Consider the following 44,413-nt stretch of genomic DNA (forward strand, 5'->3'; position numbering starts at 1 on the left):
CATTCAAACAATCGAGTACTGACGTTGAAGGTTATATGTTGGGTGGTCGAAGTCTAAGTCCTAAAGTTACTGCGTTATCGGCAGGCGCATCAGATATGAGTGGCTGGATGTTAATGGGCTTACCTGGCGCTATGTATGTGTCTGGTATCTCCAGTGCGTGGATTGCTGTAGGTCTTGTCATTGGTGCTTATCTTAATTATTTGTGGGTTGCACCAAGGCTCAGGGTTTATACCGAGCTGGCAAAAAACGCACTCACTATTCCTGATTATTTTGCAAACCGCTTTAATGACTCTAGCCATAGCTTAAGGCTTATTTCTTCTGTCGTCATTGTCATCTTTTTCACCTTATATACCTCATCTGGCGTTGTGGCCGGAGGCAAGTTATTTGAGTCTTCATTTGGTTTAAGTTATGAAATGGGCTTGTATGTGACTGCCGGTGTTGTCGTTGCTTATACCTTACTCGGCGGATTTATGGCAGTGAGTATGACCGACTTTGTGCAAGGTTGTATTATGTTTGTGTCCTTGGTATTAGTGCCAGTGGTAGTGCTTTTTGATCTGGGAGGGTTCAGTGGTGCTGCCTCACATCTAGCGACATATGATGCTGATTTTTTGAATCTGTTTATAGACGCCTCCACCGGGCAGGCAATGTCGGTGATAGGCATAATATCGTTATTGTCTTGGGGATTGGGCTATTTTGGTCAGCCACATATTATTGTGCGCTTTATGGCAATTCGCTCTGTAACAGACATCAAAACTGCACGGAAAATAGGTATTAGTTGGATGGTGGTATCTATTATTGGTTCACTGGCAACAGGTATACTGGGTCTTGCCTATGTCACCAAAACCCAAGGTGCATTACAAGATCCAGAAACTATATTCATTTACCTATCACAAATACTGTTTCATCCATTAATAAGCGGCTTTTTATTAGGAGCGATTCTGGCTGCAATAATGAGTACTATTTCTTCACAATTATTGGTCACCTCAAGCTCGTTGACTGGTGATTTTTATCAAGCATTCTTTCGCAAAAACGCGAGCCAAAAAGAGTTAATTACTGCAGGTAGAATATCTGTAGCACTCGTTGCCTTAGTTTCCATCTACCTAGCTTATGACCGAGACAGCAGTATATTAAACCTAGTCAGTAATGCGTGGGCTGGCTTCGGAGCTGCTTTTGGCCCCGTTGTATTAATCAGTCTGTTTTGGAAAAAAATGACGCGCTTATCCGCTATATTGGGCATGTTGTCTGGTGCGATTACTGTTTTAATCTGGATTTATGCTCCGTTAACGATCAATGGACAAGCCTTAAGTAATTGGCTGTATGAAATAGTGCCTGGATTTATTGTATGCAGTCTGACCATTGTCACTTTTAGCTTATTAGGTAAACAAGATGATCAACTCGTATCGAATATTTTTGAAAAAGTACAGCACACACTCAAGAAACTAGATTAAACCTTGAGCTATCACAGCCACTAGTGATTGGATCAAACCAATTTAAATAGTGCTGTGATAGTAAAACATAAATATAAATACAAATACAAATATAAATTTGATATAGTTCTAAGCATAGACCCTTTTAATATAAACAACTAACCTGCGTAAGGAAACTATGTCAAATTCAATCCCTACTGTGACCCATTTAAAACAACTTGAAGCGGAAAGTATTCATATTTTCCGGGAAGTGGCGGCTGAGTTCGACAATCCAGTGATGCTGTATTCTGTTGGTAAAGATTCTTCAGTGTTATTACATCTCGCACGAAAAGCCTTTGCCCCAGGTAAAATTCCTTTTCCCTTGCTCCATGTAGACACCACGTGGAAATTTCACGAAATGATTGCATTTCGTGACGAAGTAGCCAAAAAGCATGAGCTCAACCTGCTGGTGCATATTAACCCAGAAGGTGTGAAAATGAATGTCGGTCCATTCAGCCATGGTAGCTCTAAGCATACCGATATAATGAAAACCCAAGGCTTAAAGCAAGCATTGGATCATTATAAGTTTGATGCGGCATTTGGTGGCGCCAGACGTGACGAAGAAAAATCTCGGGCCAAAGAGCGTGTGTATTCTTTCCGCGACGAAAATCACAGGTGGGATCCTAAAAACCAACGCCCAGAATTATGGAACGTTTATAACGCACAAATTAACAAAGGCGAAAGCATTCGTGTATTTCCGATGTCAAACTGGACTGAGCTAGATATCTGGCAATATATTTACATGGAAAATATCGAAATTCCTTCCTTATATTTGGCAAAACCGCGTCCAGTAGTTAAACGCGACGGAGTGTTCTTTATGGTCGACGATGACCGGATGCCAATGGAAGAAGGTGAAACCCCTGAAATGCGCTCAGTGCGTTTTAGAACCTTAGGATGTTATCCATTAACAGGTGCAGTCGAATCAACAGCGGCGACCTTACCGGAAGTCATTCAAGAAATGTTGCTGACCAAAACATCTGAGCGCCAAGGACGTGTGATTGACCATGATTCTTCAGGCTCAATGGAGAAGAAAAAAATGGAAGGATACTTCTAATGGCGACTAACATAGTGTGGCATCAGCATGATGTTGATAAGGCTCGAAGATCACAAGCAAAAAAACAGAAAGCTTGCGTCTTATGGCTTACGGGGTTGAGTGGCTCAGGTAAATCAACGATCGCTAATTTGTTAGAAAAAAAATTGGCTGAACATGGTAAACATACCTATTTGCTAGATGGTGATAACGTGCGACATGGTTTGTGTGGTGATTTGACCTTCAGCGATAAAGACAGAGTAGAAAATATTAGGCGTATTGGTGAGGTATCTAAGCTTTTTGTGGATGCAGGTATCATAGTACTGACAGCCTTTATATCGCCTTTTAAAACAGAAAGAGATTTTTGTCGGCATTTATTAGCCGATGGCGAATTTATTGAAATATTTGTTGATACACCTATAGAAGAATGTGAAAAACGTGATCCTAAAGGCTTGTATCAAAAAGCCAGACAGGGTGACATTAAAGACTTTACTGGTATTGATTCCCCCTACGAAGCACCAGAAAACCCAGAAATAACCCTAGCATTTTCTGGACAAACGGCTGAACAATCTGCCGAACAACTTTTTGATTTACTCAAACAAAAAGGAATGGTCGCTTAATGTTAAACCAACAACTGATACAAAATATTATTGATATCAGTCACCTAGCAGGTGACAAGATCATGGACATATATCAGCAAGATTTTGCTATCTATGAAAAGTCAGATGAAAGCCCATTAACTGAAGCTGACTTAGCCGCACACAACTGCATTGTTGAAGGATTAGGTAAAGTATCAAATCTTCCTATTCTGTCGGAAGAATCTGCAAATATTTCATGGCAAGAACGCAACAGTTGGGATACCTATTGGCTAGTTGACCCACTTGATGGTACCAAAGAATTCATTAAGAAAAATGGTGAATTCACAGTGAATATCGCACTAATTAAAGACGGTGTACCAGTATTTGGTGTGGTATATGCCCCAGTTTTGGAACACACCTATGTCGGGGTGTTAGGCCGAGGAGCTTATAAAATCACCGCAGGTGTAAAAGCAGATATCACACCAAAAGCTTGGACCAAAGGCGAAACCTGGAAAATAGTCGGTAGCCGTTCACATCAAAGCCCAGAAATCCAAACATTGCTTGATTCTTTAGAAGGTGAGACGGAGTTGATTGCCATGGGCAGTTCTCTCAAATTATGTTTAGTCGCTGAAGGAGTTGCGCATCTGTATCCACGCTTGGGCCCAACGTGTGAGTGGGATACCGCAGCAGCGCAAGCTGTTGTCGAAGCCGCTGGCGGTAAGGTGACCATAATTGAAGATGCAACCGATGCCCTAAAAGCAGATGCTGCACCGCTTAGATACAATCAGAAAGATCCCGTTTTAAACCCTTATTTCTTAGTGAGTTGCTAATTATGAATAGCGAAAATACATTATTACAGTCCGATATATTGGGCTATCTAGATCAACATGAAAAGAAAGACATGCTGCGTTTTTTAACTTGCGGCAGTGTGGATGATGGTAAAAGTACCTTAATAGGCCGTTTGTTACACGACTCCAAAATGATTTTTGAAGATCAACTTGCTGCTATTACTAAAGACAGTAAGAAAGTGGGTACGACCGGTGACAAAGTAGATTTAGCCTTATTAGTTGATGGCTTACAGTCAGAACGAGAGCAAGGCATAACCATTGATGTGGCCTACCGCTATTACTCTACCGACAAACGTAAATTTATCATTGCAGATACCCCAGGCCATGAGCAGTATACCCGCAACATGGTCACAGGTGCATCTAATTGTGACGTGGCGATTATACTGATCGATGCTCGTGCAGGGGTGAAAACTCAAACACGACGTCATTCCTTCTTGGTTTCTTTATTAGGCATTAAACACGTTATCGTGGCCGTTAACAAGATGGACTTGAAAGACTACAGCGAAATAGTGTATGAAGAAATCAAAGCAGACTATCTAGCGTTTTCTAAACAGTTAGATATACCGGATATTCAGTTTATTCCCTTGTCGGCTTTAGATGGTGACAATGTAGTTAATGCTAGCGAAAACACATCATGGTACAAGGGTGAGACCTTGATGACCATGTTAGAGAAAGTCGAAATTAATGACGATATTAACGCCGATGATTTCCGTTTTCCTGTTCAATATGTCAACAGACCTAATCTAAACTTCCGTGGTTTTGCAGGCACAGTCGTGTCTGGTCAGATTAAACCCGGCGATAGCATTACTGCTCTGCCCTCAGGTAAGCAATCTAAAGTTAAAGCGCTGGTTAATTTTGAAGGTGAACAAGATAGAGTCTATGCACCTCTTACCACCACTATCACACTAGAAGATGAAATTGATATTTCTCGTGGTGACATGATAGTTAAAAGCGATAACTTGCCTCTGCATAGCCATGCCTACAGAACAAATTTGGTGTGGATGGATGAAGAGCCTATGATGCCAAACAAGCAATATGGTTTTAAGTTTGCGACAAAATTTGTACCCGGTAGTGTCACCGAAGTCGAATATCAAATTGATGTAAACTCGATGGAACACAAAAATACAGTTCGTCTGGCGTTAAATGAAATTGCCGTAGGTAAAATCAAACTGACTCAGCCTGTTGCTTGTGATCCCTACACCAAAAACCGCTCTACAGGTGCGTTTATCATTATTGATAGAGTCACCAATGGAACAGTGGGTGCGGGTATGATCATCGACGTAGCAGAAGATACGAATGCAGGACAATTTTCTGAATTTGAATTAGAATTTAATGACTTGGTCAGGAAGCATTTTCCGCATTGGAATGCGACCGATATCAGTAAACTGTAATCCTTAGCCAACCTTAATAAGAATAAGATGAAATGGATATAGATCAGTATCTGGTATTGGCTATTTTTGCCGGAACTATATTGGCGCTAGTGAGCACTAACCAGCGCCCATCCTTAATCTTTGCAGCTTCACTTTTAGCTTTGATTGCTAGCCAACAGCTGGTGATTGGTGACGTGATTAATAACTTCACCAATCAAGGTTTAATCACCTTAGTTCTCCTGCTGTTGGTCAGTTCAGCGGTAGATAAGACGTCCTTAATCAAACGTTTAGGCCGAACATTAGTAACAGCAAGTTTTAACGCCAGTTATTGGCGGCTATTTGGTTTGACCTTTTTCTCTTCTGCACTTTTAAATAATACTGCCATAGTGGCAAGTTTGATTGGTCCGGTGAAACAAAACCAGTATCACCATGCCTCTCGACTACTTATCCCATTGTCGTACTCCGCTATTCTCGGCGGGACTGTGACCCTAATTGGCACATCAACCAACTTAATTGTGGATAGCTTTTTAATCGAACACGGTCACCCAGGTTTCAATTTTTGGGATTTCACACTCTATGGTTTAGTAGCAGGCTTGAGTTGCGGTTTATTGATGTTTTTGATGACCCCATTGCTGCCAGAGATCGCCAATAAAAAAACGCAATATAATAGTTATTTTATCGATGCAGACGTAGAAGACGACTGTGAGTTAATTGGCAAAAGTGTTGAGGAAAATCATCTTCGAAATTTGCCTGAATTGTTTTTAATTGAAATATCAAGAGACGGGAAACTTATCACTCCAGTTACGCCTGATGTGGTTATTCAGTCTGGTGACAAATTAATATTTTCTGGCAATATTCAACATGTAGGCAACTTAGACCACATAAAAGGCTTAAAACTCTTTGCAGAGACAAACGGTCTAGAGCGTGAAAACCTCACAGAAGTGATCATTTCTAATCGGGCACAAATTATCGGACAAACCTTAAAAGCACTAGGGTTTAGAGCACTATTTGATGCGGCAGTGGTTGCAATAAGACGAGACGGTGAGTCCTTATCTGGCAAACTGGGCGAAATAAAGCTTCAGTCTGGTGATTTTTTACTACTTGCTACCGGCCCAGATTTTATGCAGAAGCATAACCTCACTAAAAACTTTTTTATTCTGTCTGAAAAAAAAATGGATACCAAGTTAAGTCGCACTCAGGATTGGATTACCTTAGGTGGCTTTTTATTTACCGTAGCCTTAGCAGCGACGTCAGTATTGAACTTGGCGACAGGTTTACTGTTTTTTATCGCCATGCTGGTCATCGCTGGCGTAACAACCAATAACGAAATCAAGCGCAATATTCCGCTTAATTTAATAGTCGTCATTGTTGGCGCTCTGAGTCTTGCTACCGCCCTTGAAAATTCAGGTGTCATACAACAGATTATGCAATTGATTGGCCCATGGGCCAGCAGCGTCAGCCCTATATGGGCGCTGGTGATGGTGTATGTCTTAACCTTGATACTCACTGAACTGGTTACCAACAATGCCGCTGCCGCGCTAATGTTTCCCTTAGCCTATGGACTTGTTCAAACCCTAGGCGTACCGATTATGCCTTTTGCACTGGCCGTTGCTTTTGCCGCCAGCGCCAGCTTTATGTCACCCTATGGTTACCAAACGAATCTATTGGTATTTAGCGCCAGTAATTATAAATTCAAACACTTTATAAAGTTTGGATTACCCATATCCATTTGTTATTCGAGCATAGTGTTAACTCTACTCAGTTATACATATGGTCTTTGAATAATTGTTCCCAAGGAGCGGTAATTAAAAACGTCACTCATGCAAAATATATATTGGTTTATTCGGTAATTTGTACATTAGACTCTGGCATAGCTTGGATCACTTTTTAAACATTACAAGTATTAGCTACAACAAAAATATTTTTTATTTATCAGGACATGCTGCGGGCAATGAGTCTGAAATAACAAAGCCTTTGTGATGTGTATCCATACCTACAGGCGAATATGCTTGAGTGAGTTTGATCCCTTGTATAATGATTACACAATTTACGAATATAAAACCTACTCCCAAAGGTATTCTTACCAAAACCAGTTTGTAGCTCCTGCCCTTTTAGGATGTTAAAGTTAATGTTAATAATATTTTCAATTTTCACACCTTTTTAATGATGTAACGCAAACACTCGAATGAAGGCGATATTGGAACCACCAGCAGCATTCGTCAAATATGATGCTTAGGCCAAGCTAAGGTTTCCTAACGTAAATGATAATAGCGACGGTATATCTAAATTTTTATTAGCACTTCGCAAGGTTTACGACTTAATTTACCATGCGCACCTAAGTAATTTCAGCTAACACTTCAGGCAAATATGACCACCAACGCATTGTGTACAGTGCCTTTCAGGCTATTACGATTTAATGTGTGACGATATCTACTACAACACTCAAAGCAAATGCATTCGCATACTACACCAACTGTTCGGTAACGACGGCAATACACATCTTGACTTAGCCTGTTGAACCGGTCCATATGTCCGCCATTAAATTGGTTTTGGCTATCACAGCAGTGGTATTGATATTAGTCAACCTATGTCAGACATGGCCAGAGTACGTTGCCCTGAAGCGTTATTTTTTACACAAAAGGTGAGTGAATTCTGTGTTGATGAACCATTAGATTTAATCCCTTTTTCTTGTATTCGATACATTACAACGATGGTATTGAAAAGTTAAAAACCTGCATCGCAAGTGTACGTCGAGCTTTAAAAACGGATGGGGTTTTCTGCTTTAACGTGGTCGACAAAACAAAAATAAACAACACATTATTTGTAAAACATAAAGCTATACAAGCAGACGATCTGTTCACTTTTAGCTCTGGCTGGCATTACTCTGGAAGTGTTGATAAATAGTCCCTTAGACACAGTATTGAAAAAACAGCACTACAGAAATCCAGCTATAGAATGACGAACGTGAAATAGTTGCTTTTAGTTTTGATAAGTTGATATACATATTGAAACCTTTCTTTGAAGTACATGTTTTTGAACATAACTATGAAAAGCTACTCCCTATGACAAGTGCTCTGAAAATACTATTTTTACTTGTGTGAAAATTTGAAGTAGCCACCTACATACTCGCTCAATCTAATCGTCGGTTAATTTATTTAATAAATACCAATCCAAATCCAAGTCCAAGTCACTATCAGCTGTAACGGCTCGACTTTAAAGGCGCTAATAACAAGTAGAAAACCCAAGCGAACCAAGATACAAAGATTACGGCTAGGATCCATGAAAACTTTTCACCACCGTTAGTGCGGTCAGAAATACTGATTGCGATAACAGGAATGATCCATAATAAAAAAATAACTAAACTACAAAAAAAACTCAACATTTTTAATACTCCATTTATACTAACGTCGTTTTATCTAGTTGGAATAACTGTATTTAGCAGAAGCTGTTCCATAATTAAAGTTCAATTTTTTCAATAAGATAGAATTTACAGCGTTATTTGACGTTAGGTTTTTTCGCCAAATAATCTCAGTTTTCACTAATCCATAGGACTGCGTAAACACCTGTTTGAACACCTGTTTGAACACCTGTTTGAACACCTGTTTGAACACCTGTTTGAACACCTGTTTGAACACCTGTTTATACATAATCAAATATTGAGTGTCATGTGACAATAAGTCTCTTCTTTACTTAATTCTCGGAATGTCAATTTTGATATGCCTAGTTGTAATCAAATTTAATTTGTATAAGTAATTAACGTGGCTGTTTGGTTCACTTTACTGCCCCATTTAAATTCAATTGGGTAGTTGTTAAGTGTTTCAACTCGTTAACCACTAACTAGGCGATGCTTTTAACCAGCAAAAGATAGGAATTATTGCGTAAGTCTGTATTATCCAGTTTTCCAGTCATAATCTAAAAGTCGCAACGAGTAGTGTGAATAATGTGGTTGAATGATGAACATGTAATAGGATCTGCGATATGCGCATATCGAAAGTCATTAAAGCGCACTTACCCCAAACATGTTGTGATTGACGGCTTATTCAACCAAGCCAAACTCGATGAAGTAATAAAGCTTTTACGGCAAACCGGTGCTTGGCAAAGTCAAAAACATACTTATTCTGCCTTATATGTCGATAACACCCAGTGGCAAAAAACCAACAACGAACAACGCTTTGTACAGCGAGATGTTTGGCAGCGTGGTGCCATAAACATTAATACCACCACAACCAATTCGTCCCATTCAAACATAATCCAGGAATTTTTATCCTATTTGCGTGGGGACGAGTTTATGTCTGTGTTATCACGCATTTTTAAAGTGTCACTTACCGATATGAATGTGGCTGAGCCTGAAATAAATACTAACTATTTTCGCTTAGGTCCTAACGACTTCGTTGCCGAACATGCTGATGACTCCCCTGGAAGAGAAGTCTGTATGCTGTTGTATTTAAACAAAGACTGGCACATAAACGCTGGTGGAGAACTGGTTTTTATAGGTATCAATGATGAGCCTATTAATATCGCGCCGTTACACAACCGCTGTGTACTATTTGATCCCTCCTCAGAAGGCTCTGAACACTGGGTGAATGCATTGAACTCTGAATATGCAGATACGTTTCGTTATAACGTGACGAGTTGGTATTGGTCTAAATAACCTGAGCTTGGGATAAGCCATAGCGTCCAGAAGCACTGGATGCGTTTAATGTCTTTGCAAACCAATTGGCACAATCTAACTTATTATTTTTATTGCAATTGCTTTCAGGATTGCGTCACGTCTTACTTCGAGTTCAGGTTAAATAGTGTATTTTTATGAAAGTCACTCTAGGTTCTAATAAAGATTTAGGAATTTTTAGGATTTCATTGCCTTGGCCCTAGAGGTTTAAATATAATCATATTTTATGCGTGTCCTTCTAGATATTTTAAATAACAGCATGCGAGACTAGCTATGATTTATAATTTCAGCTACTTTCACTTTAAAGCTTAGATCTGAATAGAACTGGGTTACCAATTTTGAATTATCGATCCCGGTGCGTTGCATTAACGGCACCGCTTTTTCAGTCGCTGTGACATAAACATGAGTATTACTGTAACGCGCGAATAAAGGTTGAATAACATCTTTATACATTACATCAGCCACTAAGCTCGCATAGCCTTTGTTGCGATACTCAGGCATAGTCACAAAGTGCACTACACCTAAGTCTTGATATAACTCTCCTTCATGCAAAGTCGTTTTATCTGTACGAGCTTCATAATTTTCCAACAAACTATAAGCCACTAACTCTTCATTAACATAAAGCTTTATCATTTCAGCCTGTGTACCATGCCGCAGTTGGTCGTGCTCTGATAACCACTTAAATAGGTACCACATTTTCATATTAACTTGCCCTAATGCAAGCAACTCTTCAGCACAGGTATTAGCATTACAATATTCAAAGCGTTGCATTAATGTCCTTGTTAAAGATTGCGGGGGTTATTGTAAAAGAAATGGGAGTGATAAAATGTGACTGATAAAAGATAGACAAAATCAGAGTTAATTTTAACTCTGATCTTTAAGTATTTAGACTGTAAGATTACTCGGAGCGTTCGGTAATTTCTAATAAGTGATAACCAAATTGCGTTTTTATCGGGCCATGAACGACATTTAAAGCTTCGTTAAAAACAACTTGATCAAACTCAGGCACCATCTGTCCTTGACCAAAATTGCCTAAATCTCCGCCTTGAGAGCCAGAAGGACAGGTAGAATGCTTGGCAACATCCGCGAAACTTGCACCATTTATGATTTCTTGTTTCAACTCTGAACATTTCTCTTCAGTATCAACCAAAATATGACGTGCACTCGCTCTAGGCATAGGGTGTTTTTCCTGTTAATAAAGATATAAGAATAGGTAGGATATAAGCAAAGTGAATGGATTTTACGTGAATTGAGTAATATTCTCAATAGGATGACAGGGCCCTGAATACCGCTAGTTTCAAGGTGAGTCTTACAGGTTTAAGCTTATAGAGCACTTTGGTGAACAGGGCACTTTTGTTAATTCACTGCGAAGAAAATCTGTGGGCCAAAGAGGGCATAATCTAGTCTTAAGGTAAGTGTAGATAGATCAAAGCATACTGCCCACTAGCTGTTAATTAGGCTTTTACGTGGCTTAGACATAACAGCCTACAGCGGTTATTTGAGGACCCTAAAGTTTAGAATATAAAGACTGTTTGGCTACTTTTTAAATGTGGATGTCTTATTTATGTCTTAATTTATGATTTATGTTGTAGTTGAATGTTAGCTTTTAACATTCAAAATCGATAAGTTGACAATACTGGCCCCAGCATCAAACCAAGTTACGCTTAATGCGAAGGTTCCAATTGTGTGAATAAACTCGCTTGTCCCCTTCATAGGCATCAAGCTCTGCATCCAGATAAAAATATAACTTATCACAGTGCAGGTATGTACGGGTGATGGTCTCTACGGCCCAGTCTCCTCGCCTAAATCCCCACCGCCAGAGAGTCTTGCCCTTCACAGACTGGAAGTCGTCGCTTTGATAGGAGTACCACTCTTTCGTCTTGCGCTTAACAATAAGGTCGATATCCTCAAGTCGGTAAGTACCACTGTCATTAATGACCTCCAAAGTAGCCAAATCCTTATCCAGCTCGCGTATCACTCGCCAGTTATGATGCCCCTCATGTAATTGCTGCTTAACACCACAGGGCGAAGCCTCTGGTTCAGGAAAAGCAATCGTCTCTTTACGTGGCGTTCGGCTAGGCAATATCAAGCGGCTGCAACCAGTGTAAATCTTGAGCTGCGTCGACTCTCCTGGAGGCCAGGCCAGCGGAAAATAAGATGAAGAAATAGCAATGCAAATACGGTGGCCCTTGGGGAATATCTGGGCTACACCGTTAAGCTGCACTTTTACACGATAGCGCTTGTCCGGTTGCAGCGGTGTGGGCTTGGCATGGCTGTCTCTATGGGTCAGGTTCAACAGGCCGTACGTCACCCGTGAACTCTTGTTGTCGGGATGCACATCCGATAGCCGCACAGCAACCATCGCCACCGGCTGGCTGGCCGATAATTCCAACTCAATTACGACTGCACCCATGATCTCAAGTGCGGTGCCCAGAGGCTCACTTGTGAAGACTAACGCACCGCCTTCTTCTTCACGCTGATCATGGGGAAGATCTGGTGTCGTGCTATATGAACACCACTTGCCAGCAAATAGACCATTACTCAATGGTGACTGTAAACACAGCTCCTCCTCATCAACCTCTGCGAACTCGTCCACCAGACGATATTTATCGAGTTTGAAGGCAATCGTCCCTATATTCGGAGACGGCCAGGATGGCTCACTGACCCAGTGACCATAGCGCTGATGATAAAAAGTAGACGGAGGCATACTGTCCAGCATCCATGCCCGCAGCATGGGTTCGTCCATAATGCCAGTCTCAATTCCCTTCAGCCATTTATCCCACCAGCGCAGACATTCCTGCAAAAAACCGATCGCCGGGCCGGGTACGCCAATGTGTGGATACTTATGACTCCAGGGGCCAATCAGTCCCTGTCTTGGCCCAGTCAAATTGGTGAGCAGGCGAAAAACCGCGTTGCTGTAGCCATCAGCCCAGCCGCTAACCGCCATGACCGGGATCTGCACCTTAGAAAAATCTTCGCAGATAGAGCCATGCTGCCAGTACTCATCACGGTGCTGATGATTAAGCCAAGTATCCAACCACAAACCACTGCCTTTAAGGCGTTCAAACCACATATCGCGCCACTTATCACCGACAATTTGCGGATCCGGTGGCAGAGAGTTGTAGGCAAACATTGTCGAGGCCCAAGAAAGATTATCACCTAGCAGACAGCCTCCCATATAGTGCACATCATCGGCATAGCGGTCATCAGTAGAGCAAACGCTGATGATAGCCTTAAGCTGTGGCGGTTGCATCGCCGCAATCTGCAGGCCATTGAATCCCCCCCATGAAATACCATACATGCCGATACTTCCGTCGCACCATGGCTGTTTTTCCAGCCACTCAATAACAGTGACACCATCGTCAAGTTCCTGCTGCAGGTATTCGTCTGTCAGCACACCTTCCGAATCACCGCTGCCTCGGATATCAACACGGATACAGGCGTAGCCGTGCCCAGCAAAATACGGATGCATGGTTTCGTCTCGCAATCTTACTCCATCGCGCTTACGGTAAGGAATGTATTCAAAAATTGCCGGTACAGGCTGAGATTCAGCCCCTTTTGGCATCCAGATACGAGCTGAAAGGCGAATGCCGTCGGTCATCGGGATCCAGCAATGTTCGATATGTCGGATTTTGTTTGCGAAGTGTTCGGCAACCATCATATTTTCCCCTCATCATTATTGCGCATATCATTTAGGACAACGCTACAAGTGTCAGCGGTAACGCCTGTTGCACATCACAATATTTCTGCAACAACTCCTGCTCGCTGTCACCACCTACGAACACTGACGCAATCTCGTAGCTGTAACTGTCCTGATAATTAAGATCAGACAGACGCATCCCTTCACAGACATTCAGCTGAACCTCAGTACCAGTGATACGCTGCATAACGGCCTGCATCTCTTGCTCTGTGGGCACCCTGTTAACCAGAGCATCTGTATGTGTCCGCCACATAAATTTGGCTGCATATCGGTATAGGCCTTGACGATGGGGAAATATTGGCTGTTCCCCCAAAGCCAACGCCAGCATTACCTGATGATGTGACATACCATCGACGTTGCGAAATAATGGAGAATGGGACTTGGAAATACGGGGGTTAATTTCCAGTAACCAGATATGGCCACTCTTCTTGTCCCAGTAATACTCAATATTGAACGGGCCGTTATCAAAGTCGATATAGTTAAGAAAGCGTTCGGTAACGGCGACCATTTTATCTTGAACAGGCTGCGGAATTGATGATGGATATTGATAGCGAGAGAAACTGGAACCATGCTCGCCTTCGCGGATCGAGTCAACGGCACCATAGACACAGAACGTTCCATTAAAAACATAGCCTTCAAGGGTGCATTGCTGGCCATGAGAGATGATCTCTTCGGCGATGCAGTGATTGCCATCAATAGCAACAATATCATCTGGCAGTTCAGCAAATTGCATTAAGTAGTTAAAGGGCTCGGCAAAGCAGTATATTTTTTCTCTAATCTGTGAAATCGCCATTTCCAGTTCACTATCATTACGCACCATAAATCCGAGCTGTGATAAAGCGGCTTTCACAGGCTTAAGCCAAAAGGGGTAATCGAGGGTGATGTGCAGCTGATAATCATCTTTAAAAGGGTCAACTGCGCAAAAATCGGGGATATATTCGGGTATTACCCTGCGTTGCTCCAGCCTACTCCAATATTTATGTTCGCATTTAAGCACCGCTTCAAAGCTTGGAGAAGGCAGGCCGAAGGATTGGCACAATAGAGGAAGCATGGTGCTAACCGGAAAGTCCCAATAGCCGACAATGGCATCTACGGAGCTGGGATAATTTTTGAGTTGCGCGACAGCACCTTCATATAAGGTTTTGACCGGGATTTCCTTCCCTGTTTTTACCTCACAGTATTGATAAAGCTCATGAAAACAATACTCCCGGGCAGACTCAAGCGAACGCATCAGGGAAAGATTGAATTCATCTGCACCAAAAACAAAAATATTGTTCACGGTATATTCCTCTATTTTTGTTATTGATCCTTTCATCACCATCAATAGCAGCTCTTAATAATATATATGAGAATAGTTGATGTTGATTGTTTGTCTATCACAGATGAAATTACCAATTGCCCTTATTTGGAATTGGGTAAAGAGAAAAATAACTTGAACACCAGAAAAATGAATTGGACAGCTATGATAAGCGGCCTGATATAACCCATTAAAAGTTAATCAATTGTCATGCGTTAATTATTTTGTTAATTGACTTTTTTGGTGGCTCCGCTACTGCTTTGCGCCTTTCAAGTTTCAGCGGGCCTTTAGGTAAAGTCGGGAGCCGAGCTTGCAGGACGGGCTTTATAAAAAGAGTAATTGGCTGAGACAGAACCTTCACGGATGATAGCGCGAAAGGCCAACAAAAAACGTGAGGATGGCAGTAAGTGCTAGCGAATGATAAAAAAGCGCTTAAACCGCCGTTTTACTCGACCCCTCAACAGCCCCATTAATCTCAGCCATCTCATCAGCAGTCAAATCTCGCCATTGTCCAGCTTTCAACCCAGCCAACCGAACCGACATAATTCGCGTGCGCTTAAGCTTCACCACCTCATACCCTAAATATTCACACATGCGGCGAATTTGCCGATTTAATCCTTGAGTCAAAACAATGCGAAACACCATTTTACTCTGCATGGTCACCTGGCAGGTTTTAGTGACCGTATCTAAAATAGGTATACCGTTGGCCATCTTTTGAATAAAATGTTCAGTCAAAGGCCGATTAACCGTCACCACGTATTCTTTGTCATGTGCATTTTCAGCCCGCAAAATTTTATTGACGATATCGCCGTCACTGGTCAAAAAAATTAACCCTTCGGAGGGTTTATCTAGTCGGCCTATAGGGAAAATTCTGTGCTTATGGCCTATGGCATCAACAATATTACCTTTGATATGCAGTTCAGTCGTGCAAGTAATACCCTCGGGCTTGTGATAAGCAATATATACCCGGTCAGCTTTATCGATGGCACTGGCTTGAATAAGCTGGCCATCAACGGTGACCACATCTCCGGGCGTCACCTTAGTGCCTAACTCAGGAATACTGTTGTTTATTCTGACTCTTTGTTGTTCAATTAATTTATCTGCTTCACGGCGAGAGCTAAAACCTGAATCGCTGATAAATTTATTCAGCCGAATTAATGTAAGTTTATCTTGCATACAAAGGTTCAACTCGCTTAAGTAAAGTGATGTCACTTTTACTTAAGGAGCCTGCCCTAATCCAATCTTTGAGCAATGACAACATGTCTAAACTATCTCCAGTTTGTAACTTGTGAGCCATCAATTGCATTTGAATAGATTGACGCTTTGTAGCGTCTTTTGGGGGGGAATCCTGTTGTGCGACTATTTCCATTTTTATGGTCAAATCATGTCGTTCGACATTTTCACTCAGCTCACGAAAACATTGCTGCCACTGCTTGCTTAACATTGCCACCCCATCCGGTATTTCGCTATCCCCTTGCCACAGTTTTAATACACTGAACAAATCTTGATATGCTTGGCCTTTAGCAGATTTAAGCAACGCAGTTAATACTACCTGTTGCTGCTCATCAAGGCTTTGAACACGCTGTTCCAATACCCGACGCTCAGTCACAGGCAAAAGAGCTATCATATCAATGACCATTTGTTTGTTCTGCAAAGCACTTTTCACGCTGGCTTTATCAGCTGCACTACCGAGCAATAATTCAAGCTGGGCAACGTGGTCTTTGACTAACGCCACTTGTTCTTTCAGTTGTGACTTTTCTTGTTGATCAACCTCATATTTTTTGGCGAATATGCTGTCATTCACCTTTCTAAAAGCAGCCCATAATTCAGATTCGGCCTTTTTGCCTGCATGATCGATGGTCTTCCAAGTCTGTTGCAGTTTCTTCGCTTGCTCTATGGCTTCATTCACTGAGTCAAGCTCTAACAGCTTCTCAGCTTTTATTAACAATGCCTGCTTTTGCTCCGCGTTGTTTTGATAGAAAGCCGACACTTTATCCCTGAGAGGGTTAAGTAACTGCTGATAATTATCGAACAGGGTGTTGCGATGCTTAAAGTCCACCTCGCCAATGTTTTTCCATTTTTGCTGAACACTTCTTAAGCTTTTAGTCAGTTGGGCAATACCGCAATCGTTGTCATATAGGTTCTTAATCTCAGCCAAAACTTGTTGTTTAGCCAGCATATTTTGCTCGCGTTGCTGTTGCTGTTGATCATAAAACTCACGGCATGGTGCAAAGGCTTGTTCAATTGCGCTTTCAAAGGCTTCGTTTAAAGCTTGGTCAGACTCGGTATCTGTTTTACCAAGGCTATTCCATTGATAACGAAAAGACTTAATAGCTGAAGACTGAGCATCAATATCTAAAGGATGTGTTATTAAAGCCTGCACTTCATTAAGCATCGCTGGCTTGCGAGGAGCGGCAATATAATCTTGCCAGTCTTTTAAGTTTTCAATCTGCTCTTTAACCGAACTAAAGGTTCGCTCAAGTTGTCCTTGTTGTTTCTCCGGTAAAACATTGAACCAGTTTTGTACTTTTTGATACAACACCATGGCCACTTTGAACTTTCCTTGGTTAATGAGGCTTTCAACGGCTCTTAATTTATTTCTACAACGAGAAACTTCGCCATTCAATTGGGTATTTAAAGCTCTTATTGCTTGTTGCCAAAGTTTAAAACGTTCATTCCACTGCTGTGACAAGCTAACTGGTATATATGCCTGATAGCTAGAAATTGTTTGACGCCATGCTTGTCTTTGTTCTTTAAGATATTCTTCTGCAGCTTCAATTTGGCTAACATCATTGGGTAATGCCAAACCTGCAAACTTCTCTAACAAGTCCATTCCTGACTTAATAGCTTGTTGCAACAGCGGAAGATCCGTAAAGATATTGAAGCTAGACAGTAATTGATTGTTTAATTGTTCTAAACGTCTGTGGGCAACTTGATTAGTGGCGGGTAATTGACGAGTGAGTTGTTGTAACTGCTCAATGTGTACATTAAGTTTTTGTAGCACATTTTCCACTTCTGATTGACTAACTTCACTGATCCGTGTTGTCAGTTGTATAGACAGCTCTGCTAAGCTTTGCTCAGTTTCAAGAAAGAATGTATGCATTCTTTGGCTTAATGCCAACGCATCTTGCTGTAATTGCCACTGGGGTTTTAACAATTCTACAGTCCGTGCAACACGGGTGCTGATGTCTGCATATTTTTGTTCAAATTCAGCACGTTTAAGCTCTGACAAACAATCAAAACGTTCAGCTATTTTTGAGTACTCATGGGTTAGCGCTGTTTGTTGTTGTTGGATGTGTAATAAATCGCTCTGGTCTTTTAGAGCCAACAAACGAGACAACACCATTTTCACTTGTTGCTCCACTTCAATAGGCGCTTGTTCTGCCCTAATCCAGCCTTCAAGTATTTCATTCGCCAAATCTATTAATACATTTGAAGATTTTTTTTTCTTTATTTTATTGAGTAACTTACGAGTCTGTACGTTATCGACAAATGTTTTTAAAATAGTAGTTTGTAAACTCTCATTTTGAGTATCAAACAATATTTTTTCTTGGAATTGTGGTTTATCTAGTTTTTGAAGTAACAACATCGCAAGTTTGGTGTCTTGTTGAACCCACGGTTGCCCAAGTAACTTTTCGATTAAACCTATGTCACGCATTTCAAGCATAAACTGACGTTTTACTTGTTCAGTTAACACTTTGTTTTGCTGATCTAACAGAATGTTTTCAACAACCCGTTGTGCTTTTTTCTGGACTCTATCGTTTTTGGCAATTTCTGACATTTTGTACCACAGCACAAAACTATCGAGCTTATGTAAGGCAGCCAGACTAACGCTCCCATCGGAATCGTTAAAAGCCAATTCGTGCAAAATTGTTTTATGTTGTGGATGTTGCTTATTCAGACTTTCTATTGCTTGAAGGCGTACCTGAGGATCAGGATTTTGATGTTTGGAACGAAAAAGGTGCTTAAAGATCATCCTGTTTAAACCGCGCTATTGTTTGAATGTTATTAGAATTTTGTTTGAGTTCTTGTTGCAGAGATTCACGACTTCGATGAACAATTTCACCGTCAGGACCAATAGTCATATGTTGATCGGACTTAAGGACTTTTGCCTGATAATACATCACAGCTTGCATAGAAGTATCTCGTTGCTGTTCTGTTAGCGGCGAACCATCTAACCATTTGCCTGTTTCTACTGCTTGCAGCAATTTCATGTAAACAGGCTCAGTCATCGACGTTAATAACGCAGTGTTATCCATTTTTTAATCAGACCTCTTTAATATTATCAAACGCACACGATTAGCTATGTACCAAACAAAGCCTAACACCGACAGGCCGATAGCAAAATTATATTGCAACCCCTCGGGGGAAGCACCACCCCAATACATAAAACCAAAACCCGATACAAATAACAGCATCGCTATCATCGATTGCATTTGGATATTCTGATTTTTCAGATACTTCTTTAAGTTTCGCTTACGAGCTATGTCATCAGCGTTAACTGTACCGAGTGTAAAATCACAATGCTGACAAATTTGTGCTTTATCCGATATTTTTTTACTGCAAGAAGGGCAATCTATTAATGCCATACCTTTTACTCCAAACATAGATAATCAGGATCCGAGTTAAAACAGAAAAGCGCGGCTATTTGCCGCGCTTTAAACTTTAAAAAACTACTTCTGTTCTTTATTAAACTTGACCCAATACTCGGCGACCGAGTCTTTCATTTCTTTACGCAATAAGAAAATACCAAATAAGTTAGGCAAGGTCATCACCACTATCGCTACAGCAGACAAAGTCCACACTAGGGTAGTATCAGACACTGCAGCCCAGACAAACCCAGCCACATACACCACACGGTAAGGCATCACTGAACGCGGACCAAATAAATAGGTCATGGCTCTATCACCATAATACGACCATGCAATAGCAGTAGAAAAAGCAAACAATAATAATCCAACCGAGACAATATATTTACCCGACTCACCAAAGAAACCCTTAGTGAAAGCCAAGGCAGTAAGACTCGCAGAATGAATTAGCGACTCACCTCTTACGATTATATTGTCTTTAAGTAAATTACCATCGACTACTTTTAATGTGCCTGTGTAATTGTCATCTGCATCACCTAACGAGAAAACCACATTATCGGCAAATGAGCGGGCATTAAAAATCGTAAAACCTTGACTCACAGCCTTACCATTAACCACTTGTATCTCACCATTAAATTCGCTGACACCATGGCCTTCAATATCATTGATATAAGCATAAAGCGTTTGTTTATCCGCAGCGTTAGTTTCAACATAATCGCCAGCTAAAATATACATATCGGTACGATCGAAGGTATTAACATGTTTGTCTTTCCACACCCCAGAAGAAAGGATAACTAAACCAGTTATCGTACAAATAAGGATAGTATCGATAAACGGCTCAAGAATAGACACCATACCCTCAGCTACAGGCTCATCAGTTTTTGCAGCAGCGTGAGCGATAGGTGCAGAACCCTGCCCTGCTTCGTTCGAGAACAAGCCACGGTTAACACCTCGGTTAAAGGCATAAGCGATTGTGGCCCCTAAAAATCCACCCGTAGCCGCTGAGCCTGTAAACACATCTGAAAACACTGAGACAAAGGCCGGTCCAACGTTTTCTATATTGGCAAAAATAACGGTAAAAGCACCCACCACATAAATCAATGCCATAATAGGCACTATTTTTGAAGTAACCGCAGCAATACGGGTGATACCACCTAAAATAACTAAAGCCAAGAGTACGCCCAGCACACTACCTACAATCAAAGGATCAAAGCCGAAAGTGGCTTCAATACTGGTTGCAATACTATTACTTTGCGGCAGGTTACCGGTACCAAAAGAACTAATGACTGTAGCAATAGCAAAGGCAACGGCTAACCACTTCATGTTTAGACGTTTGTCCATGTAATACATGGGGCCACCCGCCATAGTGCCATCAGGCGTTTTATCGCGATATTTATGCGACAAGGTGACTTCGACAAACTTAGTCGTCATACCAAAAAACGCAGTAGCCCACATCCAAAACAAAGCAGCGGGTCCACCTAAAAATAACGCAAATGCCACGCCACCAATATTACCTGTGCCAACCGTACCTGAAAGTGCAGTGGTTAAGGCTCTAAAATGTGTAGTATCACCAGGTGCGTCGGCTTTATCATATTTGCCTGTGACCACCTTCCATGCGTGCTTAAAGTAGCGCACCTGTGGAAATTTTAAGTAAATAGTAAAAAATAAACCTGTACCTAGTAACACATAAGGGAACCACCAAGCGCCCCCCAGCATGCCATCCATCGATTTCAGTAAATTATGAAAAGCTTCCAACGGTTTTCCCCTTAATTTTTTGTCGTTTTATTTTAGTTATTTTAATTATTATTTTTATACCAATTGTTCTAACGAAGGATATCAACTACTGCACGCATGGCAATCAATACATCTTCACCCAATTGTTTACAGCGGGCCGGTGACCATCCATACACGGAATCTGGCAAATCAATATTGTCTTTAAATGGCATTTCTAAGGTGTAAGCCAAACAATCAAATTCATGACCTATGGCATTGGTAGCAACTGTTAAATTAGCGGTACCCGGTTCATCTTTATCATAACCAAATTCATCTTGAAATTCGGGTGTTGCAGTTTTTAAAGCCGTTTTGAAACCCTCTTCAAGTCCCTTTAATCGCTGATTGTAATTAGGATTACCTTCACAACCAGCCACAAAGTTATAAGGCAAAGCCTCATCTCCGTGTACATCCAAAAACATGTCGACACCGGTTTCCAGCATTTTTTGTTTAACCAAAAATACTTCAGGGCTGTTTTCCATACTTGGCGTTTGCCATTCACGATTTAAATTCATACCTTTGGCATTGGTACGTAAATGACCACGCACTGCACCATCAGGATTCATATTAGGGACAACGTAAAAAACCACTTTATCCAGTAATTGTCTGGCTAATCCATCGTCTTCATCTAATAAACGCTCTAAAAACCCTTCAATCAGCCACTCGGCCATGGTTTCGCCGGGATGTTGACGGGCCGTTACCCAAATGACTTTTTTGCCTTCTTCTGGTTGCCCCACCACGAGTAAAGACATATCGCGACCATCTAGGGTTTCACCTAAACACTCTTGGCGACAATCTGAGGAATTTTGTGCCCAACTGAGCAAGTCCAAATGTCGCTCGTAGCTATAAGGGGCAAAATAGGCGTAATAGGTATGTTCAAATTCTGGCGTATGGTTAATGGTGAAGGTGTCACCATCAAATTCGCAATCTACCCGAAACCATTCTTGTCTGTCATAAGAGGCCACAGCTTGGTAGTTTTGCCATCCGCCAGGATATGCCGACTTTTCCAGATCAGTAATAGCAATCTGGTGAGTTATAAAGCTTTGTGTTTCAAGCTTAAAGTGAAACCACTGATAAAAATCAGATTGGTTATCCTTACGAATACTGAGTTGAATATTGAATGGATCTTCTGCGCGGATAACGTGGATATTACCACTATCAAAATTGCTGCTGATTCTCACTTTTTGGTCCTATTAAAAGATAACAACAGTAATTTATCACAGTCATTATGAAAAAAGGACCAAGTAAAGATGTTTATTCCGAAAAAACCAGCCATATACCCAAGCCACTTCAAAATACGCGTTTTATAACGACAGGACACTTTAATTCAAGCCACGTCAATAAGGATTGGTGTGACAAAGAAATGGAGTGCCTCACATGTTTCCATCTAAAAAACCATCAAAAACGTTTTTTACATTTATCTTCGAACCAAGGTCAGATCAGTATCATTGACTTGGCAAAGAATCAGGCAATGTTGGGTATACTAAGCCAGAAATATGTTGCAATACTTTCATCACCTGACAACTGTAACCAAATTCATTGTCATACCACACATATAATGTGGCTCTATTGCCAGCGACTATTGTAGCTTGAGAATCAACAACTGAAGGTGCGCGTGTGCCCACCAAGTCGGTGGATACAATTTCTTTTGACGCGGTGAAATTAATTTGATGTTGCAACGGCGAAAATAAAGCAATATCCCGTAAATATTCATTAATAGCGGCTTTATCAGTTGCTTCACCTAAGTGTAAATTCAATATCGCCAAAGACACATTAGGAGTGGGCACACGAATAGAGCTACCAGTGAGTTTCCCTTCTAATATTGGGTAAGCTTTAGCCACTGCGGTAGCGGCACCGGTTTCTGTAATGACCATATTTAATGGTGCACTGCGACCACGGCGATCACCTTTATGAAAATTATCAATCAGGTTTTGATCATTAGTATAGGAGTGCACGGTTTCAACATGCCCACTTTTAATCACATATTTTTCATCTAATGCTTTTAGCACGGGTGTGATGGCATTAGTGGTGCAGCTGGCAGCAGACAAGATGGTATCTGATGACAATATGTCTTTGTCATTTACCCCGTACACAATATTTTTAATATCACCTTTTCCTGGTGCCGTTAACAATACCTTTTTAACACCCTTGGATTGTAGATGCTGACCTAGGCCTTGTTCATCACGCCACATACCGGTATTGTCGACAAGGATCGCTTGATCGATCCCATATTTATTGTAATCGACCTCAATCGGGTTGTTAGCATAGATAACTTGAATATAAGAGCCGTTGGCTTTAATCGCATTTTTTTCTATATCGATAGTGATACTGCCATTAAAAGGTCCATGCACTGAATCACGGCGTAATAAACTCGCACGTTTTTCTAAATCACCTTCTTTGCCACCACGAACAACAATCGCTTTTAAGCGTAACTTATTGTTCGTACCTTGCCTTTCAATCAGTAATCTGGCCAACAATCGGCCTATTCTACCAAATCCATACAACACCACATCTTGAGGTTTTTGATCATCTTTAACATTCACAATCACTTTTAACTGTTTAGACAAATAGTCTTCAATCGATACGCCCGAATAGGCGGGATCATAATGATAACCATACGCCAATTTTCCTAAATCAATATGAGCAGGAGCAAGTTCCATTTTATTTAATGCTTTAAGCAATGGCCAACTTTCTCTTAGACGCAACTTTTGCTTTTCTTTGAGTCTTACTGTGCGGTGAGCCTTAATAATATCGATGGCGCTAGCACCTAATAAAGGACGCCCATAAACAGATATTTCAATTGCTCTGTTTCGATATAACTTACCCAGAATAGGTTGCATTTGCTCAGCAAACTCTTGTCTTTCTTGCCAACTGCCTAATAGTTCCTGCTCTAACTGTTGATTCATAATATTAAGTCTTACTACCTTAGTAATTAAATCGCTGAAATGACCTTGGTAACAAATACCCCCGGCCCATAAAAGATTAAGATTTTTCTCAATTTGCGCAGCATTCTAAAGAAGGAAAGAGGTAGAGCCAAATTGTTGATAAATTACGGATTTGTCTAAAAGACAATAAAAAGTGGTTATATATAGGTGATCTTTTAACAACTTTTTAAAAACTCACGACTTAACTAATCAAATGAGCCAAATTAAAGACAAATAATACGATTCTGGTACCAAATCGCAGATATTTATCATCATGAAATGAAAGTTACTTTCATAAAAAAAGTGAAATTTAGCTTAACGATTTAAATAAATAGAATAAAAAACAGTTAATAACCAATTCCACTCCATCAAAATAAGACAATTAGCCATGTATTTATAAATACGTCACTATTCAGATGCTTTGGATGACTGTTTTATAAAAAGCAGACTATCTAAACGTTGCAGCAATAAAACATTCCTTTATTGAAATATGAATGTTAGCGGAGCAGGCTCTTTGCCAAATCAATCCCCAATGGAGCACTTAAACACACAAATACTTCTAAATGCCTGCATATGCACTTGTCTAATAAGTATATTGGGTTGTTCAGACCATCTCGCATATCGAGTATCCAGCATAATTTTCCAAGCTGTGTTGGCACCTAAATCGGGCAAATGAAAATGCACGTCGTGTTCGCTGGCATTAAAGACCAACAACCAATGTTCGTGGTGTGATTGACTTTCGCTATATGGCCCGCATAGCTCTAAAGCAAAAGATTGATTGTCATGATTTTGCCAGTCGTCTTCTAGCTTGCGTGCTCCATCTGGTCGATACCAATTAATTTTTTCCACATTGTGACCTGATAAATAGCGGTCATCTTTTAAATTAAGGTGGTTGAGAATCTCACTGCTTTTACGCAAAGAAATGGTTTGCTGACAAAAAGTTAAAAAGTCTTGTTTAGATTGGTTTAATGTCCAATCAAGCCAGCTGATGTTATTGTCTTGGCAATATGCGTTGTTGTTACCATGTTGAGTTCGGCTGAGTTCGTCGCCACCAAGCATGTGAGGAATACCTTGGGACAACATCAAAGTGGCAAACAGGTTACGCTTTTGTCGCTCGCGCATAGCAAGTATTTTAGCATCTGTGGTTGGGCCTTCGACACCATAGTTAGCCGACAAATTATGCCCGTGGCCATCTCGGTTTTGTTCGCCATTCGCTTCGTTATGCCTCTCGGCATAACTCACTAGATCGTGTAAAGTAAAACCGTCGTGATAACTGATGTTGTTGACAGAAGTAAGAATGGAACGATCTGCTTTAGGAAACACATCACGTGAACCTAATAAACGAGTCGCAAAATCGCTGACAAGACCTTTATCTCCTCGCCAATATGCTCGCACCGTATCACGATATTTATCATTGCACTCTAGCCAATTTGATGGAAATTGTCCCAGTCGATAACCACCATGACCTATGTCCCAAGGTTCAGCAATTAGCTTTGTATTGACCAACACAGGATCTTGACGAATAGTGCGGAAAAAACCAGATAAGGTTGAAAACTCATAAGGATCTCGACCTAAACTAGCTGCCAAGTCAAAACGAAACCCATCCACGCCCATTTCTGTAGTCCAATAGCGAAGTGCATCCATAACCATTTTGAGTACATAAGGAAAAGCAGTATTAACACTATTACCGCAGCCTGAATTATTCACATATTTATTGTAATCAACAGCGCCATATTCGTTTCGCTCAAATAAATAACATGAAGAATTATCAAACCCTTTAAATGACAACAGCGGACCATCAATGCCTCCCTCAGCAGTGTGGTTATAAACCACGTCCAAAATCACTTCAATACCTGCTTCATGAAGAGTCTGCGTCATAGTTTTAAATTCAGCTACACCATCATCTATTGCATATCTAGGGTCGGGAGAAAAATAATTAATCGGATTGTAACCCCAATAATTGGTCAGACCTTTATTGGTGATATAGGGTTCTGGCATAAATGCTGCCACTGGCATTAACTGGATAGCGGTAATACCTAATGATTTTAAATGGTTCACAATCGCAGGTTGGCACACCCCCAAAAATTTACCTTTATATTGGTCAGGCACACTGGGATGCAACTGAGTTAATCCTTTAACGTGAGTTTCATAAATCACAGTTTGATCAAGTGGCGTCTGGGGTTTTGGAGTTTGTTTTAGATTACCCTCAGAGTTTTGAACTATGCCTTTTGGGATCATAAACTGGCTATCACCCTTATACTGAGTTTTATTCCATACAGCAGACCTATTTAATGCTTTTGCATAGGGGTCAATGAGTAACTTCTGATGATCGAATTTCAGCCCTACATGCGCATGATTTTCGCCAATCACTCGGTATCCATACAATTGCCCAGCCTGAATTCCATCAAGCTGGCAGTGCCAAATTTTGCCCGTTTTTGCAGGCATAACAATTGCCGCCAGCTGTTCTTCTGTATTTTTATCAAACAAACAGATCTCAACCCCATCGGCACTCGGGCAATGCACGGCAAAGTTGCAGCCACCATGCCCTATAGTGGCACCAAGAGGATTAGGTTGCCCATCTGAAACATAAAAATTGGACATGACTAGCCCTTAAATAAAATAAATAAACATGCCAAAGAGGGTAAATTAACATTCACAGAATAAGGTTGGTCGTTCCAAGGCTCTGAGGTTGCCTGCATTTTTTTGTTGGTTTTGTGAGCGCCGCCCCAATATTTTTTATCGTCTGAGTTCAAAATCAGCTCATACACGCCTTCATCCTGGACACCTAATGTAAAGTTTTCGTATGGTACAGGCGTAAAATTAATCAGCACATAAATCTTTTGTTTTGCATCAGTGGACTTTCGTAATACAGACAAAATACTTTGCTCCGCATTACCATGATCAATCCATTCGAAGCCTTCATGGCTGTGATCTAATTCATATAACGCGGGATATTTGCGATACGCTTTATTTAAGTCGCGATACAAGTTTTGGATACCTTGATGCTTCTCGAACTCAAGTAAATGCCAATTAACCGAGCTATCATGATTCCACTCTGCGGCTTGACCAATCTCATTACCCATGAAGTTAAGTTTTTTTCCTGGGTGAGCATACATAAATCCAGCATAAGCACGCAGATTAGCCGCTTGTTGCCACTCGTCACCAGGCATCTTACGCAACAATGAGCCTTTACCATGAACCACTTCGTCATGAGAAATAGGTAACACAAAACTTTCATCAAATGCATACACCATGGAGAATGTAATTTCATTATGGTGATAACGTCGATATGACGGATCTTTAGCAATATAATGCAATGAGTCATGCATCCAACCCATATTCCATTTAAAACCAAAGCCCAAACCACCTTCAGACACGGGGCGCGATACCTTAGGAAACGAAGTAGACTCCTCGGCGATAGTCATTGCATGAGGGAATTTTTCGTATACTTCTGTATTCATCCATTGTAGAAAACTTATGGCTTCGAAATTGTGATTTCCACCATCTACATTGGGGATCCAATCTCCCTCATCTCGGGAGTAATCCAAATACAACATGGATGCCACCGCATCAACACGCAGTCCATCAATATGGTATTTATCTACCCAAAACAACGCATTGGCTACCAGAAATTGACGTACAGTATCCTTACCAAAATCGTAAATGCACGAATTCCAATCTGGATGCCACCCTTTGCGTGGATCTTCATATTCGTAAACATGGGTGCCATCAAATCTTGCTAAGCCGTGGCCGTCTTCGGGGAAATGGGCAGGCACCCAATCGATGATCACGCCAATGTTATTTTGATGACATTGGTCAACAAAAAACTTGAAATCATCGGGTGTACCAAACCGACTACTAGGTGCAAACAATCCCACTGGTTGATAGCCCCAAGAGCCATCAAAAGGAAACTCAGAAACAGGTAACAACTCAATATGGGTGTAACCCATGTGTTTAATGTAGGGGATTATTTGCTCTGCTAACTCTCGATAACTTAGGTAGGTTTCTGCAGAATCAGCCGAGGGTCGTTTCCATGAGGCCAAGTGTAATTCATATATACTCATCGGCTGATGGTATTTATTATTTTTAGCCTTTTTAAGCCATGCTTTATCTTTCCATTGATATTGCTGGTGGTCGTAAACTACAGAAGTATGAGAAGGGTATTGCTCAGCATAAAAGCCAACAGGATCAGCTTTGTGAGGTAATTCATTACCAGCAGCATCTTTAATTTGATATTTGTATTTAGCCCCAGCCTCTATGCCCGGCACAACCAATACCCAATAACCAAAGTCGGTTTTTTGCATGGGCAGACACGAACCATCCCAATAATTAAACTCACCAATCAGTGAAACAGCACTCGCATTAGGTGCGAACACAGCAAACCGAGTTGCTTGAATGGGCGCTTCTAATCCCACATCCAAATTAATCAATTGTGCACCTAGTTGTTGATAGACATTTTGCGCACTGTGATCGATAAAATGTACCGCGTGATAAGCTTGCTCTTGAAACTGATAAGGGTCAACAACCTGGTATTGCCCTTGTGTATTGGCTACCTCGAATGCGTAAACCTGCGGTGCTTGTTTAACGTTAAACTCCCCTCGAAATAAATGACTACCATTAACTTTTTTTAAAGAGCCGAGCGGCTTACCCGATGCTAAGTCAATGACGTTGACTTTCTCTGCATTGGGCAGCCAAGTTGTAATAGTGAAAATAGAGTTTGATGGCTGAAAATGAGCGCCCAAATGAGTAAATGGAAAAGTACATTTGGCTTGTTTTAGTGCTTGTTCGAGTTGCATTGTGTCGCCTTAGTATGAGTGGCTCACATTATATATGAGCCACTTTCTATTTTACTTTGAGGAGTGTTGACGTGCCTCAGTTAAATTAGCCGCAAGATTATTTAATGAACTGTCATTAAATATGTCCTGCAAATTTCGCGATAACTTGCGCCGCCAATTGGGATATTCATTAAAGGTACCAGGAATATTAACGGGTTTATCCATTTCTAACCAATCTTCTAATTGTAAACTGAGCAGCGCACTTGAACCAGCAGCCATATGTAACTGCATTCCAAAATTTAACGCTTTACTCATAGCCACATTATGCCCATTACGTCCAACCTCATCATTAACCGAATGATGACCATGTAAGGTATCTAAAATGGACTGCTTATTTTCATGTCTACTGGTATATAAAGTGCTCAGAATTTCGTCGGTAGGATATAACCCCAATTTTTTGCCTAATGCCAAATCATCACAATGCCAATACCCTGTTAAGGTAGGCATATCATGAGTGGTGAGAGTAGACATGGACTGTTCAGGGTAATGAGCAGGTGAGAAAAAACCACCGTCGTCAGCCTGTTCAAAAAAGAACACGCGGTAAGAATACACACCATTTTCTGCTAATTTAGTCCTTATCTCATCTGGAACAGTTCCTAGGTCTTCACCAATTACCAAACTTTGGTGTCTGTGGCTTTCTAATGCCAAAATAGCCAATAGGTCATCCACTGGATAATACACATAGCCCCCTTCTTTGGCATCATCACCCTTTGCCACCCACCATAATCTCAATAACGCCATCACGTGATCAATACGCAGCGCACCAGTGGCCCGCATATTAGCGTCAAATAGTTCAATAATAGGTTGGTATTGTTGTTCGTAAAGTTTTTCTGGATCCATGGGCGGCAATCCCCAATTTTGCCCTAGTGGACCTAATATATCGGATGGTGCACCTATACTTGCTTTCGTGCAATACAATTCTTTATTGCCCCAAATTTCTGCGCTGCCTTCACTTACCCCTACAGCTAAATCACGATATAAACCAATCGACATCTTATTTTGCTCTGCAACCTGGTTAGCTTGTTCAAGCTGCAACGCTGCTTGCCATTGCAGCCACAAAAAAAACTTCACTCGTTTAGCATTTTTTTTGCTAAACGTTTTTACTGCAGGATTATAGAAATCTGATAATTCTTTTGGAAAAACGGGCCAACCAGAAGATGGTTTTTGTTGTGCCACTAAACTTTCTTGAAGCGCATCATATATTGCTAAGGTCTTTAAACTTTCGCCGCCTTCAACGACAAAGGCTTTAAATATTTTATTTAATTTAGTGTTTTTTGATAGATATTGACTATTTTGATGTGCAAAGACTTTTTCTAACGCATTTAACTTTAACTCAGTGACTAACTCGTAATCGACTAAATCAGTAGATCGCGCCTTTTGTAGTTTTTGCTGAAAATCAATATCGTTTACAACAGCTTGAGTACTGGCTTGTTGATAACCGTCCAGTGCTGTCACATCAATATAAATAAAATTTAGCCAGCGACGAGAAGATGGCCCATATGGGCTACAAGCATTGGGATTAGCAGGATAAAGCGCATGAATGGGATTAAGTCCAACAAATTGAGCACCTTGTTTAGCCAGCTTTTCAACCAGAAAAGATAAATCTGAAAAATCCCCAACGCCCCAATTATTATCACTGCGCAAACAATACAACTGCACACTGATTCCCCAGACCTTTTGACCTTGTAATAATGCCTCAGGTTTATAGCAAGAGGATGGCGCTATTATAAGTCGCATGCTTCCCAGCTCATCATCATCTATTACTAAAGATAATGAATGGTATCCCAATGGTAATGTTATCGGAATATCGATGAGATATTCTTGAAATTCCATATCTTCAATATGTGCAACATTTACCAATTGACAGTCGATGGGTACAAACCGATGCTCTATTATTTCGCCTAGTTCAGTATTAATATGAGCGATGTATTCATCTGTCACCAGCTCAATGGGAAGACGCACTACAATTTGTAAATTTTCTGCAACACGAAGAACTTGCACAGGGTTCAATACAGATAACCAGGCATTATGACTATTTTCCTGCACTTGTTTTAACAACGAATTAGGCTCATCAACTTGATATCCCATTGCTGATAATAATTTCGTTTTTGTTGCTGTTGCTATATTTGTGGGGCGACCCCAGGCATCGTTATAGTGAGATTCAATTCCACGATATTCCACCAATTGTTCAAGTAACGAAGACGTCATTAAAATGTAATTCCTTTGCAATTTGACTAGTGCCTATTGAGCTTTCATTTATACCTTAATATTGGAGGTAATATCTAGCAATGATATACCGCCATTTGTATCCAACTATTATCAACGATAATCGCTTCGTTAGTAACGAATAAATACCTTCAAAATAACAATATTGTAATTTAATAACAAATTACCGTGAATATTTTGCCTTATTAAGCTATTTAGTCCATAATTTTGTAATTATATTTCAGAAGGGTGTTACCACCTTTCGTAAAAACCTTGTTTAAACAACTTGTTTGAAAAAGATCAGAGGATTGAAGATGGCAATAAAAGTAGGTATCAATGGCTTCGGCCGAATAGGTCGATTTGTATTCCGTGCCGCATGTGAACGTAACGACATTGAAGTAGTGGGTATTAACGATCTATTAGATGCAGACTACATGGCGTATATGCTTAAGTATGACTCTACCCATGGAAAATTTAATGGCACTGTTGAAGTAAAAGACGGTCAATTGGTCGTTAATGGTAAAACAGTGCGTGTGACCGCTGAGCGTAACCCTGCAGACTTAGCTTGGGATACCATTGGTGCAGAAGTTGTAGTTGAATCAACGGGTCTATTTTTGACTGACGAAACTGCACGTAAACATATCGAAGCGGGAGCCAAAAAAGTCGTTCTCTCTGCCCCTTCTAAAGATGCAACGCCAATGTTTGTGATGGGGGTTAACCATAGCGAATATGCTGGTCAAGATGTGGTATCTAACGCATCTTGTACGACTAACTGCCTAGCGCCTTTGGCTAAAGTATTAAACGATAACTTTGGCATTGTTGACGGTTTAATGACAACTGTACACGCAACAACAGCTACGCAGAAAACTGTTGACAGCCCATCGGCTAAAGATTGGCGTGGTGGACGTGGGGCGTCTCAAAACATCATTCCATCATCTACCGGTGCAGCGAAAGCTGTGGGTAAAGTTATCCCAGAGCTTAATGGCAAACTTACGGGTATGGCTTTTCGTGTGCCTACCGCTGATGTGTCAGTGGTTGATTTAACGGTAAACTTAGCAAAACCAGCTACCTATGCAGAAATTTGTGCTGCGATGAAAGCCGCTTCTGAAGGCGATATGCAAGGTGTAATGGGTTACACCGAAGATGCGGTTGTTTCACAAGATTTTATTGGCGATGTGCGCACTTCAATTTTTGATGCCACAGCAGGAATTGCCTTAACGGATACATTTGTGAAGTTGGTTTCTTGGTATGACAATGAAATTGGTTATTCAAACAAAGTACTAGATTTGGTAGCTCATATCAGCAAATAAATAGCTTGGCGCCTTAATAGGATCTGTTGATCTTTAATTTGGCTATTAAAATATGTTAAAAAGGCGTCTATATAAGTCGCCTTTTTTGATCCCCCCACAGAGAACTCACATGCTACTGACTGATTCAACCACGATTAAAACACGACAAAAAATTCAGATTTTGCATATTAATAACGCCTTTGCCCATGCCGAAATATCTTTATTTGGGGGACACATTTTGAGTTTCAAACCAAAACATGACAACAGAGAGCGCTTATGGGTAAGCCCAAATGCTTTATTCGACAGTAGCAAAGCGATCCGTGGCGGCATACCTATCTGCTGGCCTTGGTTCGGCGAACATACATCTAATACTACAGCAGCGGCTCACGGTTATGTGCGCACACAAGCTTGGGACATCCTCAATACTGAAGAAACGGATACCGGCACAACCATCAGCCTAAAACCACAAACTAGCAAAGGCGATGGGTTTGAAGGCAACGCACAACTCACCCTAGTGGTTCGAGTTGGACGACAGTTAAACATACAATTACGCACCACCAACCTTGGTGACGCACCCTTAACCTTTAATTGTGCGCTACATAGTTATTTTGCAATTTCAAATATCAAGCAATGCGAGTTGTTGGGTTTGTCTGAGCAGTATTCTGATAAAACGCGCGATTATCGATTGTTCGATACGCCTAAGCCATACCGATTCCACGAGGAAACAGACAGAGTACATTTAGAAAAGCCAAGCACCCTCAGCATTGTTGATGAGCAAGTAGAAACTAACATTCTATCTTCGGGTCATGACAGCATAGTGGTGTGGAACCCATGGCAGGAAAAATCCATCAACATGAACGACATGACAAACGATAGTTATCTGACTATGTTGTGTGTGGAAACGGCTATTACGCAAAAGCAAGAAGTTCTAGCTCATAGTACTCACATTTTGGAACAAACCATTTATTAAAAACCACTAACATTCCATGACTTGAAACTAAAGTAGAAGTTGAAAGTCAGTTGATTAATTTTTCTCTGAATTTTTAGAGGTTTTATAAATAAAAACCTCTCGACGGGTTTAAGCAAGCCTCGAACTTATTGACTTTTATATCTCCTATTACAAATGATAATATTTATCAGTTCTCTTCAAAAGCAGGTATATCATTCAGCTTGTTAAGCCAAGGTAATGCTGAACGACACCAAAACTGAAAACATGGTGTTAACTCATTACGTTGCTCAAGAGTCCCTACCCTTATGCCATATACTCGATTAGATTTTTCAGCGGTAGTCGCATATAAACTGCTACCGCAATCCTGACAAAACCCTTGTGCTCGACGATTGCCGTTCTCTGCTATTTTGATGTATTCCTTTGCTTTCCCTTTGGTGAAGGTTATTCCATCAGGTTGGGACATAACAGTTGTTCTAAAAGCAGTACCAGACAGTTTTTGACAATCAATACAGTGACAAATTCGTACTTTCATTGGATCAATCCTAGCTTCGAAGGTGACTTCTCCACAATGACAACTACCGTTAATTTTCATCATAACTTCTACTCTTTTACGCTAGAATTGGATTAAGGACTAATCATAAAAACGAATATATTTATTTACTTCGACGGCATTCTAATAGCACCGTCTAGACGAATAGTTTCACCGTTGATGTAGCCATTTTCGATTATATGTAACGAAAGACGTGCAAACTCATTGGGCGCTCCCATACGTTTAGGAAATTGAATATTACTAACAAGTGACTCTTGTACTTGTTCTGGCATAGCCAACAACATAGGCGTTCCCATAATACCTGGCGCAATCGTATTCACTCTGATCCCCGAAGACGCTAAATCTCTCGCCATAGGTAACATTAATGCAACAATTCCTCCTTTACTTGCCGCATAAGCCGTTTGTCCCATTTGCCCATCATAAGCGGCAACGGATGCTGTATTAATAATAACACCGCGCTCATTGTCGTCATTGGGTTCATTTAATGCCATTTTCTCAGCAGCAATACGAGCAACATTAAAACTGCCAATTAAGTTAATATTGATAGCAATGCTAAAAGCAGATAACGCTTGTGCTTTTTTGTTGCGATCAAGCACTTTTTTAGCAGGTGCGATACCTGCACAATTAATACAAATATCTACACGACCAAACTTAGCAATAACAGATTCAAATGCAGCTTCAACTGAGCTATCACTGGTAACATCTGTACAAGAAAATAGTACTTTATCAGCACCAAATTCTGCTACGAACTGCTCTCCTTGATCTTTGTTAAGGTCGAAAGCAGCAACTTTTACACCTACTTTAATTAACTCTTCTAGTGTTGCTCGTCCTAGGCCTGAAGCACCGCCGGTAACTACAGCAACTTTATCTACTAAATTCATATTACCTCCTATTAATAAAACCTTTTAAACTGACACTACCCAGTCAAATTTATCTTCACGGGTACCATACTGGATGCCCGTCAACTCATCATAAAGCTTGGTAGCAACGTCACCGGTTTCATTACCGTTAATAACGTACTCTTTTCCCTTAAAGCCAAGTTTTCCTAAAGGGGATATAACAGCAGCAGTACCACAACCAAATACTTCGGTTATTTTCCCTCTGGTGATATCGGCTAAAATCACTTCAATATCTAAACGTTGTTCGCTTACTTCGTAGCCTAATGTGGGTGCTAATTTCAAAATAGAATCACGTGTAATACCAGGTAAAATACTGCCACTAAGTTCAGGCGTGACAATCTGCTCTCCTTCATAAACAAAGCAGATATTCATTGCGCCAACTTCTTCTATATATTTGCCTTCAACCGCATCTAACCAAAGTACTTGGGAATAACCCAACTTAATAACTTCTTCAGAAGCAAAAAGGCTAGCAGCATAGTTACCTCCAGTTTTAGCCTCCCCAACACCGCCTTTTACTGCACGACGATATTCATCTGCAACAAAAACTGGTATAGGTGTTAATCCGCCTTTAAAATAGTTACCTGCCGGACCTGTAATAATAAAATGGCTATAATTACGACTAGCGCCAAGTCCCAATTTAGGGCTTGTAGCAATCATAGTAGGGCGTATATACAAAGATGAACCTTGTTGATGAGGCACCCAATCTTGATCTAAATAAACCAGTGACTTTATAGCTTCCAAGTGCAAAATTTCATCAACTTCTGGCATTACCATACGTTTTGCAGAACGATTAAAGCGTCTTACATTTTCTTGAGGACGAAATAAGTTAACACTGCCATTCGCGCGACGATAAGCCTTGAGCCCTTCAAATATTTCTTGGCTATAGTGTAAAACAGCAGCCGAAGGATCTAGAGATAAAGGCTGGTAAGGATAAATCTGTTGATTATGCCAGCGCTTCTCTGGGGTAAATTGCTGAATAAACATATGGTCAGAGAAGGTTTCACCAAAACTAAACTCTGCAGGACAAGCACCACGTTTGTCTGGTGAAATTGAATTAATTTTAATTGTCATTATTTGCTACTCATTTATATTTATAAATTTATGTTTTTAGTCTTTTAAAATATCTCTGGCAATAATGACTCGCTGAATCTCGCTAGTACCTTCGTATATAGTGGTAATTCTAACGTCTCGCGCTAAACGTTCTAGCGGATACTCTTTTATATATCCTGCGCCACCCAATAACTGCAATGCCGTATAACAAGCGTCATTGGCTTTTTCAGACGCAAAAACTTTTGCCATCGAAGCTGAGGTTGAAAAAGGTAAACTATTATCTTTATTTACGGCAGCTTGCATAATGATTAAACGAGCAGCTTCTAATTCTGTATATCTGTCAGCTAACATCCATTGCAAACCTTGAAAGCTTGCTAACGGTTTGCCAAATTGTTTGCGCTCCTTAATATATCCTGTCGCGTAATCAAGTGCCTCAAGCCCTAAACCTAACGCTAAAGAAGCAATACCTATACGGCCACCGGCTAATTCAGTTATTGCAATCTTAAAGCCTTGATTTTCTTTTCCTAACAAAGCTGAAGCAGGAATACGACAGGTATCAAAAGTCACTTCATTCGTTGAAGAAGCTTTTTGGCCCATTTTATCTTCCGGTTTACCTATCGTAATACCTGGTAATTGGCTATCAACAAGAAAACAGCTAATACCTTTTACGCGCGGAGCATCAGGGTCTGTTACTGCCCAAACAACAAAAACACCAGCATAATCAGCTGAAGTAATATAAATTTTACTACCCGTAAGAATATATTCATCACCCTCTTTTATTGCTTTAGTTTTCATGGCAGAAGGATCTGAACCCGCAGTTGACTCTGTTAAACAAAAGCCCCCCGCATAATATTCACCACTACAAATTTTTGGTAAATAATGTTGTTTCTGATCTTCATTCCCAACGGCTTGAATGACTTCAGCAACCATATTAGTCACTGAAGTGGTAACAGCTGTTGAAGCGCAACCACGAGCTATCTCTGTAATAGCTAAAGAAAAAGCAACACTTCCAGCCTGAATACCGCCATATTGACTATCAATATTAATCCCCATAAAACCCAATTCACTGAGTTTTTTAATATTCGATAAAAAAAGTGCTTTCCCGCTTTCTTTCTCTACCAATTCAGCATTGGGTTTTAATTCAGCTACAGCAAATTGTTTTGCTGTATCTTGGATCATTATTTCTTCTTCATTAAACGTTATTTGCATTGTTTCATCTCAAGGTATTTATAGAATTTAACCATCGTTCCAACTATATATGTATGGCGTGACCCAGTGTTAACATGGCTGCTTCCATTGTGGCCTCGCCTAATGTTGGGTGCACATGAATGGTGTTGGCTAAATCTTCTAACCTTGCGCCCATTTCAATAGCGGTAGCAAATTGATTACTTAACTCTGCAACATGAGCCCCCACAGCATGAATACCAATAACAACATGGTTATCTTTACGCGCTGTAATACGCACAAAGCCACCATCATTACCAGCTTCCATGGCTAAGGCCTTACCAATTGCTGCAAAAGGAAATTTGCCTACCAGTGTTTCTATTCCTTGTGATTTTGCTTCAACTGCCGTTAAGCCAACACCAACAAGTTCAGGCTCAGTAAAACAAACCGCAGGTATAACGCTTGGGTTAAATTCACGCTTTAAACCAGAAATGATTTCGGCAACCATTTCACCTTGGGCAGAAGCTTTATGCGCTAACATTGGTTCTCCAACTAAATCACCAATTGCCCAAACATTTTTCATCGCTGTGCGACATTGGTTGTCAACTTTAACGAAAGCCCCATCCATATCTACACACATGTTAGCTAAACCGTAACCTTGAGTATTCGGACGACGCCCCACAGTCACTAAAATTTTGTCGCCATGAATAGAATGCTCAATGCCATTTTTATCGCTGTAAGTTAATGTAGCTCCTTCACCAGTACCATGCTCAATAACTGATACTGCTCGAGCAGAATATTCAATCTCTACATTATGATTTTTCAACCATGTCGCTACAGGTTTCGTTAGCTCTTTATCAAACAACGGCACAATAGAATCCATGCCTTCAACAAACGTGACTTTAGCCCCAAGTTTACGGTAAGCGATGCCCATTTCTAAGCCGATATAACCCGCCCCAATCACAACTAAATGGTTAGGTAATTCGTGTTGCTCAAGTGCCTGTGTAGAAGAGATAACATTTTCACTATAAGGTAAAAAGGGCAGTGCTGTTGCGGTTGAGCCTGTCGCTAAAATAACGTGTTCAGCTTTGATGTTTACAATACCTTGTGCAGTGTCCACTGTGCAGTTTTTAGCGTCTGAAAAATTAGCCCAACCTTTAATTTGTCTGACTTTATTTTTTTTAAGTAAAGCTTCAACACCACTACTTAAAAGAGCAACAATAGAGTCTTTCCAGTCAATCAGTTTTGGCATATCTAACTGTGCAGGCTGTGGTACTAAAATTCCTAACTTACCGTCACCTGTGTGGGCATTAATTTCTTCAAAACGCGATGCTGCATGTATTAACGCTTTTGATGGGATACACCCACGAATTAAACATGTTCCCCCTGCTCTGTCGCCTTCAATAATAACGGTATCTAAGCCTAACTGTCCCGCACGAATTGCAGCAACGTAACCACCAGGACCTGCACCTACTACTAAAACTTTACATGAAACTAAATTATTCATATTCACTCCTACATGAATAAGGTTGCTGGAGACTCAAGCAAACTTTTAATACGTTGTACAAACAGAGTCGCTTCCCAACCATCAATCACGCGGTGATCAAACGAAGATGAAATATTCATGATATCGCGAGGAACAAAACCTCCATCTTGCCAAACAGGGCGTTTAGCAATTTTATTAATACCGATAATCGCCACTTCAGGTGAATTGATAACAGGTGTAGTCACAATACCGCCCAAGGGACCAAGGCTTGTTATAGTAATAGTTGAACCACTTAATTCTTCACGTTTTGCTTTACCACTGCGAGCGGCGGTAGATAGACGTTTAACTTCATTAGCTGATTGCCATAAATCAAGAGTTTCAGCATGCCTAATTACTGGCACAACTAATCCACTCTCAGTTTGAGTAGCTATACCGACATGGGCAGCACCATAGCGATACACAATATTATCGTCATCATCGAAACGAGCACTCATTTCAGGATAATCTTGTAAGGCAACCACTAGCGCTTTGATGAAAAAAGGCAGCATAGTGAGTTTTGGCTGTTCATCTGCTCGCTCTTTATTAAGCTTGATGCGTAACTTTTCTAGCTCAGTCACATCAATCTCTTCAACATAGGTAAAATGCGGAATACGCTGCATTGTATCTTGCATAATCGCTGCAATTTTACGGCGTAATCCAATCACTTTGACTTCTTCAATTGATTCATTAGCAACACTGTTAGAGGATGCTACTGGAGCCTCTGCAGATGATTGGCCAGAAATAAAAGCATCTAAATCATTATGCGTAATACGCTCAGCAGGACCAGTTCCACGTACATAATTTAAGTTAATGCCTGCATCCATTGCACGTTGACGAACAGCAGGAGCGGCTAAAGGTTTTTGGCCTTCAGGACGAGGAGCCGTAACATTTCGATTAGAAGCGGTAGCTGTTTTTGTTACTGAATTGACTGAAGGCTTTTCAAAGGCTGCTTTAACCTCTTTGTTTACCGGTACAGCTTCTTTTTCAGTTACTGCAACAGGCTCTTCACCTACAGTATGATCCGCTGTAGTAGTCGCTTTTTCAGGCTTAGATGCATTTTCAGTCGCTTGCTGACTTTCCACGAAGTTACCTTCGCCTTCTACTTGTAATTTCACAAAGTCAGCACCAACAGCGATCATTTCGCCAGCTTGGCAAGCTTGCCACGTTACCGTGCCATCGACAGGAGATGGAATTTCAACCGTTGCTTTGTCTGTCATTACTAAACATAAAACATCGTCTTCTTCGATGGTTCCACCTAATGCAACGTTCCATTCCACTAATTCAACTTCAGCAATACCTTCGCCAATATCAGGTACTTCAATTAAATAATTGCTCATTTCTACTCCCCCATCACTTTTCTTAATGCATCACCAACGCGAGCCGGACCAGGGAAATACTCCCATTCCTGTGCATGGGGATAAGGCGTATCCCAGCCGGTAATTCGAATAATAGGAGCTTCTAAACTGTACAGACATAACTCTTGAACAACGGCCATCAATTCAGCACCAAAACCGCTGGTTTTAGTGGCTTCGTGTACAACAATACAACGACCTGTTTTTTTCACAGATTTCTCGATTGTTTCTTCATCCAGTGGCAATAAGGTGCGTAAGTCGATTACTTCTGCATCAATGCCTGTTTCTTCTGCCGCACATTGAGCAACATGTACCATAGTGCCGTAAGCTAGAATCGTCACATCTGAACCCTCACTAGTGATTGCGGCTTTGCCTAAAGGCACCGTGTAATGACCGTCTGGCACTTCACTTGCTGCATGTTCAGACCAAGGCGTAACAGGTCTATCGTGATGACCATCAAAGGGCCCGTTATATAAACGTTTAGGCTCTAAAAATATAACGGGGTCATCATCTTCAATAGAAGCGATAAGTAAACCTTTAGCGTCGTACGGATTAGAAGGAATAACCGTTTTTAATCCTGCCACATGGGTGAATAACGCTTCAGGTGATTGAGAATGGGTTTGCCCACCGTATATACCACCGCCTGTTGGTGTTCTGATAGTCATAGGAGCAGTAAATTCACCTGAAGAGCGATAACGTAAACGTGCCGCTTCAGAAGCAATTTGGTCATACGCTGGTAATATATAATCGGCAAATTGAATTTCAGGCACTGGTCGTAAACCATATGCTCCCATGCCAACAGCAGCCCCTATAATGCCAAGCTCTGATATTGGTGCATCAAAACAACGTGATTTACCATACTTTGCTTGTAAGCCCTCAGTTGCTCTAAATACACCACCGAAGTAACCAACATCTTCACCAAAAACAATGACGTTATCGTCTCGTTCCATTGTTACATCAAGCGCATCACGAATGGCTTCGATCATATTTTTACGAGACACATTCTGAGAGATAATTTTTTCAGACATATCTATACACCTGCTTCTTGACGTTGTTTACGCAGGTGGGCAGGCATTTCTTTATAAACATGGTTAAACATTTCACTAACAGCTGGAACGGCACCTTTGCCTAATGTGCCGTAAGTTTCAGCTTCTTTTGCTGCAGCTTTCACTTCTGCTTTTAGCGCTTTAGTTAGCGCTTCATGTTGTGCTTCATCCCAAATACCTTTTCCAATAAGGTGCGTTTTTAATCGCTCAATTGGATCGCCTAATGGCCAGTAGTCTGCTTCATCTGCTGGACGATACTTTGTTGGATCATCCGACGTTGTATGCGCAGCCGCGCGATACGTTACCCATTCAATTAAGGTAGGGCCTAAGTTTCTTCGAGCACGATCAATTGCCCATTTAGAAACAGAATAAACAGCTAAAAAGTCATTACCATCAACTCGAATGGAAGGAATATTAAAACCATGACCACGGCAAGCAAAATTTGCGGACTCACCACTGGCGATCCCCTGAAACGTTGAAATGGCCCACTGATTATTGACAACATTTAAAATAACAGGAGGTTTATAGGTTGAAGCAAAAACAAGTGCTGAGTGAAAGTCACTTTCAGCCGTTGAACCATCACCTATCCAACCTGAAGCGACTTTAGTATCCCCTTTAATTGCAGATCCCATTGCCCAACCAACAGCTTGCATAAACTGAGTTCCTAGGTTGCCAGAAATAGAGAAAAATCCATAATCACGCTCAGAATAGAAAAAAGGTAGTGAGCGACCACCCAACTTGTCTTTTGAATTAGAGTAAATTTGGTTAATCATATCGACCATAGGAAAATCTTGGGCAATTAATAAGCCCTGTTGTCGATAACTCGGAAAACACATATCTCCTTGAGATAACGCCATACGTTGTGCACAAGCTACCGCCTCCTCACCTCGACACTGTACATAAATAGAGGTTTTTCCTTGACGCTGCGACATGAACATACGTTCGTCAAAAAGTCGCGTTTTTAACATCACGGTTAAGCCTTTTAATAAAAAATAATCATCAACTTCTGGAACCCACTCGCCAATGGCAACACCGTTATCATCCAGCACTCTGACCATGTCATAAGCAAGTTCGCGAATACTTGCAGGGGCGCAATCTATATCAGGTTTAGGAACAGTTCCTGCTGCTGGTACGCTGATATGACTAAAATCGGGTTTATCGCCCGGTCTAGAAGAAGGTTCAGGCACGTGTAAACTCAAAGGTGCTTCATTATTCATGTTCGTGTTTTTTCCAAAGCAAAGCGCTCCATTTCCAATTTATTGAAACTAAATGAAGCGAGAAAATTCTAAGAGAAATATACTATGGGAAACGGTAGTGAGTCATACCAAATAATCACAAAATTGAACGGTAAATTGGTGGATAACATCAATTTATGCGTATACATTGGCTATATAATTCAATATCACTCAAAAAATCAGGACTAACTGACATGCTAAATTTCATTATAGACAAAACTGACATAGAAATATTAAAAGCATTACAGCATGATGCAGGCATTTCAAATATAGAACTTGCAGACAAAGTTTCGCTGTCTCCATCCCCTTGTTCACGACGAGTTAAACTTTTAGAAGAAGCTGGTTTTTTTAGAGGTAAAGTCACCTTGTTAAATCCAAAATCCGTTGGACTACCTGTTAATGTATTTATGCAAATCACACTAATTCGCCAGAAAAAAAGCCACTTAGAAGTTTTCGAAGAAGAAATTAGTCAATGGCCAGAAGTAATGGAGTGCTATTTAATGACAGGCGATTTTGATTATCTCATTCGAGTTGCAGTACCTGATTTAATCAGCTATCAAGTTTTTTTAGATAAGGTGACTGAAATGGATGGGATCAGTCATATTAAAAGTAGCTTTTCACTAAAGCAAATTTGCTATAAAACTGAATTACCATTGGGGCATTTAAAAGTTCTTATACGTTAACTGTAGTAGCTCAGACTTGATCTGCCAGTTACCCATTTTTCAAATGGTGTCGTCAGTTTAGATTTGAGCTAAATTCTTTTCTGCCCAAACCGATTTTCCATCAAGTAATGTTTCCAGCGGTGTTCGTCCGCAACAGAATTTTTTAGGGGATAGTTTAAATGAAGTAACAGGGACTGCTGCTTTAGGATCATCCGTTGGGCCACCCCAAATATTTAATGCACCGTTTGACCATTTTTTGTAGGTAACCTGAATTCGGGATAAGCCGCGCCTCTCAACATCGCTCTTTTTGCGCCTACCTTCGTTGAGCTTACTAGCAATAGCCCGCTATTACGTACGTAAGCCCGCCTTGATATCCACAAAAATTTCGATGTTGATAATGCTGTTGAGTGTGTAGATTAAGGAAAATTAGCTTAACTATCTGAATTTATGAATAAAAAACTATTTAGACGACACACATTATCCCGAACTCAGGTTAGGTAATTTGTTTACCGTCAGGACTGAGCTTAAGAGCTAAGTATGTTGGATCTGCGAAAAGCTCACTACGAGGAATAAATGAAGCGGATTGAGACTTTTCAACTGAAGTACATCCAGACACCCCCACATTCCCTAGTGCGACGAATAAACAAGCAAAGACCTCTGGCTATACCTTTTTCGCAGTAGCTTGATATTATTAGAGCTAACTTTTGAACATATTGTCAAACCTACTCTGCTTTTTCTCAATATATTGAATAAAACAGAGGGGCTGCAAGTAGTACCAAACTTACTTGTTTTTATAAACAACGCCTTCCTTCATCACAAAATCAATATCCATAAGCTCCGTGATATCTTTTGTTGGATCACCATGAACAGCGACAATATCTGCAAACTTTCCTGCTTCGATAGAACCCAAAACGTCCGATTTACCAAGATTATCAGCACCATATATTGTGGCCGTTTTAATCGCTTCAGTTGGGCTTAAGCCTGCTTGCACTAATAGTCCAAACTCTGTTGCATTAAGGCCGTGTTTAGATACATAACTATCGGGTACCAAACGCAATTTTAATGCCTTTTTTATAGACAAGGCTTAACGTATCTATCATTTGAGGCCCCACTTCTTTGGCTTTATCTCTAACCGATTGTACAAAAAATGAATTTTCATCTGCTGCAATATCTGACACGGTAGCGCCCGCTAGTAATGTGGGTATAAAGTAAGCCCCTGTTTTCTTAAATAAATCTAATGATTCTTTATCAGAAAAGGTACCGTGTTCAATAGAATCAACTCCAGCACGTAACGCTGCATTAATACCGTCTGCATTATGCGCATGTGCGGTAACCTTTCTTCCTAACTGGTGAGCGGTATCTATAATTGCTTTCACTTCATCATTAAAAAATTGTTGCCCAGTTCCGGCTG

At 40.7% G+C, this 44,413-nt stretch carries 33 protein-coding genes and 2 pseudogenes; 11 read left to right on the top strand and 24 right to left on the bottom strand.

What is annotated here, in order from left to right; all coding sequences use genetic code 11:
• The 8 genes and pseudogenes from putP to Q0Y52_RS04585 all read left to right on the top strand — a co-directional run.
• The coding region (gene putP, locus Q0Y52_RS04550; protein WP_297818597.1) for a sodium/proline symporter PutP at positions 1-1,448 on the top strand (1,448 nt) is incomplete at its 5' end.
• A gap of 157 nt (positions 1,449-1,605) precedes the next feature.
• The gene (gene cysD / locus Q0Y52_RS04555; RefSeq protein ID WP_297818599.1) at positions 1,606-2,520 is read left to right on the top strand and encodes a sulfate adenylyltransferase subunit CysD; all 915 of its coding nucleotides are present in this window, start codon (positions 1,606-1,608) and stop codon (positions 2,518-2,520) included.
• Positions 2,520-3,116 carry an adenylyl-sulfate kinase gene (gene cysC, locus Q0Y52_RS04560; protein ID WP_297818602.1) on the top strand — a complete coding sequence of 199 codons (597 nt, stop codon included), beginning with the start codon at positions 2,520-2,522 and terminating at the stop codon, positions 3,114-3,116. The genes cysD and cysC overlap by 1 nt, the downstream gene beginning before the upstream one ends.
• Complete coding sequence (cysQ, locus tag Q0Y52_RS04565; protein ID WP_297818605.1) at positions 3,116-3,904, top strand: 3'(2'),5'-bisphosphate nucleotidase CysQ; 789 nt, start codon at positions 3,116-3,118, stop codon at positions 3,902-3,904. The genes cysC and cysQ overlap by 1 nt, the downstream gene beginning before the upstream one ends.
• A gap of 2 nt (positions 3,905-3,906) precedes the next feature.
• Complete coding sequence (gene cysN / locus Q0Y52_RS04570; protein ID WP_297818609.1) at positions 3,907-5,313, top strand: sulfate adenylyltransferase subunit CysN; 1,407 nt, start codon at positions 3,907-3,909, stop codon at positions 5,311-5,313.
• Positions 5,314-5,345: 32 nt separating this feature from the next.
• Positions 5,346-7,073: an SLC13 family permease gene (locus Q0Y52_RS04575; protein WP_297818611.1), complete on the top strand. Its 1,728-nt coding sequence runs from the start codon at positions 5,346-5,348 to the stop codon at positions 7,071-7,073.
• Positions 7,074-7,659: 586 nt separating this feature from the next.
• A pseudogene (locus Q0Y52_RS04580) lies at positions 7,660-8,401 on the top strand (methyltransferase domain-containing protein).
• Positions 8,402-9,232: 831 nt separating this feature from the next.
• Positions 9,233-9,943: a 2OG-Fe(II) oxygenase gene (locus Q0Y52_RS04585; protein WP_297818614.1), complete on the top strand. Its 711-nt coding sequence runs from the start codon at positions 9,233-9,235 to the stop codon at positions 9,941-9,943.
• Between the two features lie 285 nt (positions 9,944-10,228).
• Here Q0Y52_RS04585 and Q0Y52_RS04590 read toward each other — a convergent pair whose 3' ends face one another.
• From Q0Y52_RS04590 to malQ, 14 genes and pseudogenes are all read right to left on the bottom strand, one after another.
• Positions 10,229-10,732 carry a GNAT family N-acetyltransferase gene (locus tag Q0Y52_RS04590; RefSeq protein WP_297818617.1) on the bottom strand — a complete coding sequence of 168 codons (504 nt, stop codon included), beginning with the start codon at positions 10,730-10,732 and terminating at the stop codon, positions 10,229-10,231.
• 127 nt (positions 10,733-10,859) lie between these two features.
• A complete protein-coding gene (locus tag Q0Y52_RS04595) occupies positions 10,860-11,138 on the bottom strand; it encodes a peptidylprolyl isomerase (protein ID WP_297818620.1) in 279 nt (92 codons plus the stop codon).
• A 471-nt stretch (positions 11,139-11,609) separates the two neighbouring features.
• Complete coding sequence (locus Q0Y52_RS04600; RefSeq protein ID WP_297818623.1) at positions 11,610-13,622, bottom strand: CocE/NonD family hydrolase; 2,013 nt, start codon at positions 13,620-13,622, stop codon at positions 11,610-11,612.
• Between the two features lie 31 nt (positions 13,623-13,653).
• Positions 13,654-14,982: an ATP-grasp domain-containing protein gene (locus Q0Y52_RS04605; RefSeq protein WP_297818675.1), complete on the bottom strand. Its 1,329-nt coding sequence runs from the start codon at positions 14,980-14,982 to the stop codon at positions 13,654-13,656.
• A 411-nt stretch (positions 14,983-15,393) separates the two neighbouring features.
• A pseudogene (rluF, locus tag Q0Y52_RS04610) lies at positions 15,394-16,134 on the bottom strand (23S rRNA pseudouridine(2604) synthase RluF); the annotation flags it as partial.
• Positions 16,124-18,934, bottom strand: a complete 2,811-nt coding sequence (locus Q0Y52_RS04615) for a DUF349 domain-containing protein (RefSeq protein WP_297818625.1) — start codon at positions 18,932-18,934, stop codon at positions 16,124-16,126. The gene Q0Y52_RS04615 and the pseudogene rluF, both read right to left, overlap by 11 nt.
• Positions 18,924-19,217 (bottom strand): DUF1315 family protein, encoded by a 294-nt coding sequence (locus Q0Y52_RS04620; RefSeq protein WP_297818627.1) that lies wholly within the window; start codon positions 19,215-19,217, stop codon positions 18,924-18,926. Before Q0Y52_RS04620 ends, Q0Y52_RS04615 begins: the two co-directional genes overlap by 11 nt.
• A gap of 3 nt (positions 19,218-19,220) precedes the next feature.
• Entirely contained in the window at positions 19,221-19,547 is a 327-nt protein-coding gene (locus Q0Y52_RS04625) for a hypothetical protein (protein WP_297818629.1), read from the bottom strand.
• 84 nt (positions 19,548-19,631) lie between these two features.
• Complete coding sequence (locus Q0Y52_RS04630) at positions 19,632-21,302, bottom strand: sodium:alanine symporter family protein (protein ID WP_297818631.1); 1,671 nt, start codon at positions 21,300-21,302, stop codon at positions 19,632-19,634.
• A 68-nt stretch (positions 21,303-21,370) separates the two neighbouring features.
• A complete protein-coding gene (locus Q0Y52_RS04635) occupies positions 21,371-22,498 on the bottom strand; it encodes a M14-type cytosolic carboxypeptidase (protein ID WP_297818633.1) in 1,128 nt (375 codons plus the stop codon).
• A 264-nt stretch (positions 22,499-22,762) separates the two neighbouring features.
• The gene (locus Q0Y52_RS04640; RefSeq protein ID WP_297818635.1) at positions 22,763-24,223 is read right to left on the bottom strand and encodes a glyceraldehyde-3-phosphate dehydrogenase; all 1,461 of its coding nucleotides are present in this window, start codon (positions 24,221-24,223) and stop codon (positions 22,763-22,765) included.
• A gap of 540 nt (positions 24,224-24,763) precedes the next feature.
• The gene (gene glgX / locus Q0Y52_RS04645) at positions 24,764-26,842 is read right to left on the bottom strand and encodes a glycogen debranching protein GlgX (RefSeq protein WP_297818637.1); all 2,079 of its coding nucleotides are present in this window, start codon (positions 26,840-26,842) and stop codon (positions 24,764-24,766) included.
• Positions 26,843-26,844: 2 nt separating this feature from the next.
• A complete protein-coding gene (gene glgB / locus Q0Y52_RS04650; protein ID WP_297818639.1) occupies positions 26,845-29,037 on the bottom strand; it encodes a 1,4-alpha-glucan branching protein GlgB in 2,193 nt (730 codons plus the stop codon).
• Positions 29,038-29,088: 51 nt separating this feature from the next.
• Positions 29,089-31,284 carry a 4-alpha-glucanotransferase gene (gene malQ / locus Q0Y52_RS04655; RefSeq protein WP_297818641.1) on the bottom strand — a complete coding sequence of 732 codons (2,196 nt, stop codon included), beginning with the start codon at positions 31,282-31,284 and terminating at the stop codon, positions 29,089-29,091.
• A gap of 311 nt (positions 31,285-31,595) precedes the next feature.
• Here malQ and gap point away from each other — a divergent pair, with 311 nt between their 5' ends.
• A complete protein-coding gene (gap, locus tag Q0Y52_RS04660; RefSeq protein WP_297818644.1) occupies positions 31,596-32,591 on the top strand; it encodes a type I glyceraldehyde-3-phosphate dehydrogenase in 996 nt (331 codons plus the stop codon).
• Between the two features lie 109 nt (positions 32,592-32,700).
• The gene (locus Q0Y52_RS04665; protein WP_297818646.1) at positions 32,701-33,540 is read left to right on the top strand and encodes a D-hexose-6-phosphate mutarotase; all 840 of its coding nucleotides are present in this window, start codon (positions 32,701-32,703) and stop codon (positions 33,538-33,540) included.
• A 166-nt stretch (positions 33,541-33,706) separates the two neighbouring features.
• Here the strand turns inward: Q0Y52_RS04665 and Q0Y52_RS04670 are convergent, their stop codons facing one another.
• The 8 genes from Q0Y52_RS04670 to Q0Y52_RS04705 all read right to left on the bottom strand — a co-directional run bounded on the left by Q0Y52_RS04670 (position 33,707) and on the right by Q0Y52_RS04705 (position 42,322).
• The gene (locus Q0Y52_RS04670; RefSeq protein WP_366939243.1) at positions 33,707-34,114 is read right to left on the bottom strand and encodes a GFA family protein; all 408 of its coding nucleotides are present in this window, start codon (positions 34,112-34,114) and stop codon (positions 33,707-33,709) included.
• Between the two features lie 62 nt (positions 34,115-34,176).
• On the bottom strand, positions 34,177-34,950 hold the full coding sequence (locus tag Q0Y52_RS04675; RefSeq protein ID WP_297818649.1) for a 3-hydroxyacyl-CoA dehydrogenase: 774 nt from the start codon (positions 34,948-34,950) through the stop codon (positions 34,177-34,179).
• Positions 34,951-34,974: 24 nt separating this feature from the next.
• The gene (locus tag Q0Y52_RS04680; RefSeq protein WP_297818652.1) at positions 34,975-36,039 is read right to left on the bottom strand and encodes a branched-chain amino acid aminotransferase; all 1,065 of its coding nucleotides are present in this window, start codon (positions 36,037-36,039) and stop codon (positions 34,975-34,977) included.
• 36 nt (positions 36,040-36,075) lie between these two features.
• Complete coding sequence (locus tag Q0Y52_RS04685) at positions 36,076-37,227, bottom strand: acyl-CoA dehydrogenase family protein (protein ID WP_297818655.1); 1,152 nt, start codon at positions 37,225-37,227, stop codon at positions 36,076-36,078.
• A 43-nt stretch (positions 37,228-37,270) separates the two neighbouring features.
• Positions 37,271-38,689: a dihydrolipoyl dehydrogenase gene (lpdA, locus tag Q0Y52_RS04690; protein ID WP_297818657.1), complete on the bottom strand. Its 1,419-nt coding sequence runs from the start codon at positions 38,687-38,689 to the stop codon at positions 37,271-37,273.
• An 8-nt stretch (positions 38,690-38,697) separates the two neighbouring features.
• Complete coding sequence (locus tag Q0Y52_RS04695) at positions 38,698-40,044, bottom strand: dihydrolipoamide acetyltransferase family protein (protein ID WP_297818660.1); 1,347 nt, start codon at positions 40,042-40,044, stop codon at positions 38,698-38,700.
• Between the two features lie 2 nt (positions 40,045-40,046).
• Positions 40,047-41,087, bottom strand: a complete 1,041-nt coding sequence (locus Q0Y52_RS04700) for an alpha-ketoacid dehydrogenase subunit beta (protein WP_366939244.1) — start codon at positions 41,085-41,087, stop codon at positions 40,047-40,049.
• A gap of 2 nt (positions 41,088-41,089) precedes the next feature.
• The gene (locus Q0Y52_RS04705; protein WP_297818663.1) at positions 41,090-42,322 is read right to left on the bottom strand and encodes a 3-methyl-2-oxobutanoate dehydrogenase (2-methylpropanoyl-transferring) subunit alpha; all 1,233 of its coding nucleotides are present in this window, start codon (positions 42,320-42,322) and stop codon (positions 41,090-41,092) included.
• A gap of 212 nt (positions 42,323-42,534) precedes the next feature.
• Here Q0Y52_RS04705 and Q0Y52_RS04710 point away from each other — a divergent pair, with 212 nt between their 5' ends.
• A complete protein-coding gene (locus Q0Y52_RS04710; RefSeq protein ID WP_297818666.1) occupies positions 42,535-43,023 on the top strand; it encodes an Lrp/AsnC family transcriptional regulator in 489 nt (162 codons plus the stop codon).
• 760 nt (positions 43,024-43,783) lie between these two features.
• Here Q0Y52_RS04710 and Q0Y52_RS04715 read toward each other — a convergent pair.
• Positions 43,784-44,059, bottom strand: coding sequence for an amidohydrolase family protein (locus tag Q0Y52_RS04715; RefSeq protein ID WP_297818669.1), 276 nt, complete (start codon positions 44,057-44,059; stop codon positions 43,784-43,786).
• The coding region (locus tag Q0Y52_RS04720) for an amidohydrolase family protein (protein WP_297818672.1) at positions 44,040-44,413 on the bottom strand (374 nt) is incomplete at its 5' end. The genes Q0Y52_RS04715 and Q0Y52_RS04720, both read right to left, overlap by 20 nt.

The sequence above is a fragment of the uncultured Paraglaciecola sp. genome (assembly GCF_943787955.1).
Taxonomy (GTDB): domain Bacteria; phylum Pseudomonadota; class Gammaproteobacteria; order Enterobacterales; family Alteromonadaceae; genus Paraglaciecola.

Excerpts from the sequence above, each read along its gene's own strand:
- cysC (WP_297818602.1), top strand. The coding sequence starts at position 2,520 with ATGGCGACTAACATAGTGTGGCATCAGCATGATGTTGATAAGGCTCGA.
- cysN (WP_297818609.1), top strand. The coding sequence starts at position 3,907 with ATGAATAGCGAAAATACATTATTACAGTCCGATATATTGGGCTATCTA.
- cysD (WP_297818599.1), top strand. The coding sequence starts at position 1,606 with ATGTCAAATTCAATCCCTACTGTGACCCATTTAAAACAACTTGAAGCG.
- Q0Y52_RS04675 (WP_297818649.1), bottom strand. The coding sequence starts at position 34,950 with ATGAATTTAGTAGATAAAGTTGCTGTAGTTACCGGCGGTGCTTCAGGC.
- Q0Y52_RS04615 (WP_297818625.1), bottom strand. The coding sequence starts at position 18,934 with ATGATCTTTAAGCACCTTTTTCGTTCCAAACATCAAAATCCTGATCCT.
- Q0Y52_RS04670 (WP_366939243.1), bottom strand. The coding sequence starts at position 34,114 with ATGATGAAAATTAACGGTAGTTGTCATTGTGGAGAAGTCACCTTCGAA.
- Q0Y52_RS04685 (WP_297818655.1), bottom strand. The coding sequence starts at position 37,227 with ATGCAAATAACGTTTAATGAAGAAGAAATAATGATCCAAGATACAGCA.
- Q0Y52_RS04700 (WP_366939244.1), bottom strand. The coding sequence starts at position 41,087 with ATGTCTGAAAAAATTATCTCTCAGAATGTGTCTCGTAAAAATATGATC.
- Q0Y52_RS04605 (WP_297818675.1), bottom strand. The coding sequence starts at position 14,982 with ATGGTGATGAAAGGATCAATAACAAAAATAGAGGAATATACCGTGAAC.
- gap (WP_297818644.1), top strand. The coding sequence starts at position 31,596 with ATGGCAATAAAAGTAGGTATCAATGGCTTCGGCCGAATAGGTCGATTT.
- Q0Y52_RS04585 (WP_297818614.1), top strand. The coding sequence starts at position 9,233 with ATGTGGTTGAATGATGAACATGTAATAGGATCTGCGATATGCGCATAT.
- Q0Y52_RS04705 (WP_297818663.1), bottom strand. The coding sequence starts at position 42,322 with ATGAATAATGAAGCACCTTTGAGTTTACACGTGCCTGAACCTTCTTCT.
- Q0Y52_RS04595 (WP_297818620.1), bottom strand. The coding sequence starts at position 11,138 with ATGCCTAGAGCGAGTGCACGTCATATTTTGGTTGATACTGAAGAGAAA.
- Q0Y52_RS04600 (WP_297818623.1), bottom strand. The coding sequence starts at position 13,622 with ATGATGGTTGCCGAACACTTCGCAAACAAAATCCGACATATCGAACAT.
- malQ (WP_297818641.1), bottom strand. The coding sequence starts at position 31,284 with ATGACGTCTTCGTTACTTGAACAATTGGTGGAATATCGTGGAATTGAA.
- cysQ (WP_297818605.1), top strand. The coding sequence starts at position 3,116 with ATGTTAAACCAACAACTGATACAAAATATTATTGATATCAGTCACCTA.
- Q0Y52_RS04625 (WP_297818629.1), bottom strand. The coding sequence starts at position 19,547 with ATGGCATTAATAGATTGCCCTTCTTGCAGTAAAAAAATATCGGATAAA.
- Q0Y52_RS04695 (WP_297818660.1), bottom strand. The coding sequence starts at position 40,044 with ATGAGCAATTATTTAATTGAAGTACCTGATATTGGCGAAGGTATTGCT.
- lpdA (WP_297818657.1), bottom strand. The coding sequence starts at position 38,689 with ATGAATAATTTAGTTTCATGTAAAGTTTTAGTAGTAGGTGCAGGTCCT.
- glgB (WP_297818639.1), bottom strand. The coding sequence starts at position 29,037 with ATGCAACTCGAACAAGCACTAAAACAAGCCAAATGTACTTTTCCATTT.
- Q0Y52_RS04665 (WP_297818646.1), top strand. The coding sequence starts at position 32,701 with ATGCTACTGACTGATTCAACCACGATTAAAACACGACAAAAAATTCAG.
- Q0Y52_RS04620 (WP_297818627.1), bottom strand. The coding sequence starts at position 19,217 with ATGGATAACACTGCGTTATTAACGTCGATGACTGAGCCTGTTTACATG.
- Q0Y52_RS04710 (WP_297818666.1), top strand. The coding sequence starts at position 42,535 with ATGCTAAATTTCATTATAGACAAAACTGACATAGAAATATTAAAAGCA.
- Q0Y52_RS04575 (WP_297818611.1), top strand. The coding sequence starts at position 5,346 with ATGGATATAGATCAGTATCTGGTATTGGCTATTTTTGCCGGAACTATA.
- glgX (WP_297818637.1), bottom strand. The coding sequence starts at position 26,842 with ATGTCCAATTTTTATGTTTCAGATGGGCAACCTAATCCTCTTGGTGCC.
- Q0Y52_RS04680 (WP_297818652.1), bottom strand. The coding sequence starts at position 36,039 with ATGACAATTAAAATTAATTCAATTTCACCAGACAAACGTGGTGCTTGT.
- Q0Y52_RS04640 (WP_297818635.1), bottom strand. The coding sequence starts at position 24,223 with ATGAATCAACAGTTAGAGCAGGAACTATTAGGCAGTTGGCAAGAAAGA.
- Q0Y52_RS04590 (WP_297818617.1), bottom strand. The coding sequence starts at position 10,732 with ATGCAACGCTTTGAATATTGTAATGCTAATACCTGTGCTGAAGAGTTG.